Below are 54,243 nucleotides of genomic sequence, written 5' to 3'. Positions count from 1 at the left end.
GTCGGCGCGACGGCCCATCTTCGTGGTGATCGTCAGTGGCACGTCGGGGTTCGCGGCACGCCACGCGCCGATGAGCTGCTCGCTCCGGCCGTCGCCGTAGACGTCGGCGGTGTCGAACAGGGTGACACCCGACTCGACGGAGGCGTCCATGACGGCGTTCGCGTCGGCTTCGGAGACGGGACCCCAGTCACCGCCGAACTGCCAGGTGCCGAGACCGATGGGGGAGACGGAGCGGCCGGTGCGGCCGAGGGTGCGACTCTGCATGCGTCCGAGCGTAGTCAGACGCGCACGGGCGGTGTCCAGTCGGGCGGGGTTCGGCCGAGCATGGTTCGGCCGAGCGGGGTTCAGCCGATCGTGGAGACGCCACGGCGCAGGAGCGCTCGCGCCGCCCGGGCGCGGGGGATGACCCAGACGGCTGCCCACAGGGCCATCGCGCTCCACAGCAGGATGAGCATCGTCGTGATGAGCGTGCCGTGCTGGTCGCGCACCGACCACGTCATCGCGATCCACAGCACGCCGAGGACGACCTTGCCCCAGCCGGCGCCCTCACGGTCCGCCTGGGCCTGGACGAGCGGGATCCACTGGTCCGCCGGCACACCCGCGGGTACCTGACCGTCGGCGATCCACTCGCGCACGACGATCGACCGTTCGTAGCCACCCTCGGCGCGCCAGGCGCGGCGCTGCAGGACGACGGCGATCGCGGCTCCGGCCGCCGCGGTCGGGACGCCGACCGAGACCAGGACGGTGGTGGTCGCCTCGGTCCACGAGGACAGGACCAGCATGACCAGGACGACGGCGAAGGCCGCGCCCGTCACGCCCGCACCGAGCAGGCGGAGCCGCCCGGCTTCGTCGAGGACACCGACTCCGACACCGTTCACGGGGGAGAGCGTACCTGCGGTGATCGGGGGCCGGGCTGTTCGTCAGCCCAGTGCCAGCAACCAGCACATGCCGGCGGCGGTGAAGGCCATCGCCCAGCTCACCAGGCTGCCGATCAAGAAGTACTCGGCCTGGTAGCCGGTCGTCTCGCGGCGGATCTCGGGGAAGCGGACGATCCCCTTCGCGGCGATCAGCGCCGCGACGACGGGGAAGGCGCCGGCCAACGAGAACCCGGCCAGCAACAGGCGCTCGATCGGGCCGATCATGCGTCCGCCCTTGAGGGTGACCGTGCCGTCTGCGTCTGCGTCTGCGTCTGCGTCTGCGTTCCCGTCGGCCCCGGGTGCCCGGGCGGTTCGGCGCCAGTCGAAGCGCTTCCGGCGGGTCGGTTCGGCCGCCACTGCACCGGCCCTTGCGTCGGGGGACAGCCCCGGTGGCAGCGCCTGGGCGACGACCACGTTGGCCGAGTCGACCAGGAACAGTGCGGACCCGATGCCTGCGACGAGCGCCGGGAGCGGCACCGCTCCGACGAACGCCGGGCCGGCGTCACGGTGCCAGTCGACCACGAAGCCGGAGGCGTCGGCGGGCGGCGACCAGAGCAGCAGCACGGCGACGGCGACGGCGAGCAGGACGGCCGGCCACGACCCCGAGCGGCGGAGCCAGGGCACCGGCCGGCCTCGGCCGGGTGCGCCCCCGGACCGCACCGGGATCGTCGTCGCGACCCACAGGGCTGCGAGGACGACCGTGACCAGCACCGACCAGACCGCGATGCCGAGGCCGAGCACCGCCACGGCCGTCACGGCGGCCCAGAGCAGGACGATCACCGAACTGGTCCCTACGCGTCGTGGGGCGGCGTCGGTCCCGGTCCGTGCACGCACGACGTCGGCGAGCCCGACCAGGGTCAGGAGGACGCCGGCGAGCATCAGCGGCCCCCATCGCCGAGGACACGCAGGCCCTCGACCAGGGCGGCGACGCCCGACTTCTGCACGGACTGGGACACCGCCGACGGGGTGATCCCCTCGTCCGCGGCGATCTGCGCCTGCGTCCGGCCCTGCACCAGACCGAGTGCGATCCGGCGGGCGCGGGGTGCGAGCCGCGAGACGACGTGGTCACGGCTGAGGAAGTAGGCGTTCACGAGTCGCTCCGTCGTTCCGTGGCGGTCATCGGCGTCGTGGTACCAGGACCGCAGGAACGCGGTCCGGCCGTCCTCGCGCCGGTGGGTCTCGTTGATGGCGTCCCGCGCCGACCACCAGCCCGGGCCGTCCTGCAGCGGGCCGGCGCCGCCGGTGCCGATCGTCCGGACCTGCCCGCGGCCGATGCCGAGGCGGATCTGCACGGTCGGGGGGAGTGCGAGGGTCGCGGCCGTCGTCGCCACGAGGGCATCGGTGAGCGTGCCGTAGATGACCTGGAACTCGTCGCCGACCGTGGCGTGCAAGGGGTCGAGTGCGGCGACGTCCGCGGTACTGTCGAACGCGCGCTCCACGTCGTGCTGGGCTGCGGAGCGGTCGTCGAGCATGCGGGAGTCGACCAGGTCGACGATCACGGCTACGACTGGCTCGGACTGCATGGGTTAAGCGTAGAGCTTCATATCGTCGAAAGTAAGTCTGGGGCTAAACTTCATCGACTGCCGTGACGCTCTAGGATCGTCGTGAGGGCCTTTAGCTCAGCTGGTAGAGCGCCACGTTTACACCGTGGATGTCGTCGGTTCGATCCCGGCAGGGCCCACCGAGAAGACCCGGGTTCAGCGCGTGGCTGGTCCGCCGCCGGGACCGGCCGACGATCCGTCAGTCGCTGAGAGGCCACGGCCATCCGGCTTCGTGGTCGCCGCCGGCTCGTCGATCCTCGATGTGCTCGCCGTGCCCATGGACAGCAGCATCAGCGCGCGCGCCGTTGCAGAGCCGGCCTCGCAGCCGTAGACGACGAGCTGCAGGCCGGGTGACCCCTCGACGGCGAAGGTGTGTGCGTCGAACTCCAGCCACCCGACCTTCCCGTGCTCGAACCGCTTCGCGGTGGTCGTCTTGCGCCGTACCCGTTGCGTGCTCCACCGTTCGGCGAACTCGGGGCTGGCGTCGTTCACGGCTGCGATGAGACGAAGGAGGCGCGGGTCGCTCCCGAACTCCGCGGTCGCCGCCCGCAGGCTCGCGACGGTTGCGTCTGCGGCGCGGGCCCAGTCGGCGTGGAAGTGCCGAGCCGCCGGGTCGAGGAAGGTCATCCGCACGAGGTTGTCGAATCGTCCGAAGGGTGCGTACACCGCACGTGCCAGGGCGTTCGCGGCGAGGACCTCGTGCGCGGGGTCGATCACGAACGCGGGGTGTGTCGACCACGAGTCGAGCAGCTGCCCGAGAGCCGGCGTCACCGACGTCGCCACGCGGGGGAGTCGCGGGGAAGCAACCAGTCCTGCCAACGAGAACAGGTGTGCACGCTCGTCGCCCTCGAGCTCGAGCCCGTCGGCGATGCCCTCGAGCACGGCGGCGCCGGGACTCAACTCCCGCCCTTGCTCGAGGCGCGTGTAGTAGTCGACGCTGAGGCCGCCCAGCACCGCGAGCTCCTCGCGACGGAGCCCGGGCACGCGGCGGACACCTCCGCCTGGCAGTCCGAGCGACTCCGGGGCGAGGCGGCCGCGGACGGCGCGCAGGTACGCTGCGAGGGTGAGGTCGTCGGCGGGCATGGGCACAGGACCAGGGTAGGTGGCAGGAGCTCCGCGTCCCTGGTCCTGCCGCACCCCGGCGGGACCGGGCCATGGTCCGGGGCTGCACGGGGCCGACGCTGGGAGCATGGACACCACCAGCACACCCCAGCCGGTTCACCCCTACCTCGGCCTCTGGGTCACCACCGATGGCCGCATCCGCCACGAGCTGCGGCCCGACGGCCGCTACGTGGAGGCCCGAGGCGACCGCGAGGCGGCCTACGTGGGCGCCTACGAGGTCGACGGTGACCACATCGACTACCGCGACGACACCGGCTTCACCGCGGACGGCGACTTCAGGGACGACGTCCTGCACCACGCGGGCATGGTGCTGCACCGACGGAAGGTCGTCCTCGTGACGGGCGCCTCGAGCGGTATCGGGCGCGCGACGGCCATCCGCCTCGCCGCGGCCGGCCACCCCGTCGTGCTCGGGGCCCGTCGCACCGACCAGCTCGACGAGCTCGTCACCGAGATCGAGGGGGCGGGCGGCACGGCGATGGCAGTGCCGCTCGACGTCACCGCCCTCGCCTCGGTGCAGGAGTTCGCGGCTGTTGCCCGGGCACGTTTCGGGCGGATCGACGTGCTCGTCGCGAACGCCGGCGTGATGCCGCTGTCGCCCCTTGCCGCAGGCCTCGTCGACGAGTGGGACAGGATGATCGACGTCAACGTCCGCGGCCTCCTCCACAGCATCGCGGCGACACTGCCCACCATGCTCGCGCAGGGCACGGGCCACGTCGTGACGATCGCGTCCGTCGGCGCCTACGACGTCTCGCCCACGGCGGCCGTCTACTGCGGCACGAAGTTCGCAGCACGGGCGATCACCGAGGGGCTTCGTCAGGAGTCACCGCGCGGTATCCGTGTCACCACCGTGTCGCCCGGAGTCACCGAGTCCGAGCTCGCTGCAACGATCACCGACGCTTCCGCCGCCGCCGCGATGGTCGTCTACCGCGCCGAGTCGATCTCTGCCGACGCGATCGCCCGCGCCGTCTCCTACGCGGTGGCCGAGCGACCCGACGTCGACGTGAACGAGATCGTCGTGAGGCCTGCGGCCCAGCGTTGAGTTGCTCCGCAGTGTCGCGGCGAGCCGCCATGCGAGGCCCGACGGGTGGCTGTCACTCCGAGAGGGCCATGTCTCGAGCGGCGATCGTCATCGAACGCGAGAGGCTCTGCGTGCCCGGGAGGTCAGAGTGATCGCGGCGAGAGCGAGGACGATCGCTGCGGCTGCGGCAATCCGGCCCACCTGCCGAGCGGCCAGCGCCGATGTCGTACTGCCGTTTCGTCAGGACGACATCGGCGCCCTCGGGGTGGGCCAGAAGAACACCGGCGCAACCTGGCCGGCCCTCACAGTCGCTACGACACAGATCACGAGTGCTACAACCTCAGTGCGATGAGGGCGACCGCCCACCGGAGTGCGGCTGTTCGACGCGTCATGAGATCACGGTGGCGGTCCTCGGCGGTCACCCCGGCGTCAGGTAGCGTCAGCGCCATGACAGGGATGCAGCGAGGCAGTCTGCTCGAACGGCTGATCGGCAAGCCCTTGCCGTGGCTCGTCTGGGTGTGGGCGGTCGTCGCGCTGGTCTGGCTCGTCCTGGCCGTCGTCGAACCGTCTCGGTTCCACACGCAGATGGCGGTCCTCTGGATCATCCTCGCTGCCGTGCAGATCGGCTCGGTGTCCCTCGCCCGTGCGCAGGCACGGAAGCGTGCTCGGAACGCAGGCAACCACTCGTAGCCGGCGCAGCGCCCGCGCCCGGCACACGTCGCTCGCATCGCTGGGCTGCACTTCGTCGTGCTCCGGAGATCGCTCTGCCGGTCTGAACAGATCCTGGACGTGACCCGGGCGGCGCGCCGCAGCCGGGACCCGTAGGCTCCGAGTCGGACCCACCGGTGCACGGGGCGCACGGCGGGATCCGAGGGGGAACCACATGTCCATCACATCCAGGATCACCACCGCGGGGACGGCGACCGTGATCGTCGTGCTCGCACTCTCCGGCTGCGCCGGGACCGGCACCACGGCACCGGGGACGGAGCGGGCGGCACAGCGGTCATCGGCACCGAAACCGACACAGGCACCGACGGAGACGCCGACCGCGGCGGCCACCGCCGACTCCGCCACGAAGGACCTCACGTTCGAGGACGGCGACGCGCTCTCGGCGAGCACGCTGCCCGCGTTCGGGCTCGAGGTCTCGGCGCTCGACGGCTGGGAGCAGACCGGCGAGGACCCGACCACCGGGTCGCGGGAGTACACGAACGCCGACGGTTCCGTGGCGACGATCACGCAGCAGCGGCTCACCGACCTCGACCCGACGATCGGGGACCGTGCCGCCACCGAGCAGCTGTTCACGGCCGCGGGGCTGCCGGCCGACCGACTCGAGGAGCAGCTGCTGCCGACGATCACCGGCGGCACCGCGCAGTTCCTGTCGATCGCGGGCCACAACACGGACGGGTCGTGGTCGGCGACCGTGGCGCGGGCGTTCGCGAAGCCCGGCGCAGCGCTCATCGTGAAGGTGCGGACGACCTCGCAGGAAGCGCTCCGACCAGACCTGCACGACATCCTCGTCAACGCGCAGGTGGTCGTCGCCTGACGACCCAGGCGACGGAACGGGAGACGGACGGGAGGCCCGGTGCCAGCTGGCACCGGGCCTCCCGTCCGTCTCGTGGGGACCCTGGGACGTTCGCCGCCGCCTCCGCGCCGACCGCCCGTTCCAGCCGCGCGAGGAGGGCGGAGCTGGGAACAGACTCGCAACGTCGTCGAAACACGCGCGCGGTGGGGTGGATGCATGGACGTCACCACCACGGATCGTGCTCCCGCTCGCTGGTACCAGTCGCTGTTCGTGCAGATCGCGATCGGCGTGGCCCTCGGCATCGCCGTCGGGGTCTGCTTCCCCGCGGCCGCGCCGGTGCTGAACGTGGTCGGGCAGGGGTTCATCCGGCTGATCGAGATGGTGATCGCGCCGCTCGTGTTCATCGTCGTGGTGACCGGCATCGTGCACGTCGGCGACCTGCGGTCCGTGGGCCGGATCGCCGGCAAGGCGATGATCTACTTCCTGCTCGCCTCGTCGTGCGCACTCGTGTTCGGGTTGCTGGTCGGCAACCTCGTGCGCCCCGGGGCCGGCCTGCGGGTCGACCCGTCGTCGCTCGACTCCTCCGCCGTGGCGGCGAAGACCGCGGGCGGTGCGGCTCCGGACGCTGGCACCTTCATCCTCGACCTCATCCCGTCGAGCGTCGTCAACGCATTCGCGACGAACGACATCCTGCAGGTGCTCGTCTTCGCGGTGTTCGTCGGCGCGGCGATCGCCGCGATCGGGAGCGACCGTGCGCGACCGCTCGTGCGGGGCCTCGACCTGTGCCTCGAGGTCGTCTACCGGATCCTCGGGTGGGTCATGCGCCTGTCGCCGCTCGGTGCGTTCGGCGCGATGGCGTACGTGGTCGGCCAGTACGGCATCGACACCCTGGGGTCGTACGGACTGCTCATCGCCGCCTGCTACGGCGCGGCGGCGGTGTTCATCGTGGCGCTGCTCGTCGGCGGGCGGCTGCTGTCCGGGGTGCCGATCTGGCGGTTCGTCTGGCACACCCGGGCCGAGTTCGGGCTGGCCCTGGGCACGGCGTCGACCGAGGCCGTGCTGCCGCGGATGATCACCCGGCTCACCGAGGTCGGCGTCTCCCGCAGTGTCGCCGGGCTCGTCGTGCCGACGGGGTACTCGTTCAACCTCGACGGGGCCGCGATCTACCTGTCGATCTCGCTGCTGTTCCTGACCCAGGCATTCGGGGTGCCGTTGACCCTCGAGCAGCAGGTCGCCGCGCTCGGGGTGCTCCTGCTGACGTCGAAGGGCATGGCCGGGGTGCCGGGCTCGTCGTTCCTGGCGCTGTCCGCCACGGCGACGAGTCTCGGGCTGTTCCCGGTGGCGGGTGTCGCGCTGCTGCTCGGAGCCGACCGGATCATGGACGCGATGCGGGTGAGCGTCAACCTGCTCGGCAACTGCGTCGCGACACTCGTGGTGGCGCGGTGGCAGGGCGAGCTCGACCGTGAGCGGGTGGACGCGGTGCTCCGGCCCGGGCGCGGGGTGCGGCCGTCGTCGGAGCCGGAACCTGCTGCGGGTGCTGCGGGTGCCGCGGGTGCAGCCGCGGTGTCGGCGCCGGTTCGGTGAGGGCCCTCGGCGCGGTCAGCGTTCGAGGACGGCGCGCTGCTGGTCGTACTGCTGGCGGGTCCGGCGGCCGCCCATCTTGCGGACGACTGCGCCGGAGGGGTCACGCGTGATCCGCCACCACACGCCGACACAGATCGCGTCGATGGGAAGGATCACGCAGAGCGACACGATGACGTGACGTCCGACATCGGCTCTCCACGGGAGTCCGGACAGCTCGAGTGCGGTGGTGACGAGGGCGGTGGTGACCAGGAAGATCGGGGTCAGCCAGAGCTTGCGCACGGACCACTGTCGGGCGGCGTCGAGTTCGTCCAGCCGGGCGAGCGGCAGCGTCGATCCGATGTGCTCACGGGGGTCGCCGCCGACGACGACCGCAGCGGGAGTCGTCGCCGGTACCGAGTCGCTGTCCGCCGCGGGACGCCACACCACGTCGTCCAGGTGCTCGACCTCGTCGTCGATGCGGAACCAGCCGCCTTCGAAGCCGTCGGCAGCGGCGTCGGGATCGGGGCGGGGCGTGGTCGTGGTCACGTCGGTCATCTTGGCAGCAACCCGGGCCGCTGCGGCACCACCGCTTCGGGGGTGGGCGGTGGCGTTGCTCGGGCCCGGGGCACGTTCTGCTGGCAGGATGTCCCCGACACCACGGGGCGGGGGCCGGCATGGGCACGGAACAGCAGGACTGGCGAGACCAGGGGGCGGGCCCGACGACGGGGCGGGGCAACGCGATCGCCATCGCGCTCGTGCTGCCGGTGCTGCTCGTCGTGAGCTGGGCGGTGCAGATCGGGGCGTACCTGGCGCGCGACTTCGGGGCGATCGACGACCGGCTCGGCGCCGGGGGCGTGTTGGCGCGGCTGGTCATCGGCGCCGTGCTCGCCGTGGGGATCCCCGTGGTCGTGCTCGTCGTGCAGGTCCGGGCTCGTCGACGCGAACCGCCGCACTCGCTGGCCGCCGTGGTCGCGGCGATCGTCGTGCTGGTCATCGCCGTACCGTGGAACGGCCTGATCCTGACGTCGCAGGTGCGGAGCATGGCCGCCGACGCCCGGCAGTGGGCGCAGCCGGCGACCGTCGCCGAGCGGCACTTCGCCGACGGCGACGCCCGGGCCACACTCGAGCGGATCGGGGACCGCACCGTGCGGATCCTCGGCGGCGACCGGAAGGCCGCGTACCGCGATGGTGAGCGAGCCGGTGGTGCGTACAGCGAGGAGTGCCAGCTGTCGAACGCGCACCAGGGAGTCCGGTGGCGGTACTGGTACCACCCGGTCAACTACACCGACGAACACGGCAAGGAACTCCTGCCCGAGGACCACACGATGATCGAGGGCGCGAACCGTGACGTGGCCGGCGTCCGCACGTACTGGGCCTCCGAGGGGATCGGTTCCCGCTCCGAAGCGGACCTGGTCCCCAGCCAGATCGCACCCACAGCGGACTGGCTCGAGAGTGGTTCGTCGTACACGCGGCCCGGTCCGGACGTCGACTTCCGCACGATCTGCCTGGTGCGCTGACCTCACTCACGGGCGGCCTCGTTGTAGGACTCGATCTGCTTGCCGGCCTGCTGCTCCGCGTCCTGCATCGTCGACTCGACGTCGGCGCCCTCGACGATCCGGTTGAAGGCTCCGATGACGGTGGCGCGCACCGTCGGGAACGCGCCGGTGATGCAGCCGGCCGCGGCGACGCTCGTGGGGTCGTCGGCCAGCTGCTTGTACATCGTGGCGATGTTCGGGTCGGACAGGGAGCGCTTGCCCACCGTGGTGTCCTGAGCGTCGGTGTTCATCGCGACGTAGCCGGTCGCCTTCGCCCACTCGGCCTGCACGTCCGGTGTCTGGAGCCAGTGGGCGAACGTGTACGACGCCTGCTGTTCGGCGGACGAGTGGCCCTTGCCGGAGATCCAGAGCGCGTTGCCGCCGATGACCTGCCCGGCGTCGTCGGAGTCCGACGTGGTGGGGAACCGGGCGACGACGGACTTCGAGCCGTCCGGGTCGACCGTCGTGTAGGCGCCCGACGAGGTCAGCAGCATCCCGACCTTGTTGCTCGAGAACGCCGAGTTCTGCACGGTCGAGTCGGTGCCGGGGTTCAGGGCGGCGCCGTCCTGGTAGAGCTTCTGCAGCGTGGTCATGAACTGCACCTGGGTGTCCGAGGTGAGCGAGACACCGGTGACCGGCTTGCCCTTCCGCCCGTTGTCCGGCGTGCAGAAGGGCTGGCCGCCCGAGGCGCTGAGCTCCTCGAGCATCCACGAGTCGCCCATGTTCATGCTCATGCCGTAGCCACCAGTCTCGGCGTGGATCTTCTCGGCCCAGGTCGCGACCTGCGCCAGCGTCTTCGGCGGCTCGGCGGCGTCGAGGCCGGCCTTCGCGACCAGTGCCTTGTTCAGGTAGAGCACGGGCATCGAGACCGAGAACGGCATCGCCGCCAGTGACTTGCCGTCGCTGTAGTAGGTGGCGGCGGCCGGGGCGATCGTGTCGGTGCCCGATGTCGAGCCGCTGATCTCCGCGGGGGACACCGTCTGGCCGGAGTCGATCATGAACCCGGTCGACACGTCGTTCATCATGAGCAGGTCAGGCGTCGAGCCGGACTGCACCGCCGCGGTGTACTTCGTCTGGACGGCTGCGTAGTCGCCCTGGAACGACGACTTCACGGTGATGTGCTGGTCGTTCTCCTTGTTGAACCGGGCGACGAGCGCGTCGAGCTCGGTCGCGGGCGGCCCGGACATGGCGTGCCAGAAGTCGACGGTGACGGGGCCCGAGCTGTCCGACGCGGAGCTCGACGTGGAGCACCCGGTCAGGGCGAGGACCGTGACGGCGCCGGTGGCGAGTGCGGCGAGGGCGGTGGAGCGACGTGCGGGCATGGTGCGTCCTTCGGGTGTGGGGCGGGCGGGGGTCAGGGAGGGGCGGGAACGTGTCGTCACTTGAGCGCCCCGGCGGTGAGGCCGCCGGCGAGGAACCGCTGGGCGACGAGGACGAGGACCAGGACGGGGAGGGTCACCATGGCGGCGCCGGCGAGGACCACGCCGATGTCGGCGGCCTCGGCGTCGGACAGCTGGGCGATGCCCACCTGCACGGTGCGGTGCTCCGGCGAGTTGGTGACGAGGAGCGGCCAGAAGAACCCGTTCCAGGCGGCCGTCGCGCTCACCAGGGTGACCGAGACGAGCGTCGGTCGGGTGAGCGGCAGGAGCATGGACCGGATGAACCGGAAGTGTCCGGCGCCGTCGAGCACCGCGGCTTCGCGCAGCTCGTCCGGGAAGCTCAGGAACGCCTGGCGGAACAGGAAGATCGTCAGCGCCGAGGCCACGAACGGCAGGAAGACGACCAGGAGCGTGTCGATGAGGTGCCACGACGAGACGGTCAGGTAGTTCGCGATCAGTGTCGTCTCGCCGGGGATCATCATGCTGGCGAGCAGGACGAGGAACAGGGCACGGGTACCCCGGAGCCGACAGAACACCAGGGCGTAGGCGGTCATGATGCCGATGACGACCTGCAGCACCGTCTGGGCGAGGGTGACGACGACGCTGTTCAGGAACTGCTGCCCGAGCGGAACGACCTGCGTGGCCCGGACGATGTTGTCGAGCGTCAGGTGGATCGGGACGAGACCGGCGAGGCCCTGGTCCAGGTACCGGGTTGGGGTGAGCCCGCCCTCGAACACGTAGTAGAGGGGAAAGCAGACGACGACGACCGCGATGACGAGCCAGGCGTAGACGAAGACGCTCCGGAGCCGGCGTGCGGTGACGGGACGCATCAGTAGTGCACCCGCTTCTCGAGTACGCCGAACTGCACCAGCGACAGCCCGAGGACCAGCAGGAACAGCACGACCCCGAGCGCGGCGGCGAGGCCGAAGTTCGCGCTGCCGGACCCGAACGCCTGTTGGTAGATCGCGTAGACGAGGGTCTTCGAGGAGTCGGCCGGACCACCGCCGGTCAGGATCTGGATCTGCCCGAAGGTCGTGAGTGCCTCGACGGTTCCGGTCACGACGACGAAGAAGAGCGTCGGCGTGACGAGCGGCAGGGAGATCGACCAGAGCGTCCGCACGGGCCCGGCACCGTCGAGGTGCGCCGCCTCGATGACGTCCTGGTCGATGGCGCCGAACGCTCCGAGCAAGAGCAGCACGGTGAACCCGAGCGACCCCCAGATCGTCACGACGACGACGCTCGCCAGGGCCCACTGCGTGCTCGTCAGGAACGGGACGGGCGCACCGCCGAACTGGGTGATCACCGTGTTCAGCAGCCCGTTGCCGGGTGCGAGCATCGCCGCGAACGCGACGGAGCCAGCCGAGACGGACACGACCATGGGTGCCGTCAGGAGTGCGCGGAAGACCGGCAGGCCGCGGAGCTGCACGGTCAGGGGGATCACGACGAGCAGACCGAACACGATGCGGCCGACGACCACGCCGACGCAGAAGACCGCGGTGGTCAGCATCGTCCGTCCGAACGCGGGATCGGTGAACGTGCGGACGTAGTTCTGCAGCCCCACCGAGCCCGCCGGCTGGCCGAAGATGTCGGTGCCCTGGGTGCTGAGGACCAGGACGCGGCCGAGCGGGTAGAAGACGAAGACCGCGAACGCGAGCAGCGCCGGTGCGAGGAGCACCAGACCGAGCCGGCGGTCCGAGCGCAACGAGGACCGGGTCGTCCGGGTCGTCCGGGGTGGACGCCGCGACTGCGGCGGCCGGGGCGACCGCGCTGTGCGCGGGGGAACGGCGACCAGGTCGGACCTGACGGGGACCCTCATGGGGCGGACTCCTCCGGTTAGGGAACGTTCCCTAACCGGGAACGCCTCCACTGTGCGGCGGGGGTCGGAGACCGGTCAAGGAACGTCGACCACCCGCCGTCACCCGTTCACGCCGCGTTCAACCCGTCCGTCGATCGGGTGCCGTCGTTCACCGCTCCACGCCGCGCGTTCACCTCGGGTTCGGTCCGGCGACCGGCGTGGTTCGCCGTCCAGGGGCCTCGACGTCGTAGAACCGGGGACCATGCGAACCGTTCCTGCTCCCCAGACACTCCGGGCGATCGCCGAGGAGGCCGCGCGCACCGTCGCGCCCGACCTGCTCGCCGTGTTCCGCGCCCCGATGACGATCAGCACGAAGCGCGATGCGCACGACGTGGTGACCCTGCACGACCGCGCCGCGGAAGAGGCGATCACGGCGGTGCTCACCGCGGCCGTGCCGGGCTCCGTCGTGCTCGGAGAAGAAGGCGGCACCACCGGCGGCACCGGCACCACCGGCAGCACCGCGGACCCGGTGGTGCGGTGGATCGTGGACCCCATCGACGGCACCGCGAACTTCGCCCGCGGACTCGCGTACTGGTGCATCTCGATCGCGGCCGAGGTCGACGGCGCGGTCGTCGCGGGGGTGGTCTTCGATCCCGTCGCGGACCACGTGTTCGCGGCGGACGACCACGGCGCCTGGCTCGACGGCGCGCCGATGCACTCGTCCTCGGGGCCGGCCGGCGCCGCGACGGTCCTGACGAGCTTCCCGGTGCAGCAGGACCTCGACCTGCTCGGCGAGGCCGCGGCGTTCGACCTGCTCCGGGACCTGACGCTCCGGTACCGCCACCACCACAGCCTCGGCAGCGGTGCACTCAACCTGGTGCACGTCGCCGCCGGGTGGTCGGACGTGACGATGGGCTTCGCCACGCACCCGTGGGACGTCGCCGCCGGAGCCCTGGTGCTCGAGCGCGCCGACGGGTGGTTCCGGGGCTTCCGTCGGGGCGAAGTCGTCGACCGCGCACACCTGGCGGACGACTACGTCGCCGCCGGCGCCGGGGAATCGCACGCCGAGCTGGTGCGCCGGGTGCAGGAACTGTCGGCGACGACCGCCGCCGACTGAGCCGCCGACCGGGCCGCTGGGCTGCCCGCCGACCGATTCGACGCGGCCGTCGCGAGCGGTCAGCCGAGCGGGTGCCCGGCGACCGCCCGCGCGGTGGAGCCACGCGGCAGCAGGCGCGTCGGGAGCACCTCGTGCCGGTCGCCGCGACGACCCCGGAGCCGCTCGACCAGGAGCTCGACCGCTCGCGCGCCCATCCGGACGCGGGGCTGGTCGACGCTCGTCAGATCGAGTCGTTCGCCGAGACCGGTGCCGTCGAACCCGGTCACCGCCGCCATCCGGGGGAGCGCGAGCCCCGCGCCGTCGGCAATCGCCACGACCCGCGCCGCGGTCGCGTCGTTCGTCGCGACGAACGCCGTGACTCCGTCACCGAGGTGCCGTGCGATCCGCGCCGGGTCGGCTGCCAGGGCCTCGACGTCGTCGACGCGGTGCTCGCCCGGTGCGCCGAGCTGCGCGGTGACCGCGGCGTGCGCGACGGCACGACGGGTCGTCGACGGATGGTCGGATTCCGCCACGAAGCACGTTCGTCGGTGCCCGAGTGCGGCGAGGTGGAGCGCCAGTGCGCGCATGCCCGACTCCTCGTCGGCGCGCACGGTGTCGAGTCCGAGACCGGCGAGGGCCGACCCGCTCGACCCGAGGACCGCGACCGGCAGGTCGCGCGCGACCGCGGCGAGCCGTGCCGGGGCGAGCCGACTGCTCAGGACCGCGACCCCGAGCACACCGTCGGCCGATCCGTGGGAGGCATGCAGGGCCTCCAGGCCGTCGGCCAGCCGGGCAGGGTCACGGAACGCGTCCACGATGCGGAGCGCGAACCCGAGGGTCTGCGCGGTCGCGCGTGCGCTCCGGAGCGCTTCGTCGTGGAACGGGTTCGCGGCCTCGGTGACGACCAGGCCGAGTACGAGCGGCGCGCCCAGCGCGCGTCGCCTTGCGAGCGGTCCGACCGGGAGGCCCAGCTCGTCTGCCGTCCGCACCGCGAGTTCCCGACGTGGTCGCGACACACCGTCGTCGCCCCGCAGTGCGAGAGACACGAGCGACCGCGAGACGGCGCAGCGCTCGGCGACGTCGCGGAGCGTCGCGGCCATGGTCAGGCGAGCTTCCAGGTGCGGACGTGCTCCCAGGTCATCGTCTGCCACCAGCGACCGGACCAGTCCGGGCTCGCGGTGCGGTAGAGCACGACGGTGTCGCCGCGGAACCCGGTCGGCACGTCGACGTCGAGCTCGCGGATGAACGCGCCGACCTCGTCGTGCAGGTCCGGTCGGCCGTACAGGTCGTGCGAGGCGAGGGAGAGGTGCGCGCGGTACTGCTCCGGGTCGTAGTCGTTCGCCAGCGGGACCTGCATCGGCTGCCGGAACGGTGCGACCACGGCCTCGATGTCGGCGGCGAGCCGGACGAAGTCGTCGTTGTGCGAGCCGTCCGGTCGGGTCGCGACGTCGTAGACGAACCCGATGCCCTGTGCACGGACGCCGGCGTTGTGGACGTCGAACGCCGGTCGGCCGTCGAGCAGTGCCGTGACGGCCGCGACGACCTGGTCCTCGTGGCTGCCGAACGGCTGGCTGCCGACGAGCGTGGCGTGCGGCGGGAAGGCGCCGGCCGACAGCAGGCCGTACTGCGCGCGGAGCTGGTCGGTGACGACCGTGACGGCCCGGCAGGTGCGGGCGTCCGGGCGCAGGTAGATGCCGTGGCGGTACGGGTCGCTCGGGTCGCGCGGCAGCTTGGCGGTGTGGTTCTGGGGCATGGGTCCGTCCGGGATCGGGGATGGGGAACGTTCCCGATGGTCGGGAACGTTCCCCATGATCGACAGGACGGGCTCGGATCTCACCCGTCGGTCCGTGACGGAACGGTGAACGATCGGTGTCGGCGACGACGCGTCAGACGCGCGCGGCGGTCCTGCCCGGCACCAGCGTGCCGTCGACCGCGTTGTGGGCGACGCCCGTCGAACGGCCGTCGATCTGGTCGACCACGTCGTCGACGGACAGGCGGCCGATCAGGTCGAGCGGCTGTCGCCACGAGGTGATCCCGAGCAGCTCGGTGGCGAGCGGCGCGACCCCGTCGTAGCCCGTGACCGACAGGTCGTCCGGGGCACGGAGCCCGCGGCGGCGCATCGACTCGAGCACTCCGACGGCCCAGCGGTCGCTCGGCGCCATGATCGCCGTCACGCCGCCGGCCCGGAGCACCTGTCCGACGAACGAGTCGAGGTCCTCGGGGTCTGCTCCGTGGTCCTCGGAGCGGATCCGGAGCACCTCGGCGCCGCGCGCACGGAGTCGACGCACCATCGCGTCGGTTCGCGCCGACTGTGTCAGGGACCCGGATGGTGTGACCGTCAGCACGGCGACGCGTCGGTGTCCGAGGTCGGCGACGTGGTCGGCGAGGCCGCGTCCGCCGCCGCGCTCGTCGCAGTACGCGCTGCTCACTGCATCGTTCGTCTCGGGGCGTCCGGAGACCACCGTCGGGATGCGTCGGGCGAACGGCAGGACGTCGTCGATGGGTAAGGCACCGCTGCAGACGATCAGCCCCTCGACGCGCAGGGAGACCAGGGTCTCGAGCGCCCGGCGTTCCTCGCTGACCGGGAACGACCCCGCACCGGTGGCGGTGACGACGCGGTACCCGCGCGCCGCTGCCTGCAGCTGGAACGCGGTCAGCAGGTGCCCGTAGAAGGGGGTGGAGGCATCGCGGACGAAGACCCCGAGGGTGTGGGTCCGGTGTGCCGACATGCCGCGGGCGTTCGCGTTCGCGACGTAGCCGAGGTCGAGGGCGGCGCGCTTGACCCGCTCGGTCGTCGACGGAGCCACGCCGTACGCGCCAGCGAGCGCGCGGGAGACGACCGACTTCGACACACCCGCCAGGGCGGCGACGTCGTGGATGGTCGGGACGGCGGGGTGTCCGGTCACCGCGCGCGCCGTTGTCTGGAGGACTGCACGACTGTCACGGTAGCCGGAGGGACGCCCGGAGCGGGCGACGGTCGTGGTGAACAGTTGGTCACGCCGACCGCCCGGGGGAGTCCGAGCGGTCGGCGTGGCTGTCGGGCTAGCGCTTCGTCGCCGGGCGACGGACCGTCAGGCGGTATCCCTTGGTCGTCGTGCCGTCCTGGGCCGTCACGGTGATGCGTGCGGTCCGGCCGGAGACGTGCACGGTGGCCACCGCGTTCGGGTTCGTCGTGTGCACGTGGACGTCGGCGGCCCGGAGCGTCCGGACCGGGGCCGTCACCGTCGCACCCTGCGACGAGGTGGCGGCGGGCAGGTGGACGCGCACGCCCGCGACCGCGATCGAGGAGACGGTGGCGTCGTCCGACACGAGGAAGCGCTCGCGCAGGGCGGCTGCCTCGTGCCTGGTCACGCCGATCGTGTCGGTCAGGTACGAGCCCATGCCGCCGTACTCGGTGGCGATGTCCTGCTCGAAGGTGCCCTGCAGCAGCTGCGGGGTGGCCCAGGTCACCCCGAGCTGCGTGTTCGAGAGCAGGTAGTCGTGCAGGATGTCGGCGCTCTCGACGCCGAGGACCCGGTCGAGCAGGTCCACCACGGTGCCGGTGCGGTCCATGCCGTGAGAGCAGTGGATCAGGACCGTGCCGCTGGTGTGCGTGGCGAGGATCCGGAGCACGCGGCGGTAGGCGGTGATCATCGACCCAGGGGTCGCCGGGTCGACGTGGCCCTTGTCGACCAGGTCGTGGTACATCGCCGTGTCGTCGCTGTAGTCGCCGTCCGCGCCGAACATCGAGATGTCGACGTGTCGTGCGCCGGGAATCGCGACGTCCGGCTTCGCGGTGATCTGGGACGGCGTGCGCAGGTCGACGACGAGGTCGACGTGGTACTCGTCGGCCAGGGTCGTGGCCCCGGCCGCGGTGATCTTGTCGAGTGACTCGGAGCGGATCAGCCGCGGGGCGTTCACGGTCTGACCGGACCGGCCGTGCACCGCGGCGAGCTCACGGCCGTTGACCAGCCCAGGGACGTCGGTGATCGGGTGGTCGGCGGCGGTGAACGCCGGCTGCAGGGTGTCGTCGGCGTGGGCGGCCGTGACGGAGAACGCGGCGGAGGCGACGACGGCAAGGCCGGCGAGTGCGGTCGCGGTGACACGGGCGGTGCGCGGGGAGTGGGTGACGGCGGAACCGGTGAGGGGGGAGCGGCGGAGCGGGGGCACGGGGCGTCCTCGATCTGATCAGGACCCGGGGGTCGCGGGGATCCGGACGCGGTGCCGTCCGGATCCCCGCAGGATCGCGAGGTGGGTGGTCGGCCGAGTGGCGGCGAGGTGGCCGGGGCGTGTCCGGGTCATGAGGCAGCGCTCAGTCGCCCGCCCGACAGCCGCGCCTCAGGACGCCGGGGCCAGCCGGTAGCGGAACAGCTCGGTGCGGACCTGCTGGACGGGCGTGTAGAGCAGCACCGTCGAGCCAGTGCTGCCCGTCGCGCCCGCAGCCCCCGTCGTGCTCCCCGAGATGATCCCCAACAGCCGGTTCGTGGTGCTGATCACCGGTCCACCGGCGTCGCCCGGCTCGATGCCGGCACCGGCCTCGGCGCGCGCAGCGGCAAGGTGCTGCACGCCCGGACGGCTTGCTGTCGGCACACGTGTGGCCGTCCAGGAACACAGCAGCCCGCTCGCCGCCCCGCTGGTGCAGAAGGGATCGGCATCCGGCTCGCCGATGCCGGTGACGGCGGCGCGTGTCAGGCCCCCGTCGACCCGGTTGAACACGCGACCCGATGCCCGGGGCGTCCAGGCCGCGACGGACGGGTCGCACGACCCGGTCGCCGCCCGCGCCCGGGTGCACGCCAGGGGCGGGACGACGGCGAGTTCGAGGTCTGACTCCGCGGACTGCCAGACCACGCTGCCGACGGTCGCGCCGTCGAGCCGCACGGGTGCCTGCAGCGGTGCGCAGTGCTTCGCGAGCACGACCCACCGGGTCGCTCGCTGGTACTGCTCGAGCTGGCTCCGGAATCCCTTGGCAGCCAGCACGGCACCGACCGTGCAGGTGCCACCGGGTACCCCGACCTCGGTGCCGGCGATGATCGGCGCTGCGACCCGGTCGGGGTCGCTCGTGGTGGCCGAGGCCGACGGCGCCCAGGTGAGGGTGGCTCCGACGACGGCCGCCAGGGGCACCGCGACGGCCAGGGTGCGGACGAGCGCCGCTTGTGCGTGGCGGGTCACGGGTCAGCCGAGGGTGCGAGTGCCGTTGACGCGGCCGATCACCGACAGGGTCTCCGGGTCGGCGAGCCGGGCGTGCCAGTGCAGCGTCGTCGTGCCGCGCGGCAGGTCCGGGAACGCCGCGGTGAAGCGGTAGTGGCCGCTGGCGCTGACGACGTCGTCCCCCGAGGTGACCTCGGTGATGTGCTTGTCGAACAGGCCGCGCGGCTTGCCCGGGGCGTCGTAGTAGACGATCACCAGGGTGCCGGGCTTCCCGGTCCCGGCGAAGGTGATGCCGGTGAAGCTCTTCCGGTCTGGTCCGCCGTGGGTCTTCGCGGTGAACGCCACGGCTGCAGCCCGGGGCGTGGTGTGTGCGGCGTGCGTCGTGTGGGAGATCGTTGCGGCTCCGGCCTGTGCGGGGACCAGGACGCCGGCGGCGAGCGCACCGCCGAGGGTGACGCAGGTCGCGAGCACGGTCAGGCGGCGGATCGACGGGGTGCGGTGCGTGGCCGGGGTGGATCGCATGGGGGCTCCTCGGTTCGTGGCGGTGCGGGCCGGGGCGGCTCGGCGTGCGTGAACGCTAACAAGCCGTCAGACGATCGTCTAGTGAACCCAGCAAGCTGAGGAGATCAGAGGCATTGCACTCCGCGTGACCGCTGCCCGTGATCGGTCAGACGTTCGTATGATGAACGAAGACCCGACCGAGGAGTGCGATGAACCAGCGGCAGCAGGCGAAGACCCGGACCCGCGAGCAGATCATCGAGGCCGCGGCGGCGGAGTTCGCGAGCCACGGCTACGCGGGGACCTCGTTCGCACGGGTGGCCGCCGCCATGGACCGCCCGAAGTCGGCGATCGGGTACCACGTGTTCTCCTCCAAGCACGAACTCGCCTTCGCGGTCATCGAGCGGCAGCAGGCGCGTTGGGCGGTGATCGACTCACGGATCGGCCAGCCCGCCGGGCTCGAGCACCTGCTCGTCATGCTCACGTCCGCGTGTTCCGATGCCATGCGGTGTCCGGTCGCTGCCGGGGCCATCCGGCTGAGTCACGAGCTCCGTGGCGCGGGAGAGGTGATCCCGCGGGTCTTCACGTGGGACGACTACGTCCGTCGGCACCTGTCGGCTTCGGGCGGAGGTGTCGGCCCTGTCACCGATCCCGAGTGGGCGCGTGCGGCGGATCTCGTGCTGACGTCGACCTTCGGGGTGATGTGGGCCCGGACCAGTACGCGGTTGACGCGCGACACCGTGGGGCAGCTCCGAGACCTGTGGGCCGCGCTGTTCACCGGGCTCGGACTACCGGGCGTGCACGCGCTGCTCGAGCAGGTGGAACCCGTGCGCGTGGGCGGGCACCCGGCCGAGGCCGAGGGCTGACTCCGGCGCGCGTGGCATCCCTGCCGTCCCGCCGGGGTGCCGGGCCTACTTCTTCTGCTCGGTGCCGTCCGGGTTCACGACGTACCAGACACCCTTGTCGCCCTGGCCTGTCACGTCCCCGGCCTTCTTGTCCCCGACGAAGGTGTAGATCGGTCGGCCGTCGATCGTGATCTGCCGTCCACCGTCGACGCCCGTGATGGTGCCGACCTTGCCGGTGATGCCGGTGACCTTCGGTGTCGCCGTCGTCGCCTCGATCGCCGGCCAGGCGGTCGCGCACGTGCCGGTACAGGTGCTCTTGCCGGAGTCCTTGACGTCGGCGTCGAAGTAGTAGGCGGTCATGCCCTTGCCGTCGACGACGACCTTGCCGAGCGAGGTCCCTGCGACGGTCACGTCGACCGAGGGTGACGAGTCGGTCGTCGTGGGTGAGTCGCCCTGCGCGGCGGGGGACGGTGAGGGTGAGGGTGCTGCGGACCCGGCCGTGGAGCAGCCGGTGAGGCCGAGGGTCAGGAGCAGTGCAGCCCCGAGCGCGATGGACGCGGGTCGGGATGACGGGGTGCGGTGGGGTGTCGACACGGGTGCTCCTCGAGGTCAGGTCTCGCCGCTGACTGCTGGCCAGACGTTCGTCTAGCGAACGTAACCGCAGGAGGCGACGGTGGCCAGCACCCTGCGCGGCCTCTCATCCCGCGGGCCCACGGAGCTGGTGTCAGGGGGCCGTCTGCTCGACGAGGTGGACGCCGTCGACGCGGCCGATGACGTCGAGTGACTCCGGGTCGATCAGACGGGCGCTCCAGGACGCCCGTTCGGCGTCGCGGGGCAGTTCTGGCAGCGTGGCGGTGAAGGCGAACCGACCGGTCGAACCGACGGTGCTGCTGCCCGGCTCGACCTCGGCGACGCGCTCGCTCCCGGAGTCGTCCCCGGGGCTGCCGTAGTGGACGACCACGACGGCACCGGGTGTGCCCATCCCGGCGAACCGCACCCTGACCACTCCGCTGGTGCCGACCGTCCGTGGTGGTCGGATCGCGAACCGGTGCGCACCACTCGTCACGGGAGGTGCCCCGAGTGCGGCGCCGAGTGCGCCGGATGCGCCGAGGCCGACCGTCTCGGGACCTGGCGTGGTCGGTGACGGCGCGGGGAGGGCGAAGGCGACGGCGAGCGCCGCGATGCCGACGGCGAGGACGATCGGCGCCGTCCGGACCCGATCGGTGCTCCGCGGCATGGTCGACCCTTCGTGGATGGTGTGCGGCGCAAGCCGCCGCTGCCCACGCTACCGGTCGGCCAGACGATCGTCTGCGCAGACCGACGGTGCCGACGCGGACACCCGTTCCCAGGAGCGGTACTGTTCCCCTTCGTGAGTGTTCGTCGCCGTGCTTCCCGTGTCGTCTCGATCGGGGTGGTGGCAGCCCTGGCAGCGTCGTTGACCGGGTGCGGCGAGGGCGCCGGCGTCGACAGCGACTACGCGAAGATCTGCCGCGACAACGCGACCGAGAAGCGGTTGCCGGACGACGACTGCAACAACCACGGCGGACACGCCGGCTGGTACTTCCTGCCGCTCTTCGTCAACCGTGCCACGAGGGTCCCCGGCGTGGGGGACGCGGTCTCCGGTGGTACGAGCGCCCTGCCTGCCGGGAAGACCGCGAAGGCAGGCGTCCCGTCCCGTGGGAGCTCCGTCACCAAGGGCGGCTTCGGCGGAGCCGGCGGACACGGTGGGTTCGGCGGCTGATGGAGCGCATCGAGTTCCCAGAGCGTCCGGACTGGCGGCGCCGGATCCAGCAGACGGGGCTGATCTACTCCCGGTCGGTCCGCGACGACGGCACGCCCGTCGAGTACTGGAACGACACCGCCGCGTACGTCTTCACGCTGCCGGAGGTCGAGGCGCTCGAGCGGCAGACCGAGGAACTGCACCGGATGTGCCTTGAAGCCGCGCGGTACCTCGCCACCGGCGCCCTCGGCACGCTGGGCCTGACGCGAGCCGGGTTCGATCTCGCCGCCTGGTCGCTCGAGCACGATGAGCCGGACCTGTACGCGCGGTTCGACCTGGCCTACGCCGGAGACGGTTCACCCGCCAAGGTGCTCGAGTACAACGGGGACACCCCGACCGGGTTGATCGAGGCGTCGGTCACGCAGTGGCACTGGATGCAGGACCGGCTCGCCACCGGTGAACTGTCCGCCGAGACCGATCAGTGGAACGGCATCCACGAGGCGATGGTGGCGCGCTGGCGGACGCTGCTGCACGAGTCCCTGCGCGCCGAGGATGGCGGCCGCCTGTTCGTGGCGCACTCCGATCTCGACACGGCGGGCGAGGACTGGGACACGGTGGCCTACATGCGCGACCTGGCAGGGGAAGCCGGATGGGAGCACACCGGCATCGAGATGAAGGACATCGGCTGGCACGCGACGGCCCGTCAGTTCGTCGGTGTCCAGGAGCCGGTGGGCTCGTCGCGGAGCGTGTTCGCGCTGCCCGGGGACGAGTCGGGGGCCCAGTACCCGGTGATCCGCAACCTCTTCAAGCTGTACCCGTGGGAGGACCTCGTCTCCGGTGACGACCGGGCGCAGGGTGACGAGGAGTTCGGCGCCTTCCTGGTCAGCGACCGCGGTCGGCTCGGTCGCTGGTACGAGCCGGCGTGGAAGATGTTCCTGTCGAACAAGCTGCTGCTCGTCGCGCTCTGGCGCTTGTTCCCCGGCCACCCGAACCTGCTGCCGGCCTTCGCAGATGGTCCGAACGGCATGCGCGACTTCGTCGTGAAGCCCGTGTTCGGGCGTGAGGGCGACGGCATCGCGGTCCACCGGTCCGACGGTTCGGTCACGACGAACGGTCGCGAGTACCGGCGGGCCGGTACCGGAGCCGAACGGGTGTGGCAGCAGTACCACGAACTCCCGGACTTCCCTGGGTCGAACGGGCACAACCACCCGGTGCTCGGATCGTGGGTCGTCGGCGGCGAGTCCTTCGGGGTCGGCATCCGTGAGTCCGACGGGCCGATCACGGACTACTGGTGCCGGTTCGCCCCGAACATCATCGCGCCCTGACGCCCGTCAGTTGACGATCTCGCCGCGTTCCTCGGGCGGGAGCGCGACGAGCCGTTCCCGCCACTGGCGCAACGCTTCCGGGGTGAGCCGCGTCCACTCGGTCTCCTCGCCGACCACGCGGAGCGGGAAGGCACTGCGGTACGACCGGGTCGGGTTGCCGGGGAACTTCTTGTCGGTCACGTTCGGGTCGTCGTCGAAGGGTCCGGTCGGCTCGACGCGGTACACACGCGGCTCGCGGTCGCCGGGCACGAGCTCGGCCGCGAGTTCGGCCGCGAGCCCTGCTCCGTCGCGGGATGCCGTGAAGTACACGTGGTTCATCACGACGTCCGGGCGGTAGTTCGAGCGGAAACCGGGGGACAGGAACTCCCCGGGCCGCAGGGCCGCCACGGTGCCGTGCCAGAACGGACCGGTCTCGTCTGCTGCTGCCATGACGTCAGCCTACGAACGGCTCAGCGCCGGCGCCCGAGGAGCGCGCGCCACCGCGGCTGTTCCGAGACGACGACGGCGATGCACAGGACCGTGACAGCGATCGCGACCGCCGTCGGCCACAGGACCCACGCCGCCGTGACCGCTCCCACGAGGTGCGCGAGGACCGACGCGATCGTGACCGCTCCCGGAGCCGCGACCGGCGGGTCGCCGCCGGGGCGGTCACCCGGCGTCCCGGACACCGCCGGCGGCACGACGAGGACCAGGACGGCGGCGATCGCGAGCACCGGCGAACGGGGCCACAGTGCCCAGGGCACGGCCACCCATGCGACGAGCTCCGCCAGGAACCGCACGCCGCCACGGAGCGGGTCGTGACCGACGGGCCTCGACGGGCGCGCCGCCGTGGACACGGTCACCGTGTCATCGCGGCACGGAAGCCACGATCCAGGAAGTCGACCATCCACGCGGCACTCGCGTCGACGTCCGTGTCCATCTGGAACCCACCGGACGCCTCGATCGTCGCGAACCCGTGCAGGACGCTGCGGAGCACCCGGAGCGCGTGGACCTCGTCGGCCGGGTCGAGCGGGTAGTCGCGGAGCGCCGCGGCGAAGGACGCCAGGGTGCGGCCGAGAGCGACCGCCAGGGGGTCCTCGGCGCCGGTCGGCCGGATGCTGACGGCCGCCTGGTACCGCGCCGGGTGCTCCTGGACGCTCCGGCGCACGGTCTGCACCGCCGCCTCGAGCGCACTCCGACCGCTGCGCCCCTGCATGGCGTCGCGGAGCGCGTCACCGAGCTCGTTCGCGCCGAGGATCGCGATCCTGTGGGTGAGGTCGCCGAGTCCGTCGACGTGCTTGTACAGCGACGGTGCCTTCACCCCGAGGCGGTCGGCGACGACGCTCATGCTCAGCTGGGCCAGGCCGATCTCGTCGGCCAGCGTCGCCGCGGCCTCGGTGACGGTCGCCGGGTCGAGCCCTGCCCTAGGCAACGGGACCTGCGACGGGCAGCGTGCGGGCGAGGAACGGCAGCAGCAGGGCGAGGAGCGCAGCCGGGGTCTCGGTGTGGGGGTAGTGACCGGCGCCGTCGATCACGGCGAGTTCGCCGAGGCCGTCCGGCAGGTCGGCGAGGATCCGCTCGCCCTCGGCGCGGGGCACGGCCCAGTCCGGATCGGCACTGCCCTCGACGACCAGCACGGGGCACCGGACGGCGCCCAGCTGCTCGCCGGCGTCGGCGGGCGACGTGCGGGTCATGGCACGGAGGACCGCCATCCGCTCCGGTTGCCGCAGGGTCGTCTCGATGCGGCTGCGCTCCGTCGCCCAGTCGGCGGGCTTGGTGGGGACTGCGATGTCGAGGTACGCGAGCCAGCCGGGCAGGCTGCCGCTCGTCATGACCCGCGCGAGCTGGACGGTGCCGGCGCGGTGTCGGCGGTTGCGCAGGAGTCCGCCCAGGTCGACGGACTGCTTGCGTGTGAACGGCGCCAGCTCCACGATGCCCGCGATCAGGTCCGGGGCGGTCGCCGCGGCGATCGTCGCCGCGCCCCCGCTGATGGACTGCCCGACGACCACGGCCCGGCCGCCGAGGTGGCGGGCGACCGCGACGAGGTCGCGTGCGATGTCGGCGCGCTCGTAGCCGGCCCACCCGGTGCTCGATTCGCCGCAGCCGCGGAGGTCCACGTTCGCCACCCGGTAACCGGCCGCGACGAGCTCCGGCGCGACGAAGCGGTAGGCGTGCCGGCTGTCGCCCATGCCGTGGGCGAGGACCACGAGCGGCCCTGTTCCGGAGAGGTCGTAGGCGATCGTGCCGCCCTCGGTGTCCAGGTGTTCGAGCATGTCGTGGCTCCTTCGGCTACGGGTAGTAACTCGAAAGCTAATGCTCGTAGCCAGAGTTGGCAAGGGGCAGGTGTCACGCGTCCAGGTCGAGCGTCGTCGACAGCTCGGGGAACGCCTGCGCCTGCTCGACGAGCTGCTGTCCCTTCTGCACGATCCCCGCCACGCTGTCAGCGCCGGCGGCGAACCGCAGCGGCGGCTCGGGCATCGCGATCAGCGTCAGCCACGGCCCGGACCGACTCCGGGTCGGTCACGTCGAGCGCGATGGCGAGCAGGCGCTCGTGGTCGCCGAGGACGGCGCGGACCCGCTCGGGGTCGCGTCCGGTCGCCACGACCCGAGGCCGGCTCCGAGTGCAGCCCGAGCGAAGTCGGTGCCCAGACGAGACGGCGAAGAAGGGCTGGGTCCCCGTCAGCCGCGCACTCGGATGGTGGCGGCACCGGACGGCAGGTCGCGCACCGCTCCGACGTCGTCGACGGTGCCGATCGGCACGATCCCCGAGAAGCTGCCGACGTCCGTGTAGTAGAGGACGATCGACTGGTCCGGCGCGTAGTAGGCGATCGTGCCCGCCGGCGCATTGCTCGTGCTCGGGGCACCGGTGGTGTCGAGCGGCGCGGGGATCCGGGCGATCTGCTCCTGGCCGCCGTGGTCGGCGAACGTCAGCGTCGCCGGCAGCCGGGCGGCCAGCGCGCGCGCCGTCGCGTTGTCGGTCAAGCGGCCGGTGAGGGTCTCGCCGTCGAGTTCGATGGTGATGTGCACGGGGTCGGCCTGCGTCGGGGTGGTGATCGTGGGATCTGCTGAACGAGACGCAGGCGCGGACGCAGTCGACGTCGCAGCTGCCGGCGCAGGCGCAGGTGACGCCGCGCGCTCGACGCCGCTGCACCCGGCGAGCGCCCCCACCACCAGCGCGACGACCGGAGCCAGCGCGAGCGGACCCAGCGGGACGAGCGGTCCCACGGCGGTACGGGGTCTGGTGCGGACGTGCATCGGGGCTCCCTCGGTTCGTGGACACCACCATCGAAGCCCCACCACCACCCGCCCAGTGAGGCTCCGGCGAAACGGGGTCCTGCAGAACCTCCCTGTCCGCCGGACGACGCCCCTACCGTCGGTCCGTGACCACGACGACCTCCGACCTCCCCACGACCGACCGGGCGACCGACGACCGACTGCCCTGGTTCCCGCTCGCCCTGCTCGCCGCGATCGGGTTCCTCCTGGTCGCCATGGAGACGATGCCGGCCGGGCTGTTGCCCGCGATCGCCGACGGGATGGGCGCGAGCGAGGGCACGGCGGGCCTGCTCGTCAGCGCGTACGCGATGGGCACGGTCATCGCCACGGTCCCGGCGATCGCCCTGACCCGCGGGTTCCGTCGCAAGCCGCTCATCGTGGCCGCCATCGCCGTGCTGCTCGTCGCGAACACCCTGACCGCGTTCGCGCCGAACGTCGCGGTCGCGCTGGTCACCCGGTTCGTCGCCGGCGCGATGTCGGGGACGATCTGGGGCATGTTCGCCACCTACGCCCGGCGGATCAGCCCGGCCCGCTCCGCCGGGGTGTCGCTCGCGATCGTCTCGACGGGCGCGCCGGTGGGGTTCGCGCTGGGCACACCGCTCGGGTCCTTCATCGGCAACGCCCTGGGCTGGCGGTGGTCGTTCATCGGGCTGAGCCTGGTCGGCATGGTGGTCCTGGCGCTCATCGCGCTGCTCGTGCCGGATGCCCCGGGGCAGACGAGCGCTGCGAAGCTCTCCGTCGTGAAGGTGTTCCGGATCCGCGGCATCGCGGTCATCCTCGCCGTGATCGCGACGTGGATGGTGGCCCACAACACGATCTACACGTACATCTCGCCCTACCTGCGGGCGACCGGCACCGACCTGAGCGCCGGGCTGGTGCTGCTCGTCTACGGGATCGCCGCGATCCTCGGCGTCGTCGTGATCGGTGCCCTGCTCGACCGGCACCCCCGACCCCTGCTGCACGGCAGCGTCGGCCTGTTCGTCCTGGCCGGTGTGGTCCTGCTCGTCGGCCACACGTCGCCGGTCGCGGTCCTGGTGGCCGCGTGCCTCTGGGGCATCGGCTTCGGCGGGTCGTCGACGCAGCTGCAGGCCGCTCTGACGACCGCCGGCGGCGAGGACGCCGACGTCGCGAGCGCGTTCCTGCCGGTCGCGTTCAACATCGCGATCTTCGCGGCTGGCCTGTTCGGTGCGGCCTTGCTGACGGCCTTCGACGGGCTGGTGCTCGCCGTGGTGATGATCGTGTTCGGGGCGGTCGCGGCGATCCTCACCGTCATCGGTCGCGGATCGGCGTTCCCCGCGAAGCTCTGACGCCACCGACCGCCGGCTGCGATCATGGCCGGGTGCAGCGCCACGACGAGGACCACCCCCGCCCGGACGTCACGAGCGTCGAGATCATCGGCGGCCCCGAGCCGGTCACCGTGACCCTGCACCCCGCCGACAGCGGGTGGGCTGCGGTCTTCGCGGACCACCGGCGACGCATCCTGGAGGCCCTCCCCGGCTCCGGCACGGACGCTCCGGTCGTCGAGCACATCGGTTCCACGGCCGTCCCCGGCCTGGCCGCGAAACCGATCGTCGACATCGTGGTCGCCGTCGCGGACGTCACCGCCGAGGCCACCTACCTCGACCAGCTCCTGGCCGCCGGGTACGAGCTGCGCGTCCGGGAGCCGGGCCACCGCCTGGTCCGGACGCCGGCTCGTGACGTCCACGTGCACGTCTACGAGCGGGGCGCGACGGCGGTCGACGAGTACCTGCTCCTCCGTGACCACCTGCGCGCCGACGCCCGTGATCGGGCGCTGTACGAACGGACGAAGCGGGAGCTGCTCGACCGGAGCTGGGACGACATGAACGCCTACGCCGACGCGAAGACGGCCGTGATCACCGCGATCAAGGAGCGGGCGCGACGGAGCCGCGCGTCCTGAGACGCGCGGCTCCGTCGGCCGAGTCTCAGCTCGTCGGGACGACGTCCCAGTGCTCGCGGATCAGGTTGCCGTCGACCCGGAACAGGTCGGCCGCGCCGAACGGTGCGTCGGCCTTCGCGCCGACCGGCTTCGAGAACGTCCACACCAGGTCGCCGTCGGCCAGCGAGATGACGGACTCCTGCTTCGGCAGGCTCTGTGCGGCACCGCCGGCGAAGAACTGCTCGAGCGCGGCCGTGCCGTTCGCGGCGACCGAGTTGTGCTGCAGGTACGCCGGGTCGAACTCCTCGTCGAGGACGGACACGTCGTGGTCGCGGAACAGTCGGTCGTACGCGGTCACGGCGAGCACCCGGTTGTGCTCCTCCTGCCGATCGGTCAGGTGACGGTCACGCTTCGCGGCCGGGTACAGGTCGCTGAACATGCTGTTCGTGTTGCCGCTGGCCGGGGTCCCCGTCGGTACTGTCTGGCGGAGTGCCCACCACTCGCTGATGCGCCCGTTGCGCATGCGGAACAGGTCGACGGCGGCGTCACCGGTGCGTTCGTCCGTCGGCTTCGCGGTGATCTGCCAGTGCACGGCCACCAGGTCAGCGTCACCGGCGACGTGCTTGACCACGGCGTGGGCGCCGGGCACCCGCGAACGGTCGGCGGTGAACTCGGCGAGCAACGCGGACGGACCGGAGGCGCTCGTCGCACCGTGGGCGACGGCCCCGGTCGCGACGGCGGTCCGAGCAGCCGCACGAGCCTGCGCGGACCCGGGGGACCGGAACGCGCACCGGAACAGGTGCCGGACCGTGGCCTCGTTGCGCTGCTCGGCTCGACGGTCGCGCCGTGAGACCGCCACGCCGCCCGATGTCGTCCGCGCGGCACGGGTCACCGTGTGGTGCGCGGATGTCGCGGTGGTGTCGGAGGCGGAGTTGGAGGAGGAGGTGTGGAGGGGAGCCGCCACGGCCGGACCGGCCACGAGCGACACGGCGATGGCGACCGGAGCTGCCACCGCACACGCCTTGGCGATGAGATGTGATGTCGTCTGCACGCCAGAACGTTGGAACCGGCTCCTGGGAGCCCACGCGCGCCCTGGAGCCGCCGCGTGTCCGACCGTGACCGGCTTCTCAGCCGCGGCGCGCGCCTCCAGGGTGACCTGTGCACGCGCTGCCAGGGCGACCCGCTCCCGCTGGTGATCGACGAACCGGACCTGTGGGACGGCTCACGCGGGCTGTCAGCGGATCCCTACGCTCCGGGCTCGTCGATGGCCAGACGGAGCTCGGCGAGCACGGGCAGCGCGGCGCGCAGCGCGTCGACCCCGCCAGGGCCCAGGCGTTCGAGCGCGCCGACCAGGACGTGCTCGGCCGAGGCGTCGTAGACCCGGAGCCGCTCGGACGCGAGCTCGGTCAGGGCGATCTCGGTGCTGCGGCCGTCGCCGGTGGCGAGCCGCCTGTCCACCAGCCCGGCGCGTTCCATCGCGGTGACGAGGTTGCTGACCGTGGAGCGGGCGAGGCCGAGGGACCGGCCGAGCGCCGTCGGCGTGAGCCAGCCCGACTCGTCGAGTCGTCGCAGGACCTCGATCTGGGCGTCGGGCAGTTCCGGCAGCGCACCGTCACGACGTGATGCGTTCAGCAGGGTGCGGCGGAACGGGCCCACCTGGTCGCTGAGCCGCCGGGCGATGTCCCGGAGTCCTGCGGTGTCGTGCTCGCTGCCCATGCGCTCAGCCTAGGTCCTCGAAGAAGGTTTGCAACAAAACTGTGTTTGGCGCAGGATGGGTGCATGACGATCACCACCTCAGTCGCACATCCCGTCCCGCCGCAGGACCTCTCCGGCATCGTCGGACACCGGTTCATCTACACGTACGCCAACGGGTGGCAGTACGAGATGTACGTCAAGAACGCCACGACCATCGACTACCGCATCCACTCCGGCATGGTCGGTGGACGGTGGGTCAAGGACCAGCAGGTCGACCTCGTGGTGCTCACCGACGGCGTCTACAAGGTGTCGTGGAACGAGCCGACCGGCACGAGCGTCGTCGTGACGGTGGTGCCGGGGGAGCGGGTGCTGCACGGCACGATCTTCTTCCCGCACTGGGTCGAGGAGGACGGCAGCAAGACCGTGCTGTTCCAGAACGACCACCTGGACCGGATGCGCGAGTACCGGGACGCAGGCCCCACCTACCCGATCTACGTCGTCCCCGAGTTCGCCCACATCACCCTGTTCGAGTTCGTCGGCGAGGACGACGAGACGGTCGTCGACACCGCACCCGCCGACCTGCCCGCCGGGTTCGCCGACCGGAGCAACTGAGCGTGACCGCGGAACGCCCGCTGGAGCGTGCCCTGACGAGCATCCGGCTCGAGCACCGGGGTGGTGCGGTCAGAGGGTGGGAGGACCGCCCGGCCTCGACGCCCCCGGCGGTGGCGGTCGACGGATCCGTGCTGTTCGTGCACGGGTTCGGTGACTCGTCGATCGGTCCACGGCGGCTCTTCGTGCAGGCCGCGACCGCCCTGACCGACACGGGCGTCGTGGTCCGCTCCTACGACCGCCTCGGACACGGCACGAGTGACGGACGCTTCGCGGACATCTCGATCCGCGACGAGGTCGAGCAGGTCGTCTCGATGATCCGGGCGTTCGCGGCGGACCGGGCGGCACCGATCGACGTCGTCGCCCACAGCCTGGGTGCCGTCGAGTCCGCGATGGCGGCCGCACGGGTCCCCGACCTCGTCCGGAGTCTGACCCTGTGGTCGCCGGCCGGCGTCGTCGTCGACGACATCGCCGTGCACGACAGCATCCAGGGCCAGCCGCTCGCACCCGTCCGTGACCGCGGCTGGTTCGACTTCGGCGGCATGTCGCTCGGGCGCGGGTTCATCGACGAGGTCCGGGACGGGCTCGACGTCTACACCGAGGCGCGCGAGTACGCCGGGCCGGTGGACGTGCTGCACGGCACGGCCGACGAGATCGTCCCGCTCGAGTACGGCCGCCGCTACGGCGAACTGCTCAGCGGCGCGACGTTCACCGCGGTCGACGGTGCCGACCACGCCTGGTCGTCGGTCCCGTGGCGCGAGCAGCTCGTCGGCCGCCTGCTCGAACGCGTCAGGGCGTGATCCGGCCGACGAGGTCCTGCACCCGCGCGCGCACGTCGTCGCGGATCGACCGGACGGCGTCGAGGTCGAGCCCCGCGGGGTCGGCGAGCTCCCAGTCCTCGTAGCGCTTGCCCGGGAACACCGGACAGGCGTCCCCGCACCCCATGGTGATGACGACGTCGGCAGCACGGACGGCGCCGGTGCTGAGCAGGGCCGGCTGCTCGCTCCGGATGTCGATGCCCTCCTCGAGCATCGCCGCGACGGCCACGGGGTTGAGCTGGTCGGCCGGTTCGGAGCCGGCGCTCCGGACGTCGACGCTGCCACCGGCCAGGTGCTGCAGGAAGCCGGCGGCCATCTGGGAACGACCGGCGTTGTGGACGCAGACGAACAGGACGGTGGGCATGCGGGGCTCCGATCAGAGGACGACGGCGCCGAGCAGGCCGGCCCCGATGACGACGGCCCACGGGGGAGCGGACCAGCGGGTGAGGGCGATGAAGGCGGCCACGGCGAGCGCCAGTGCGGATGCCGAGCGGATCCCCTCGGTGATCACCGGGTCCCAGAGGGCCGCGGCGAGGAGCCCGACGACCCCCGCGTTCACGCCGGCCAGCACGCGCCGGGCCCACGGCAGGGCGCGGAGCGCGTGCCAGAACGGCAGCGCGCCGATGACCAGGAGCGCCGCCGGCAGGAAGATCGCGACGAGAGCCACCGCCGCGCCGACGAGCCCGCTCGGACTGCCGTCGGCGACGGCGCCGAGGTAGGCGGCGAAGGTGAACAGCGGCCCGGGCACGGCCTGTGCGGCGCCGTAGCCCGCCAGGAAGTCCGCGTGGTCCACCAGGTGCGTGGCCACGGTCTGTGACTCGAGCAGCGGCAGCACGACGTGGCCGCCGCCGAAGACGAGCGAGCCCGCCTGCGCGAAGACCCCGAACAGGCGCACCGCCCCGGTGCCGCTCGCGGCGACGGGTGCCGCGACGAGCAGGGCGGCGAACGCGATCAGCGCCGACACGGCGACCCAGCGGGGGAGGCGCACGGCGACCCCGGCGTCGGCGACGTCCTGGGGTGGGGCGACGACGCCACGGAGCCACAGCGCCCCGACCACGCCGCACGCCGCCATGACCGCGACCTGCGGCCCCGGGCCGGGGACGAGCAGCACCACGATCGCGGCAGCGGCCGCGATGGTCGCCCGACGGCGGTCCGGCGTGAGCGAGCGCGCCATGCCGAGCACCGCCTGCGCCACCACCGCGGCGGCGGCGGCCTGCAGCCCGAGCAGCCACCCGGCTCCGGCCAGGTCGGGCGTTCCGGACACGAGCAGGGCGAACGCGACGAGCAGCACCGCGGACGGCAGGGTGAAGCCGCACCACGCGGCGAGGAGTCCGAGCAGTCCGGCGCGCTGGAGCCCGAGTGCCATCCCGACCTGGCTCGACGCCGGTCCGGGCAGGAACTGGCACAGTGCGACGAGATCGGCGTAGGCGTCGTCCCCCAGCCAGCGGCGACGCACCACGAAGGCCTCGCGGAAGTACCCGAGGTGCGCGACCGGCCCGCCGAACGAGGTCAGCCCGAGCCGCAGGAACACCAGGAACACCGATGCCGCGGACGACCGCGGTGGCTCGGGGCTCGTCGTCACCCGCTCATCTTGACGACGGCAGATGGTTCAGTCAACATTGAACCGATGAACACCAGGCAGCAGGACCTCGAGCGGCGCGCGGCGCAGCACGCGGCCCTCGGCGACGTCGCCCGACTGGCGATCGTCGACCTGCTCGCCGCGTCTGACGCCAGCCCGACCGAGGTGCGGGCCGCCCTCGGGATCTCCGGGCCGCTCCTGGCGCACCACCTGCGCGTGCTCGAGCAGGCCGGTCTGGTCACGCGACGCCGCTCCGACGGCGATGGGCGCCGGAGCTACCTGCACCTCGAGCCGAGCGGTGTCCCGCACGGTTCAGCAGCGGTGCCGGGCCCGGTGTCCCGTGTGCTGTTCGTCTGCACCGGCAACTCCGCGCGCTCCCCACTGGCCGCGGGCGTCTGGGCGCAGGTCAGCGAGATCGGTTCGCTGTCCGGCGGGACGCGTCCCGCGGTCGCCATCGCTCCCGGGGCGGTCGCGGTCGGGGAACGCCACGGCCTGGACCTCGGCGACCACGTGCCGCGGGCCTACCGCGACCTCGTCGCCGAGGGCGACCTGGTCGTCACGGTCTGCGACCGCGCGCACGAGTCGATCGACAACGGTGACAGCCTGCACTGGTCGCTGCCGAACCCCTCGCGCGTCGGCACACCGGACGCGTACGAGGCCACCTATGCGGACCTCCGGTCCCGCGCCACCGCGCTCGCTGCGCGCCTCGCCGCCTGACACGGCCCCACGAACGGAACGTCCCGATGAGATCCCCCCTCCTCATCGGGACGTTCTCCTTGCTCGACCGTCTGCGAACTGGAGGCGCGGCGCGGGCCCGCACCGTGCCTCCCGTCCGTCCCCTGGTGCGCCCAGAGCGGCGCGCGCGATCCTGGGAACGCCGGATGTGAGGGGCGTTTAGCTTCTCAGCCAACGGGGCAGGCAGGGGCTCCGAGGGCGAAGGCGGCCGCATGACCTGGGTCAGGGACACCATCATCGAGCACCCCGAGATCGCTGTGTTCCTGGCGCTCGGGGTCGGGTTCTTCGTGGGGCGCTTCAGCTACCGCGGCATCGGTCTCGGGGCCGTGACGGGCACCCTGCTCGCCGGTGTCGTCATCGGCGCGGTGCTCGGGGACGACCTGCAGGTCGACCCGATCGTCAAGCAGATCTTCTTCCTGATCTTCCTGTTCTCGCTCGGCTACAAGCTCGGCCCGCAGTTCGTCGCGGGGCTGAAGGGCTCCGGGCTGCCGCAGGCGGTCTTCGCCGTCGTGCTGGCCGTGGTGGGGTTCGGCACGACGATCGTCATCAGCAGCATCCTCGGCTACAACCCGGGTCTGGCCGCCGGTCTGGCGGGCGGCGGGCTGACGCAGTCGTCGATCATCGGCGTCGCGCAGGACTCCATCGCCGGACTCCCGGTGAGCGACGCGACGGCGAAGGCGTGGAGCGACCTGGTGCCGGTGGCGTACGCGGTGACCTACATCTTCGGCACCGTCGGTGCGGCGCTCTACATCTCGCTGGTCGCCCCGCGGATCCTCGGCATCCGTGACCTGCCCGCCGCCGCGCACGACCTGGAGCAGCGCCTCGGCGTGCACGACGACAACCCAGACGTGACGTCGGCGTACCAACAAGTCGTCCGTCGGGCGTACCGGCTGACGTCGGCCTTCAGCCCGCAGACCGTCGGCGAGTTCGAGCAGGCCTCCGACGCCCGCATCGGTTCCCGGGTCTTCATCGCCCGGGTGCGACACGAGGACGCCATCGTGGAGCCGCACCTGGACCAGACGCTCACCCCCGGCGACGTCGTGGTCGTCGCCGGTTACCACGCGGCGATCATCGAGGACGACCTGGCCGCGTTCGCGGTCGAGATCGACGACCCGGCGCTGCTCGACGTGCCGATCGAGGAACTGTCCGTCGTCGTGACCAACAAGGCGGTCGTCGGCCGGACCGTCGAGGAGCTCCGGCAGACCCAGCGAGCACGGCAGATCTTCCTGAAGGGCATCAGCCGGGGTGGGCACGCGATCCCGTTCGGCCCCGACACGGCGCTGCACGCCGGTGACGAGCTCCGGGTCCAGGGGCCGTTGCCGTTGCTGGAGCAGGGGATCCGGTACGTCGGCTTCCCGGAACGGACCGACCCGAAGACCGACATGGTCACGGTCGCCCTGGGCATCACGGTCGGTGCCGTCATCGGGGTGCCGTCGATCACGGTGGGGGCCGTGCCGCTCTCGCTCACCACCAGCGTCGGTGCGCTCATCGTCGGGCTGATCCTGGGCTGGCGACGCTCGAAGAGCCCCACGTTCGGACACGTCCCGCCCGGCGCGCAGTGGTTCTTCGAGACCGTCGGACTCACGCTCTTCGTGGCCGTCGTCGGCATCAACGCCGGGCCGGGGTTCATCGACGGGCTCGCGCAGTACGGCGTCCAGCTACTCGTCGCCGGGGTGGTCGTCACCCTGGTGCCCCTGGTCGTCATGACCTTCGTCGGCCGGTTCTTCTTCCGGAAGACCGACCCCGTCCTGATCCTCGGCATGCTCACGGGTGCCCAGACCACCACCGCGGCGGTCGGGTCCCTGCAGGAGACGGCGAAGAGCAGCGTGCCACTGCTCGGCTTCACCGTCCCCTACGCCATCGGCAACATCGTCCTCAGCATCGGCGGCGCCGTCGTCGTCGCGATCACCGCACACTGACCCCGCACAAGGAGCACCACATGCCCGTCGCCAGCGTCTCCCGCGAGCAGATCGCGCGCCTGCAGCACCTGTCCCCGTTCGAACTCAAGGCCGAGCTCCAGCGCATCGCCGGCGAGCACGAGTCGCGCACCGCGTTCCAGATGCTCAACGCCGGCCGCGGCAACCCGAACTTCATCGCACCCACCCCACGCGAGGCGTTCTTCGCACTCGGGCAGTTCGCACTCACGGTCTCGCGTGAGAACCGGGAGTGGGACCCCGAGCTCGTCGGCGTGCCGCAGAAGGACGGCATCGCCGATCGCTTCGGTTCGTGGCTGACCGAGCACGACGGCGAACCCGGGGTCGACCTGCTGCGCCGGGTGCTCCGGCACGGGGTGGACGACCTCGGCTTCGCACCCGACTCCTTCGTCTGGGAACTCGCGGACTCCGTGATCGGCGACCACTACCCGGAGCCGGACCGGATGCTGCACCACGCCGAGCAGATCGTGCACGAGTACCTCGTCCAGGAGATGTGCGCCGGGGAACCGCCGGCGCAGCCGTACGACCTGTTCGCCGTCGAGGGCGGCACCGCGGCGATGTGCTACGTGTTCGACTCGCTGCTCGAGAACCGGCTGATGCACCGCGGCGACCGGATCGCCCTGATGACGCCCATCTTCACCCCGTACCTCGAGATCCCCGCGCTGGCCGACTACGACCTCGAGCAGGTGCACCTGCACGCCAGCACCGTGGACCAGGACGGCGTGCACACCTGGCAGTACCCGCCGGAGGAGATCGACCGGCTGCGCGACCCCTCCATCAAGGCCCTGTTCGTCGTCAACCCGACGAACCCGCCCTCGGTCCGCATCGCCCAGGAGACGCTCGACGCGATCGCCGACGTCGTGGCCACCGACAACCCCGAGCTGACGATCATCACCGACGACGTCTACGGCACCTTCATCGACGGCTTCCGCTCCCTGATGGCCGAGGTCCCGCGGAACACGATCGGCGTCTACTCGTTCTCGAAGTACTTCGGCGCGACCGGCTGGCGGCTCGGTGTCGTGGCCGTCAACCGGGACAACGTGTTCGACGAGCGGCTCGCCGCACTGCCCGAAGCGGACCAGTCCGCCCTCGACGCCCGGTACGGCACCCTCTCCCTGCACCCGCGCGACATCCGATTCGTCGACCGGCTCGTCGCAGACAGCCGCTCGGTGGCACTGAACCACACCGCCGGACTGTCGCTCCCGCAGCAGTGCCAGATGCTGCTCTTCGCGGCGTACGCCGTGCTCGACGACACCGACCACTACAAGCACCAGGCGCAGGGGCTCATCCGGCACCGACTGGAGCTGCTGCTCGAGGGGATGCAGGTCTCCCTGCCCGAGGACGTCAACCGGGTCGGCTACTACGTCGAGCTCGACGTGCTGGCCTACGCCGAACGACTGCGGGGGCCGGGCATCGGTGCCTTCCTCCGCGAGCACTACGAACCGACCGACATCCTGTTCCGGCTCGCCGACCAGACCGGCATCATCCTGCTGAACGGGGGCGGGTTCGACGGCCCCGAGTGGTCCGTCCGGGTGTCGCTGGCGAACCTGCGGGACGAGGACTACACGCAGATCGGCCGGAGCCTGCGGGCGATCGGCAAGCAGTACTTCGACGAGTGGCGCGACGAGCAGGGCGCGGACGCCGACGCCGAGCAGGCGGCCCGGCCGTGACGGCGCGGTTCCGCAGCCGGGCGGCACTGCTCGGCGTCGCCGCACTGCTCGTGCCGGCAGTCCTGGTCACGCCGGCGGCCCTGATCACGACGGAGTCCGCAGCGGCGGCCGACGTCCCGCCCGTCAACCCCGTCACCGTGCCGGTGGACGGGCACCCGGCGAACCAGGGGTTCCTGGTCTTCGTCGAGGGCGACGTCGAGCTCGCAGCCGACGAGGCCGAGGGCACGCTCGCCGCCGGCGGCGACCTGGCCTTCGAGACCAGCTACAACATCGGTGCGGGCAACCCACCCGCGAACGCCCTGACGCTGCCGGGGGAGAGCCGTCCCACGTTCCTGTACGTCGACGGCGGCATCCGGTTCCCGTCGGCGCAGTCGGCCGTGCTCCGCGTGCTGAACGGCGGGTACGCCCACGTCGGCGACACGGCGACCTACGACGCCTTCGACACGGACCAGAACGGCGCGGCGATCGACTACCGGCTCGCTCCGGAGGGCACCACCGCCGAGACGTTCCCGCGTATCGAGGGGACGACCAGGCAGTCGGCGAGCTCCGTCCCGACGATGGCCGACCCGTCGGTGCTGGACTTCGCGCGTCCTTCGCCCGCTACCGGTCCCTGTCCGCCGACCTCGGGACGTGCCCGGTGACGACCGTGCTCCACGACGCCGCAGGTGCACCCCTGGCGACGCCGATCGCGCCCGTGACGGCCGCGTACGCCGACGTCCAGCCAGGCGTCACGAACGTGCTGACGGTGGCCGCCGAGGACCTCGACGCCCTCGACCTGCTGACCTTCGACGGTCTCCCCGGCCCCGGATCGCCGCTCGTCGTGAACGTCACGGGGACGACGTTCGACGGTTCCGTCCCGAACCTCGCAAACCTGACGAACGCCCACGCGCCGTTCGTGCTCTGGAACTTCCCGGACGCGACCACCGTGCACGTCACCGGCGCCGACGTCCTCGAGGGCACCATCTACGCGCCCCGGGCCGACCTGCGGTGGGACGTGACACAGAACGTCGAGGGCAACGTCGTCGCGGCGTCGTTCACACACGGGGTCGCGACCGCCGCCGGTCCGGTGCCACGTGAGATCCACGGGTTCCCCTTCTCGACGACGGTGTCGTGCCTGTCGACCGACGCCGTCGAGGGAGACCTCACCCTGGTCAAGCAGGTCGTCGGTGGCGACGCGGATCCGGGCGATTGGACCCTGACCGCGACCGGACCGACCACGGTCTCCGGAACGTCGGGCAGCGACGCGGTGACGGGGCGGCCGGTGCCGCCGGGGGACTACACGCTGACCGAGTCGGGCGGCCCCGACGGCTACGAGGCGGGGGACTGGACCTGCACCGGGGCGCCGGTGACGGACGGGGTGGTCACGGTCGCGGACGGAGACGACGTGGTCTGCACCATCGTGAACACGGTGGTGCCGGACGACGGCGGCGGCAACGGCGGTGGCGACGGCGGTGGCGCGGGCACGGGCGACCCCGGTGACGGCGGACCCGGTGGTGGTGGCGGGTCCGGCGGCACGACCCCTGACCCGGGCGGGACCGGCACGGGCAACCAGGGCGGGGACGGCGCGCCCGGTACCGGCGATGGTGTCGACACGACATCGCACGCCGGCGTGGAGCCCGGAGGCGGCACGGGGAGCCTGGCCGCCACCGGAGCCGATCCGCTGCCCCTCGCGCTGCTCGCGCTCGGGCTGCTCGGTGCCGGGGGCGCGACCGCACTCGGGCGTCACCGCGTCCGGGCCGGCGCTCAGCAGGAACGCGATCCCGCGACGAGCCGGAGGACCTGATCCGTGTGCCGTTCCGCCGTCGCGCGCCGCGCGTGTTCGATGGCGGCGTCGGTGTGCGGTCGCAGCAGGGTCCGGTCCGACGCCAGCTCGATGATCGTGGTGGCGAGCCCGAACGCGGTCTCGTCGTCGGTCAGGACGGCGGCGGAGCCGAACTCGCTCGCCAGGCGGATGTCGGAGACGATGACCGGGCGGTGGTCCCGGATCGCCTCGAGTGCGGTCATCGGCTGGCCGTCGTGCTCGAGCGAGCAGACCACCGCCGCGTGCCCGCACAGCAGCAGGTCGTGGACACCCTCCGGCGACAGGCGGCCGTGGACGCGGACCGACACCGGCGTGCGGGTCGGAGGGACGGTCCCGCCGGCGACGTCGACGCGCACGGCGTGGGCCCCGAGTCGGATCTCCACCAGCCGGATCGCGTTGAGGAGGACGTCGAGGCGCTTGTCCGGGGTGAACCGCGACGCCCAGACGAGCCGGAGCGGTCCGAGTTCCGGCGCCGGCGGCGGTTCGACCCGCCGGCGGCCGACGGCGTTGGACACGACGTGGACCGGGCCGACGCCGGCCGCACGCAGGACACGGGCCTGCCGCGTCGTCGGGGTGACGACGACGTCGGCCACCCCGCAGACGGCCACGGCCATGTTCCGGCGCGCATCGTCCATGGGGTGCCCCGTGAAGCGGTGCCGTGCGGGTCGGGTCCCGGTCACCACACGGTGCGCGTGCCGTGCGAGGGGCGCCATCGCCGCCGCGGTCCGCCCCCTGACCGGCGCCGAACCGTGCACGGTGTGGATCGTCGGCAGCTCGAGGGAGCGTGCCGTCATGAGCGCCGCCACGGCGAGACCGAAGTCCGAGTGGGTGACGACCAGGTCGATCCGTTCCTCGAGCATCAGCGTGCCGAGGCTCCGGCGGACACGGACCGAGTTGCGGACCACTGGCAGATCGCTCTCCGGCGCGCTGATCGACGGTTCGACCTCGAACAGGCGGATGCCGTGCTTCCGCAGGTCCGCCGTCCCGCTCGACCGCGGAGTCGCCACCCAGACGACGTGACCGCACTCCGCGAAGGCCTTCGCCTGCTCGACCAGCGCAGCACGTTCACCCCGCATCGCCGTCAGGGGGAAGTCGCTCACGAGCAGGACGCTCGCCTTCGCCGCCGCCACGTCAGCAGCCGGTCTCGAGCAGGGTGGTCCGGCGGGGGCTGTGCATGCGTCGGCGGTCTCTCACGGTTCGGGAGCGGCAGGGGGCACTGGGAACCGTAGGCGCTCAGCAGACGATCGTCTAGCGATCCACGACGCGGATGAGTGGGTCTTCACGAATCCCCGGGCGGACACCCGGTCCTCGATGCGGGGGCGGACAGACAGTCCCTGTCCGGTTCCTGCAGATCCTGTACACGTCTGAGCCGTGGTCGTCGTACAGTCTCCGGAAGCTACCCCGCCGGACCCCACCGGCGGGTGCCCGACCCCCTGTTCCCGGGCTGGCCTCGTCAAGACCACCGCGTCGACCCGACGGCGTCGTAGCGCGAGGACGTCTGCTCCTGACCCGAACTCGTGGCAGACGTCCTCGCACCTTCCCGCTATCGTCGAAGAACGGCCGGTCCCGATCTCGGGGCGAGCAGCGGCCAGGGGACCACGGGGGGGGAAACCATGCAGTACCAGCGCGCCATCACCGCACTCACGACGCTCACCGCGACGATCGCCCTGGCGGTGACGCTCAGCGGGTGCACCGTGTCGGCATCGTCGTCGGTGTCACGGACGGTCACACCGGACGCCTTCGAACGCGTCGTCGTCGACGCGTTGGCGGACGTGTCGGACGCGACGCCCGAGGTCGACTGCGGTCCGGACGACATCGCGATCGAGGACGGCGCCGAAGTGCACTGCGACGTGAACACCGCGGGCTACGACGTGGTCTACGACTCGGTGTCGACGATCAGCACCGACGGCGGCGAGGACTACCACGTCGACGTGCGGGTGGCCGACCAGCCCAAGGGCTGATCGGCCACGGCGCGGTGTCCGATGACTAGCGGTCCGACGCCTCGACGACGCAGCTCTCGACCTGCTCGGCGGCCTTCGAGTCGTCGGCGAACGGCGTCGGCGCGTCCGAGGTGGTGGTCGTCTCATCGGCGACGGCCTGCTTGGCGACGTCGTTCACGGCGTACAGCGGGCCGTCGAAGTCATCGGCCGTGGGGTCGGCGGTCGTCGCCCAGATGGTGACCTCGTCGTCGTTCGAGTCGTTGCTGTCCGCGGGGACGATCGCGGCACCGAGGTACCATCCGCCGTCACCCTTCTGGATGTTCGCGAACTCGGTGGTGTCGTGCGACCCGACCGCCTCGTCGATCATGTCGACGGCCGCGCTGGCGGCCACGTCGCACTGGGCCGACTGGGACTTCTCCTCGGACCCGGGAACCTTGCCGACGGGGTTGATGTTCTGCGCTCCGCCAGGGTCGCAGGCGGTGAGCAGGAGGGCTACGGTGGCGGCGCCGAACAGCGCCGTGACGGTCTTCGCTCGCGTGGACATGGCCTTGAACGTAGGCGGGGCGCGGTGGACGGCGATTCAGCCAGGAGCGCCGCGACGACGGACGGGAGGCCCGGCGCACGTCGTGCCCCGGGCCTCCCGTCCGTCACCTGGTCACGTCGTCGGATCGCCGTCCCGTTGCCGGCCGCCGTCCCGTCACAGGATCGGGGTGCCGCCGGTGACGGCGACCCGCGCGCCGGAGACGTAGCTGCCGTCGTCACTGGCGAGCAGCACGTAGACGGGTGCGAGCTCGGCCGGCTGACCGGGACGGCCGAGCGGCGACTGCTTGCCGAACTGCTCGACCTGCTCCGGCGGCATCGTCGACGGGATCAGCGGCGTCCAGATCGGACCGGGGGCGACGCTGTTCACGCGGATCCCGCGTTCGCCGAGCAGCTGCGCGAGCGCGGCCGACAGGTTCGCGACACCGGCCTTGGTGACGTCGTAGGGCGCCAGGTTCGGTTTCGGGTCGTCGGAGTTCACCGAGCTGGAGCCGATGATCGACGAGCCCGGGCCGAGGTGCGGCAGGGCGGCCTTGACGAGGTGGAAGTAGGCGCTGAGATTCGTCGCGAGGGTGTGGTCCCACTCCTCGTCGCTGATCTCCTCGATCGTCTCGTGGGTCATCTGGTACGCGGCGTTGTTGACGAGGACGTCGAGCCCGCCGAGCTCCGAGACCGCCTGGTCGATGACGGATCGGCAGTACGCGGGGTCGCTCACGTCGCCCGGGAACAGCACGGCCTTCCGACCGGCCTGTTCGATCCAGCGCTTCGTGTCCTGCGCGTCGTCCTCTTCTTCCGGCAGGTAGCTGATCAGGACGTCAGCACCCTCGCGCGCGAACGCGATCGCCACGGCCTTGCCGATGCCACTGTCCCCGCCGGTGATGACGGCGCGCTTGCCGGTGAGCTTGCCGGAGCCGCGGTACGACTCCTCGCCGTGGTCTGCCTTCGGGGTGAGCTCTTGTTCGCTCCCCGGGGGCTGCTGCTGCTCGGTCATGTCTCTCCCTGCGGTCGGTTTCCCTGGACGTCCTCGATGGTCTGCGACCCCCACTGAGCACCGGTCCAGGCTCCGGGCGTACCCCGTCCGGGAAGCGAAGATGTGTGCGGCGCGCGACGGCGGCCTACCGTTGCACCGGATCAGGACCCGCCACCGCGACGGATGCTCCTCTTCACCAGGGAGCAAGTGTGAAGTACGTGAACTACGCGGGCACGGTCCGTGTCCTGACGAGCGACTCGATCGCCGACGCTGTGATCCGGTACGCGGCCGCGCTGCACCAGAGCCGGTTGAGCGACGTCGTGTCGATCCCGACGGCCGACACGTTCGGGGTGGCGAGCACCGTCGAGGTCCTGCTCGCACCGGCGCTCCCGGTCGCACTCGAACCGGCGCCGGACGACGACCTCGAACCCGAAGGCGGAGCGTTCCTGCTGGAGCTTGCACGGCGCACCGAGGCGGTCCTCGCAGTGGACACGAGTGCGGAACCGCCGCATCTGGGGTGCTGACGGCGCCACCGCAGCGCTTCAGGCTCCCGGAGGGTCGAGGTCCGGCCGTCGGTCGGCATGGATGACGTCGTCGTGCTCGAACGTCAGGGCGGCGGCGCGCAGCCGTGCCACGAACACCGCGTCCTCGCGCTCGAGCTCGTCCTCGTCGGCGTCCTCGACCACGAGTTGGCTCGACGGGCCGATGAGCACCTTGGTGGTCGTCATCGTGCCGTCGGAGGCGACGGCGGGGATCGCCACGGTGTCCGCGCGGCTCCCGCCGGCCAGCGCTGCGGCGTACTCGATCACGGCGTCGGCCACGTCGTCGCTCGTCAGGATCGTCGAGCGGTCGTACTGGATGTACTTCATGTCCGGGCCTCCATCAGCACAGCCAACAGGTCGTCGGCTGGCCGTCGCACAGGAACACGGCGCGCCGCTCGTTGCGCCGACGACGACTTGTCGTCAGGATCGTCACGTGCCCGAGACGATGCACCGCATGCTGCGGGAGATCCAGACCGCCGAGCCGTCGGTCGCGGCCGAGGCGATGGCTCGGACGCACATCACCCACGGGCTGTCGGTCGAGCCGACGGACGCCGAGTTCGTGTTCGAGGAGCGGGTGCGCGGTACCGACCTGCTGTCGCTCGAGTCGACCCGCTGCACCGGGGTCCTGAGCGGCGCGATCGAGCCGGGCGACGCGATGACCATCTTCTGGATGAAGTCCGGGGTCGCCCAGCTCGACGAGAACACCGTGAAGATCGGTCGCCCGACGCTCTTCCGTCAGGGGCCCCAGCGCTTCCGCTGGATCGCGTGCAACAAGGACGTCCTGCGGATCGACCGCTCGATCGTCGAAGAGGTCGCAGCCGAGCGCGGCGACTGGGCACCTGGTCCCATCGAGTTCCGTCCGCGGCACGTCCCCGAGGGCGCCCCGCTCGCTGCCTGGTGGCTCATGGTGCGGTCCGTCGCGCAAGAGGTGCTGGCCGGACCGGACGCCGTCCCGGTCGAACGCGAGCGGGAGCTCGCCCGCTTCGCCGCCGGCGGTCTGCTCACCGCGATCCCGCACTGGCCCGTCGGGCAGCACGAGCCGGCGATGGCCTCCACCGCCCGCTTCGCCCGTGCCGAGACCTTCCTGCTCGAGCACGCCACCGAGCCGATCACCGTCGACGACGTCGCCGAGGCCGCCGGCCTGAGCGTGCGCGGCGTGCAGGCGGCGTTCCAGCGGCACCACGGCATCACCCCGACCATGTACCTGCGCCGCATCCGGCTGCTGCTCGCCCGCGAACAGCTCGAGTCGGACGATGGCCGGAGCGTCGCCGAGATCGCCCGGGCGAGCGGGTTCGCCCACCTCGGGCGGTTCGCGGGGAGCTACCGCGAGGAGTTCGGCGAGCTGCCCAGGCAGACGTTGTCCGCCGCACGCGACGGCGGGCGGGCGTAGGCACGTCGCGCGCCCCCGCAAGAATCCCGCAACCGCCCTCCCGTCCGGCCGATCGCCGACGTTCGTCGCCCTACGGTTGCGCTGCACGGACACGCAGCCACGACGATCGGAGACCCCATGGCCGGCTCAGCAGCACCACCCGTCCCGACCGCGGCCGTCCCGCCGACGACCGATCCGTCGACGTTCGGCCGTCGGCTCGTCGAGGACGCCTCCCACGCCCGTGAGCACTTCGTCTTCACCGCACTGCTCGGATCTCCGCTGCTGCCCCGGATCGTCCGGCGGCTGCTGCTCCGTGCCGCCGGTGCACGCGCCGAGTCCGGTGTGGGCACCGGGTTCTCGCTGACGGGCGACCCGAAGCACCTCACCATCGGCCGGGGTGTCTTCTGCAACCGGAACGTCACCGTCGAGGCCGTCGCCCCCGTGACCATCGGAGCGAACACCGCGATCGGGATGCAGGTGCTCATCATGACGAGCCACCACGAGATCGACGCCGAGGGCCGGTGGAGCGACGTCGCGACCGGCCGCCCGGTGGTCGTCGAGCAGCACGTCTGGATCGGCGGCCGCGCCACGATCCTGCCCGGCGCCCACATCGAGCACGACGTCGTGGTCGCCGCCGGCGCCGTGGTCGTCGGCCGCTTGGCGGCGCACGGCGTGTACGCCGGCGTCCCCGCCAAGCGCATCCGCGAGCTCGCCCCGTCCGCGCGACCGCCGGTGGTGGACCCCGCCGCGTGACGGCCTGGAGGCGCGTGGCGGCGCCGCCACGCGCCTCCCGTCCGGCGCGGCCCAGCACCCGTGCGCCTGCCCCGTCCGCGGGGACGCGCACCCTGCCAGCATGATCACGACGCGGGCGACGGCGCCCGCGCAGGACGAGGCAGACCGTCATGTCCGTTCGGCATGCTGACCGATCGCCACGGGGTGTCGTGGGTCGTGAGATCAGCGGCGCGACGAGCTGAGCGGCACCGGACCCACGTGCGCCGGCACCGGCCACCGCGGCACCCAGCACCGGACCTGCTCGGCGTAGCGACGGAAGTCGTCGCCGAACCGTTCTTCCAGGTCGGACTCCTCGAGCGGGCGGACGATGCAGTTCCAGACCACCGAACCGGCGACCGCGTAGACGACGACCAGCCACGACGACAGCAGCAGGCCGACGGCGACGCCCTGGGTGATGCCGGCCAGTGCCATCGGGTTCCGCACCGACCGGTACGGCCCGGCGACCACCAGACGGTTCGCGGTGGCCGAGGGCAGCGGCGTGCCCTCGCCCTTCGTCGACATCGCCGCCGCCGACGCGATGCCGAGCGCGCTCGCCAGCAGGAGCACGACCACACCGACGACGGTGAGGGTGGTGACGAAGGGTGTCGGCAGCTGCGGGTGCAGGCCCCAGCGGTGCTCGGCGAACGCGATGACCAGGGGGAACACCCCGAGGAACAGGCCCCAGAAGACGACGATCTGCAGCACGGTCGCGATGACGTGCCGGGAACGCGGGGCACTGGCGTCAGCCGTTCGGATCCGCAGCGGACCGGTCGTCACCCACTCCGACGGGATCCGTCCGAGCAGCACCAGGGCGAGGGCGAGGGCCGAGCCGATCGTGGCGGCCAGCATGACGAGCACGCCCCAGCCGGCCTCGCCGGTCACGGTGGCCCAGACGCTCAGGGCGACGAGCACCAGGGCGGTCCACACCGTCGTGACCACCGCGGCGGCCCGGACACCCGAGGCGGCGAGCGCCGACGCGACGACGAACAGCGGGACGTCGAACGCGGCGACGAGCACCGGGTCGAGCGAGCCGAGCGTCGTGGTGCGGATCCACGGCAGCGTCGCGACGGCGGTCCACCAGGTCGCTCCGCCGACGGCTTGCAGCGCGAAGTACCGCCGGCCCCAGGACATGGGTGCACGGTAGCAGTGCGCGGCGCCGGGGCCGTGCGTGCCGTCGCTCCGGGTGGGTCAGCCGGTGTGGTTGATCTGGCCGAGCCAGCGACCGAAGGACGGGGTGCGCTCGTCGTGCAGGCTGGGCAGGACGGGCTTCGGCAGGCAGGCGCGCTCGTCGGCGCCGGTGCTCTCGTGGAGGTCGAGGCTCATGATGGGTTCCTTCGTGGTCGGTGGTGAGTTCGACACCGGGTGGGGCCGTTCCATTCCCACCCGGTCCCGCGACGGGGTCTCCGCGGTGTGGTGCGGGACGTCCCGCACGCGGTGGCACGATCAGGGGGTGACCATGCCGCCGTTCACGTTGAGGGTCTCGCCCGCGACGTAGCTGGACTCCTGCGAGGCGAGGAACACGTAGGCCGGCGCGAGCTCGGCCGGCTGCGCCGCGCGGCCCATCGGCGACTCGCTGCTGCCGAACTCCGGCAGGGTCGACGGATCGACACCGCCGCTCGGCTGCAGGACGGTCCAGGTGGGCCCCGGTGCGACGACGTTCACGCGGACACCACGCTCGACGAGCAGCTGCGCCAGTCCCTTGGACAGGTTGTTGACCGCGCCCTTCGAAGCCGCGTAGTCGAGCCGGTCCGGTGCCGGCTGGTACGCCTCCATCGATGCGGTCGTGGTGATGGTCGAACCCGGTGCCAGGTGCGGCAGCGCGGCCTTCACGAGCCGGAACAACCCGAAGACGTTGACGTCGAAGGTCGCTTCGAACTGTTCGTCGGTGATGTCGAGCACGTCGGGCTGCCAGCGCTGCTTGCCGGCCACACTGACGAGCGCGTCGATGCCGCCGAGGCCGGCGACCGCCTGGTCGACGAGTTCGCGGGCGTACGCGCGGTCCCGCAGGTCCCCGGGGATCGCGACGGCCGTGCGGCCCGCCGCCCGGATCTGCTCGATCACGTGGTCCGCGTCGGACTGCTCCTCGGGCAGGTAGGCGAGCGCGACGTCCGCGCCCTCGCGAGCGAACGCGATGGCGACGGCGCCGCCGATGCCGGAGTCGGCCCCGGTGATCAGGGCCTTCCGACCGGCGAGCCGCCCCGTCCCGCGGTAGCTCGACTCACCCAGGTCGGGTACCGGGTCCATCCGTGACTGGAGGCCCGGCTCGTCCTGGGTCTGCGGCTGCGGCTCGACGTCGGGGTACCGGGTGCGGGGGTCGCCGTGTTCGTACTGGTCGGTGGGCATGGGGTCCTCCTGTGCGGATGCGGATGCGGATGCGGGTGCGGTCGTGGTCGGGGTGGTCGCGCAGCGTGCTGCGGGACCCGCGGACCGCCCCGCGGACCGCCCGCGGACGGGCCGCTGGACCGCCTGATCAGGAAACGCTCCCGGGCTGGACGACCGGGGGACGACATCCGTCCAGCGCATTGCGCTCCTGTCCAGGGCCGCCGCGTTTGCTCGTCCACATGAGCGAGCACGACGACGAGCAGACCCGGGCCGACTTCGACCACGCGGTGAACATGACCGCCACCGAACTGCGGAAGTGGCTCGACACCGACGAGTCGAAGTCCGTCGGGCAGAAGCCCTCGGGCGGCGGCGAGTCCACCGGGCACGAGAGCGGGCGGCACATCATCCGCATCCTCGAGAAGCACAAGGCAGACCGCACCCACGACGACCTGGCACACATGCGGAAGGTCGTCGGCTACGTCGCCCGGCACTCGGAACAGCGGCCCGCCGGCGACGTGCACGACACCCCGTGGCGGTACTCGCTCATGAACTGGGGGCACGACCCGGAGAAGCACTGACGGCATCGGGCAGAATGGACGGCGTGAACGAGACGGGCATGCCGCGCTTCCGACGGATCTGGTCGACCGTGCAGGTCGGTGTCCTCGCGATCGCCGTTGTGTTCTGCGTCGTGATGCTCGTGATCGGGCAGGGCAAGCTCGACCGGGTCTACGCGGTCGCCGCGGTGTTCTTCGGACTCGCCCTGGTCGGGCACAGCACCTACCTGTGGCTCGTCGCCCGGGCGAACCGCCGCCCCTGACCCGGCGGCAACGGTCCGGGAGCGCCCGGCTACGCGTTCTGGTGGACCCGGAGCCAGTCGACGGTCATCTGCTGCGGGAACCCTGTCGAGGCATCCGGCGACCCCGGCCAGTTCCCGCCGACCGCGACGTTGAGGATCACGAAGAACGGCTTGTCGAACACCCACGGGGCCGTGCCGACGTCGGCCCGGGTGACCGTCCGGTACGCGACGCCGTCGACCGTCCAGGTGATCGAGCCGGGGCGCCAGTCGACCCCGTACACGTGGAAGTCGTCGGCGAACGCCGCTCCGGTCGGGTGCTGGTACGCCGCCGAGATGCCCTGGGCACCGGAGTACCCCGGCCCGTGGACCGTGCCGTGCACGATCCCCGGCTCGTAGCCGACGTTCTCCATGACGTCGATCTCCCCGCAAGCGGGCCACCCGACCTGCCCGATGTCCGCGCCGAGCATCCAGAACGCCGGCCAGATGCCCTGGCCGCGGGGGATCCTGATCCGTGCCTCGATCCGGCCGTACTGTGCCGTGTAGGTGCTCTCGGACTTCAGCCGGGCCGACGAGTACGAGCCGTCGGCCTCACGGCGTGCGGTGATCACGAGGTTGCCAGCACCGTCGAGCGCCGCGTTCCGCCGCGAGTCCGTGTACGTCTGCAGCTCGGCGTTGCCCCAGCCGCCCGCACCCAGGTCGTACCGCCAGATCCCCGGGTTCGGCGCGCTGCCGGCCGGGCCGTCGAACTCGTCGGCGGCGAGCAGCACCGGCCCCATCGCGGCAGTCGCAGCCTCGGCGGCCGTGGCGTCGCCGATCGTCGTCGTGCCGAGGGCGGTGGCGGCGGCCCCCGCGAGACCGAGCGCCATGAAGCGCCGTCGATCGATGTGCTGGTCCAAGTCGTGCTCCCTGCAGCGCGATGGTGGTGTGGTCGTCGGATCATGCCGCATCCGTGCGTGTCCCACCAGGGTCCGACCGCCGTTCGTCCGCCTGGCGCACGGGCAGTGCGGGAGTTGCCGCGCTCGTCAGCCGAAGCGCATCGCCAGCGGCACGAGGAGTCCCGCGACCCAGACGAGCACCATCACGAGTGCCCCGACCGCGATGAACCGACGGCGCCGTCGCAGCTTCGGGCTCCGCTCCTCGCCCCACATCTGCGCACGCACCAGCACCCGGTTCGCCTGCTCGACGACCTTCCGGACCTCGGGATCGTCGAGCTCGAGGGCGCCGGAGCGGGCGTGCTCGGCGATGACCGCGGCTTCGTCGACGGTCAGGTCGTCCTTGCGCATGCTCCATCTTCGCACCGCGGGCAGGGGTACGGCGCGGCTGTGCGGGATCGGACCGACGGCGCGTACCAAGGACACATGGGACATCGGTACCGCGGGAAGATCGTCGTCATCACCGGAGCATCGAGCGGCATCGGGAGGGCCGCCGCACACGAGTTCGCCCGGCAGGGCGCGACGCTCGTGCTCGCCGCACGCGGGCACGACTCGCTCGAGGCCGCAGCCGCCGAGTGCCGGAAGCTCGGCGCCGAGGCGATCGCGATCCCGACGGACGTCGCCGACGAGCACCAGGTCAAGGACCTCATCGGCACCGTGACGACCCGTTTCGGCCGCATCGACGTCTTCGTCGGCAACGCGGCGCTGTTCGTCTACGGCCTGTTCGAGCAGACCCCGACCGAGGCGTTCAAGCGCGTCGTCGACACGAACCTGTACGGGCACCTCAACGCCATCACGCACCTGCTGCCGCACTGGAAGCAGCGCGGCAAGGGCACCTACGTGCTCGTCGGCTCGATCCAGTCACTGCTGTCGGCGCCGTACCAGTCGGCGTACGTGACGAGCAAGCACGCTGCGCTCGGCCTGGTCGACGTGCTCGGTGACGAGTTCGCGGGCACCGGCATCCGGTTCACCGCACTGCTGCCGTCCACCATCGACACCCCGATCTACCAGAACGGTGCCAACTACACCGGCAAGACCTCGCACCCGCTGCCGCCCACCGTCTCGGTCGAGCGAGCCGGCCGCGCCGTCGTACACGCCGCCTCGCACCCCAAGCGCTACCGGTTCGTCGGCCGCATCCAGGCCTCGCTCGTGCCGCTGCAGTACGTGTTCCCGGGCCTGTTCCACAAGATCACGAAGCCGATGGTGGAGACGTTCGCGCTCCGTGGCAAGGGCACCCCGACCGACGGCAACCTCTACGCCCCCGCCGACGCCGCGAACGCGACGAACGGCGGCTGGGTCGCGAAGCGACGGCGCGTCACGCGCCCCCTCGTCTGGCTCGGCGTCGCGGCTGCGGGCGCGGCGGTCGTGCTCGGTCGCTCGCGTCGGTAGACGGGATCCGGGCGTACCTTCCCGAACCGGGCGTACCTTCTCGAACCGGGCGTACCTTCTCGAACCGGGCGTACCTGCCGTGTTGTTCATGGCAGGTACGCCCGATCCCGCCAGGTATCGCAGCCGTTCTGGGAAGGAACGGGCGGCTAGAAGAGCTTCGCGCTCGCGCGCCGGGCACCCTCACCGAGGGATTCGAGCTTCGCCGCGGCGATCAGCGGGTGCACACGGCCGCCGAGGCCGCAGTCGGTGCCGGCGATGACGCGCTCACGCCCGACCACCGAGGCGAACCGCTCGATGCGCTGCGCGACGAGGTCGGGGTGCTCGACGACGTTCGTGGCGTGGCCGACGACGCCGGGGACGATGACCTTGCCCTCGGGCAGGGTGACGTCCTGCCAGACGGTCCACTCGTGCTCGTGGCGGGCGTTGGCGGCTTCGAACGAGTACGCGCCTGCGTCGATCTCGAGCATCAGGTCGACGATGTGGCGGAGCTCGATGTCGGTGGTGTGCGGGCCGTGCCAGGAACCCCAGCACAGGTGGAAGCGCACGCGGCTGGTGTCCAGGCCCCGCAGCGCGTGGTTGAGCGCCTCGACACGGATGCGGGTGAAGGCGCGGTAGTCCTCGATGCTCGGCTCGGGGTTGATCTGGTCCCAGTTCTCGGCGATCGAGGGGTCGTCGATCTGCAGCACGAGGCCTGCGTCGAGGATCGTCGTGTACTCCTCGCGCAGGGCATCCGCCCACGCCCAGATGTGCTCTTCCTCGGTCGCGTAGTACTCGTTCGCGATGCGGGCGGCGGAACCGGGGGAGAGCGCCGTGATGAAGCCGTTGTCGGCGCCGGCGGCGTCGACCGCGTGCTTGAGGTTCGCGGCGTCGGTGGCCGCGGCCTCGTGGCCGGTGTAGGTGATCGGGCCGGTCGTGGTCGGGAACGCGGTGGCGTTCTTGCCGGTGCCGATGCCCGACTCGGGGTCGGTGTAGGCGTCGTGGAAGATCGTCCAGTCGCGGCGGTCCGGGAAGCTCGTGAGCCGGATGTTCCCCGGGGTGGAGCGGACCGGCTGCTGCGAGAAGATGTTCTCGTCGGTCAGGCTCAGGCCGCTGACGCGCTGGAACGAGTAGCCCCACCAGGCGCCGTAGTCGACGCTGTTCGACATCGCCTTGCCGAACTCGCCGTCGCCGGGCTGCGTGATGCCGAGCGCGGTCTGCCGTGCGACGACGTCGTCGACGGCTGCGCTCGTCAGGGCGCGGACCTCGTCGGTGGTCTCGAGCGTGAAGCCGTCGGCGGCGACGGGCCGAGCGGCGTTCGCAGCGATGAGCTCGGGGGTGCGCGGGAGCGATCCGGCCGTGGTGGCCTGGATGCGGTCGGTGTTCTCGAAGGGCATGCGCTGCCTTCCTCTCGATGGGTGCGGACTGTCGGGAGTCGGGGGCCGCGCGCGAGGCTTCGCGGTGCGCTGCAGTGCCACTCTGCCACGAGGGAACGGGCCCGTTACGTTCCGCGTCGCGGCACCCGGCGACCCGTCGTACGGTCGACCCATGAGCACGACGACCACGACGAGCGCCACCACCCCGGCAGCACCGACCTTCGCCGAAGCGTGGACCAGGTGGCACGACGACCACGAGCAGGCCCGCGCCAGCGAGCACGGCTTCCTCGCGATCACGAGCATCCGCTGGCTCACCGCCACGCCGGAACGGTTCGACGACGCCCCGGGCAGCTGGTCGACGGACGAGGACGGCCCGGAGGTCGCACTGGCCGACGGCGAGACGATCGAGGTCGACGGACAGGCGGTCACCGGGAGGTACCGGTTCGGCCCGCTGCCGGAGCGCTCGAGCACCGACGTGGTGTGGCACGACGGCGACGAGACCGTGGTGATCGAGGTCGCCCGGCGCGGCGGCAGTGACCTGCTGCGCCCGCGGCACCCGTCGAACCCGACCCGCGTCGGCTACCACGGCACCCCGGCGTACACCCCCGCTGGACGCTTCGTCGTGGACGCGCACTTCGAGCCGTTCGACACCCCGCGCGAGGTCACGGTCGGCAGCGTCGTCGACGGCCTGCTGCACGTGTACGAGGCCCCCGGCGTCCTGACGTTCGACCTCGACGGGCCGCGGTCGCTCCTGGCGTTCAACGGGCACGCCGGCGGCCTGCACGTGCTGTTCACCGATCGCACGAGCGGGGTCACGACGTCCGCGGCGAACCGGAGCCTCGACATCGCCGCACCGGATGCCGAGGGTGCCACCCGCATCGACTTCAACCGGGCGACGAACCTGCCGTGCGCGTACACCCCGCACGCGACCTGCCCGCTGCCGCCCGCCGAGAACCGGCTCGACGTGGCGATCGAGGCGGGCGAGCAACTCCCCGCGGCCTGACCGCCGGCGCGCACCGCCGCCGCCGACCCGTCCACGACAATGGGGGAGCCATGCAACGCACCACCTCCCGCATCCCGCTCAACACCCTCGCCGTCCCGTTCGGCCTCGCCGGCTTCGCCGAGACGTGGTCGTACGCCGCCCCCGTGCTGCACCTGCCCACCGTCGTGCCGCAGGTGTTCTGGGCCATCGCCGCCATCGCGTGGGTGTGGCTGCTCGGTGCGCACGCCGTCCGTGGCGCACGTGTCCGGGAGCGGCTGGTCGACCAGCTCCGGCACCCGTCGCAGGGGCCGATCGCCGCCCTCGTGCCCGCGACCGCGATGCTGCTCGGGGTCGACCTGGCGCGGTTCGTCCCCGTCGCGGGTCAGGTCGTCGTGCTCGCCGCCGTGGCCACCGCGGCCGGGTTCGCCGCCTGGCTGCTGAGCACCTGGTTCGAGGGCCGGCTCGCCCTGGAGTCCGTGCACGGCGGCTACCTGCTGCCGACGGTCGCCGCGGCCCTGGTCGCCTCGGTCGCCACGCACGAGGTCGGCGTCGGCTGGCTGTCCTGGCCGGCCCTCGGCGTCGGCGTGTTCTTCTGGGGCGTCATGACCGGCCTGCTGCTCATCCGGTTGGCGTTCCGACCGGCGCTGCCGGGGCCGCTCGTGCCGACGATGGCGATCCTGGTCGCGCCGCCGGCGGTCGCCACCCTGTCGGTGTTCGCGCTCACCGACGGTGCTGTGACCCTGCCGGTGCAGGCCATCGCGGGCCTCGGCGTCCTGATGGTCCTCGTGCAGCTGGCCCTGCTCCCGCGGTACGTCCGCCTCGCGTTCTCGCTCGGGTTCTGGTCGTTCGTGTTCCCGGCAGCCGCGGTCGCCACCGCCGCAGTGGAGTGGTTCCGGGCACTCGCGCTGCCGTCCGCCTGGATCCCCACCGCCGCGTTGCTCGCGCTGCTGAGCGTGCTCGTCGCGGTCGTCGGTGCCCGCTCGATCGGCCTCGCCGTGCACCACCTGCTCGGGCAGGCCGAGCGGACCCTGCACGACGCCGACGACGAGGACGCCGCCCCCGGCCCCGTGACGGGCGCGACGCGCGTGGTCTGACGAGCGGGGTGGTCGGGCCGCGCAGTCGGCGGACGGGAGGCCCGTGGCGGCTCCGCCCCGCGCCTCCCGTCAGGTCGCGGGGACGCGTCGCCAGCCGCTGGTCGCCCGCCAGGCGGGCGCATCGAAGCGGAAGACGCTGCCCATGCCGGGCTGGTCGAGGGCGCGCGTGATCGGGACGCCGCGCAGGTGGGCCAGGAGCAGCGCGCCGACCGCACCGTGCGACACGATCGTGACGTCGCCGGTGGCGCAGT

The 54,243-nt window shown here is 71.9% G+C and carries 65 protein-coding genes and 1 tRNA gene (1 of these 66 only partly in view); 28 read left to right on the top strand and 38 right to left on the bottom strand.

Going from position 1 to position 54,243, the window contains the following annotated elements; all coding sequences use genetic code 11:
* From H7A73_RS11435 to H7A73_RS11420, 4 genes are all read right to left on the bottom strand, one after another.
* Window positions 1-264: the 5' portion of an aldo/keto reductase gene (locus H7A73_RS11435; RefSeq protein ID WP_182066061.1), read on the bottom strand. 717 nt of this gene lie to the left of the window's left edge; the window shows 264 of its 981 coding nt (coding positions 1-264); it begins with the start codon at window positions 262-264; the stop codon falls past the left edge of the window.
* 80 nt (window positions 265-344) lie between these two features.
* On the bottom strand, window positions 345-878 hold the full coding sequence (locus H7A73_RS11430; protein WP_182066060.1) for a hypothetical protein: 534 nt from the start codon (window positions 876-878) through the stop codon (window positions 345-347).
* 42 nt (window positions 879-920) lie between these two features.
* Entirely contained in the window at window positions 921-1,796 is an 876-nt protein-coding gene (locus H7A73_RS11425; RefSeq protein ID WP_182066059.1) for a hypothetical protein, read from the bottom strand.
* Window positions 1,796-2,440, bottom strand: coding sequence for a SatD family protein (locus tag H7A73_RS11420; RefSeq protein WP_182066058.1), 645 nt, complete (start codon window positions 2,438-2,440; stop codon window positions 1,796-1,798). Before H7A73_RS11420 ends, H7A73_RS11425 begins: the two co-directional genes overlap by 1 nt.
* A gap of 85 nt (window positions 2,441-2,525) precedes the next feature.
* On the opposite strand from H7A73_RS11420, the gene H7A73_RS11415 reads away from it, so the two are divergent.
* Window positions 2,526-2,598 (top strand) — tRNA-Val (locus H7A73_RS11415).
* Between the two features lie 16 nt (window positions 2,599-2,614).
* On the opposite strand, the gene H7A73_RS11410 is transcribed toward H7A73_RS11415, so the two are convergent.
* Complete coding sequence (locus tag H7A73_RS11410; protein WP_182066072.1) at window positions 2,615-3,541, bottom strand: helix-turn-helix transcriptional regulator; 927 nt, start codon at window positions 3,539-3,541, stop codon at window positions 2,615-2,617.
* Between the two features lie 106 nt (window positions 3,542-3,647).
* Between H7A73_RS11410 and H7A73_RS11405 the strand changes: the two genes are divergently transcribed.
* From H7A73_RS11405 to H7A73_RS11390, 4 genes are all read left to right on the top strand, one after another.
* The gene (locus H7A73_RS11405) at window positions 3,648-4,619 is read left to right on the top strand and encodes an SDR family NAD(P)-dependent oxidoreductase (protein ID WP_182066057.1); all 972 of its coding nucleotides are present in this window, start codon (window positions 3,648-3,650) and stop codon (window positions 4,617-4,619) included.
* A gap of 426 nt (window positions 4,620-5,045) precedes the next feature.
* Window positions 5,046-5,288, top strand: coding sequence for a hypothetical protein (locus H7A73_RS11400; protein WP_182066056.1), 243 nt, complete (start codon window positions 5,046-5,048; stop codon window positions 5,286-5,288).
* A 193-nt stretch (window positions 5,289-5,481) separates the two neighbouring features.
* Window positions 5,482-6,141 (top strand): hypothetical protein, encoded by a 660-nt coding sequence (locus tag H7A73_RS11395; RefSeq protein WP_182066055.1) that lies wholly within the window; start codon window positions 5,482-5,484, stop codon window positions 6,139-6,141.
* A 195-nt stretch (window positions 6,142-6,336) separates the two neighbouring features.
* Window positions 6,337-7,704 carry a cation:dicarboxylate symporter family transporter gene (locus H7A73_RS11390; protein ID WP_182066054.1) on the top strand — a complete coding sequence of 456 codons (1,368 nt, stop codon included), beginning with the start codon at window positions 6,337-6,339 and terminating at the stop codon, window positions 7,702-7,704.
* Window positions 7,705-7,719: 15 nt separating this feature from the next.
* Here H7A73_RS11390 and H7A73_RS11385 read toward each other — a convergent pair whose 3' ends face one another.
* The gene (locus H7A73_RS11385; protein ID WP_182066053.1) at window positions 7,720-8,229 is read right to left on the bottom strand and encodes a hypothetical protein; all 510 of its coding nucleotides are present in this window, start codon (window positions 8,227-8,229) and stop codon (window positions 7,720-7,722) included.
* 128 nt (window positions 8,230-8,357) lie between these two features.
* Here H7A73_RS11385 and H7A73_RS11380 point away from each other — a divergent pair, with 128 nt between their 5' ends.
* A complete protein-coding gene (locus tag H7A73_RS11380) occupies window positions 8,358-9,200 on the top strand; it encodes a hypothetical protein (protein WP_182066052.1) in 843 nt (280 codons plus the stop codon).
* A 2-nt stretch (window positions 9,201-9,202) separates the two neighbouring features.
* On the opposite strand, the gene H7A73_RS11375 is transcribed toward H7A73_RS11380, so the two are convergent.
* The 3 genes from H7A73_RS11375 to H7A73_RS11365 are packed head-to-tail and all read right to left on the bottom strand — an operon-like array spanning window position 9,203 to window position 12,272.
* Window positions 9,203-10,540: an ABC transporter substrate-binding protein gene (locus H7A73_RS11375; protein ID WP_182066051.1), complete on the bottom strand. Its 1,338-nt coding sequence runs from the start codon at window positions 10,538-10,540 to the stop codon at window positions 9,203-9,205.
* A 56-nt stretch (window positions 10,541-10,596) separates the two neighbouring features.
* A complete protein-coding gene (locus H7A73_RS11370; RefSeq protein WP_182066050.1) occupies window positions 10,597-11,427 on the bottom strand; it encodes a carbohydrate ABC transporter permease in 831 nt (276 codons plus the stop codon).
* Window positions 11,427-12,272: a carbohydrate ABC transporter permease gene (locus H7A73_RS11365; protein ID WP_259362855.1), complete on the bottom strand. Its 846-nt coding sequence runs from the start codon at window positions 12,270-12,272 to the stop codon at window positions 11,427-11,429. The genes H7A73_RS11370 and H7A73_RS11365 overlap by 1 nt, the downstream gene beginning before the upstream one ends.
* 382 nt (window positions 12,273-12,654) lie before the next feature.
* On the opposite strand from H7A73_RS11365, the gene H7A73_RS11360 reads away from it, so the two are divergent.
* Window positions 12,655-13,509, top strand: coding sequence for an inositol monophosphatase family protein (locus H7A73_RS11360; RefSeq protein ID WP_182066048.1), 855 nt, complete (start codon window positions 12,655-12,657; stop codon window positions 13,507-13,509).
* A 59-nt stretch (window positions 13,510-13,568) separates the two neighbouring features.
* On the opposite strand, the gene H7A73_RS11355 is transcribed toward H7A73_RS11360, so the two are convergent.
* From H7A73_RS11355 to H7A73_RS11330, 6 genes are all read right to left on the bottom strand, one after another.
* Entirely contained in the window at window positions 13,569-14,588 is a 1,020-nt protein-coding gene (locus H7A73_RS11355; RefSeq protein ID WP_182066047.1) for a LacI family DNA-binding transcriptional regulator, read from the bottom strand.
* A 2-nt stretch (window positions 14,589-14,590) separates the two neighbouring features.
* Complete coding sequence (locus H7A73_RS11350) at window positions 14,591-15,241, bottom strand: 2'-5' RNA ligase family protein (RefSeq protein ID WP_182066046.1); 651 nt, start codon at window positions 15,239-15,241, stop codon at window positions 14,591-14,593.
* A 133-nt stretch (window positions 15,242-15,374) separates the two neighbouring features.
* A complete protein-coding gene (locus tag H7A73_RS11345) occupies window positions 15,375-16,394 on the bottom strand; it encodes a LacI family DNA-binding transcriptional regulator (RefSeq protein ID WP_182066045.1) in 1,020 nt (339 codons plus the stop codon).
* Window positions 16,395-16,530: 136 nt separating this feature from the next.
* The gene (locus H7A73_RS11340) at window positions 16,531-17,637 is read right to left on the bottom strand and encodes a tyrosine-protein phosphatase (protein ID WP_182066044.1); all 1,107 of its coding nucleotides are present in this window, start codon (window positions 17,635-17,637) and stop codon (window positions 16,531-16,533) included.
* Window positions 17,638-17,805: 168 nt separating this feature from the next.
* Window positions 17,806-18,636, bottom strand: a complete 831-nt coding sequence (locus H7A73_RS11335) for a trypsin-like serine protease (protein WP_182066043.1) — start codon at window positions 18,634-18,636, stop codon at window positions 17,806-17,808.
* Between the two features lie 3 nt (window positions 18,637-18,639).
* Window positions 18,640-19,137 (bottom strand): hypothetical protein, encoded by a 498-nt coding sequence (locus H7A73_RS11330; protein ID WP_182066042.1) that lies wholly within the window; start codon window positions 19,135-19,137, stop codon window positions 18,640-18,642.
* Between the two features lie 188 nt (window positions 19,138-19,325).
* Between H7A73_RS11330 and H7A73_RS11325 the strand changes: the two genes are divergently transcribed.
* Window positions 19,326-19,979, top strand: a complete 654-nt coding sequence (locus tag H7A73_RS11325; protein WP_182066041.1) for a TetR family transcriptional regulator — start codon at window positions 19,326-19,328, stop codon at window positions 19,977-19,979.
* 45 nt (window positions 19,980-20,024) lie between these two features.
* Here H7A73_RS11325 and H7A73_RS11320 read toward each other — a convergent pair whose 3' ends face one another.
* Both H7A73_RS11320 and H7A73_RS11315 read right to left on the bottom strand, forming a co-directional pair.
* Entirely contained in the window at window positions 20,025-20,552 is a 528-nt protein-coding gene (locus H7A73_RS11320) for a hypothetical protein (protein WP_182066040.1), read from the bottom strand.
* A gap of 130 nt (window positions 20,553-20,682) precedes the next feature.
* Window positions 20,683-21,195 carry a hypothetical protein gene (locus H7A73_RS11315; RefSeq protein WP_182066039.1) on the bottom strand — a complete coding sequence of 171 codons (513 nt, stop codon included), beginning with the start codon at window positions 21,193-21,195 and terminating at the stop codon, window positions 20,683-20,685.
* A gap of 132 nt (window positions 21,196-21,327) precedes the next feature.
* Here H7A73_RS11315 and H7A73_RS11310 point away from each other — a divergent pair, with 132 nt between their 5' ends.
* Window positions 21,328-21,699 carry a tRNA-dihydrouridine synthase gene (locus H7A73_RS11310; RefSeq protein WP_259362852.1) on the top strand — a complete coding sequence of 124 codons (372 nt, stop codon included), beginning with the start codon at window positions 21,328-21,330 and terminating at the stop codon, window positions 21,697-21,699.
* Window positions 21,699-23,003 (top strand): glutathionylspermidine synthase family protein, encoded by a 1,305-nt coding sequence (locus H7A73_RS11305; protein WP_182066038.1) that lies wholly within the window; start codon window positions 21,699-21,701, stop codon window positions 23,001-23,003. Before H7A73_RS11310 ends, H7A73_RS11305 begins: the two co-directional genes overlap by 1 nt.
* A gap of 6 nt (window positions 23,004-23,009) precedes the next feature.
* Here H7A73_RS11305 and arr read toward each other — a convergent pair whose 3' ends face one another.
* The 6 genes from arr to H7A73_RS11280 all read right to left on the bottom strand — a co-directional run bounded on the left by arr (window position 23,010) and on the right by H7A73_RS11280 (window position 26,009).
* The gene (arr, locus tag H7A73_RS11300; protein ID WP_182066037.1) at window positions 23,010-23,432 is read right to left on the bottom strand and encodes an NAD(+)--rifampin ADP-ribosyltransferase; all 423 of its coding nucleotides are present in this window, start codon (window positions 23,430-23,432) and stop codon (window positions 23,010-23,012) included.
* A 20-nt stretch (window positions 23,433-23,452) separates the two neighbouring features.
* On the bottom strand, window positions 23,453-23,845 hold the full coding sequence (locus H7A73_RS11295; protein WP_182066036.1) for a hypothetical protein: 393 nt from the start codon (window positions 23,843-23,845) through the stop codon (window positions 23,453-23,455).
* Window positions 23,842-24,414, bottom strand: coding sequence for a TetR/AcrR family transcriptional regulator (locus H7A73_RS11290; protein ID WP_182066035.1), 573 nt, complete (start codon window positions 24,412-24,414; stop codon window positions 23,842-23,844). Before H7A73_RS11290 ends, H7A73_RS11295 begins: the two co-directional genes overlap by 4 nt.
* Window positions 24,407-25,318, bottom strand: coding sequence for an alpha/beta fold hydrolase (locus H7A73_RS11285; RefSeq protein ID WP_259362851.1), 912 nt, complete (start codon window positions 25,316-25,318; stop codon window positions 24,407-24,409). The genes H7A73_RS11290 and H7A73_RS11285 overlap by 8 nt, the downstream gene beginning before the upstream one ends.
* 10 nt (window positions 25,319-25,328) lie before the next feature.
* On the bottom strand, window positions 25,329-25,460 hold the full coding sequence (locus tag H7A73_RS18110; protein WP_259362849.1) for a hypothetical protein: 132 nt from the start codon (window positions 25,458-25,460) through the stop codon (window positions 25,329-25,331).
* A gap of 201 nt (window positions 25,461-25,661) precedes the next feature.
* On the bottom strand, window positions 25,662-26,009 hold the full coding sequence (locus H7A73_RS11280; protein ID WP_182066034.1) for a cyclophilin-like fold protein: 348 nt from the start codon (window positions 26,007-26,009) through the stop codon (window positions 25,662-25,664).
* Between the two features lie 353 nt (window positions 26,010-26,362).
* Here H7A73_RS11280 and H7A73_RS11275 point away from each other — a divergent pair, with 353 nt between their 5' ends.
* Complete coding sequence (locus H7A73_RS11275; RefSeq protein WP_259362848.1) at window positions 26,363-27,562, top strand: MFS transporter; 1,200 nt, start codon at window positions 26,363-26,365, stop codon at window positions 27,560-27,562.
* 32 nt (window positions 27,563-27,594) lie between these two features.
* Window positions 27,595-28,173 (top strand): GrpB family protein, encoded by a 579-nt coding sequence (locus H7A73_RS11270; RefSeq protein WP_182066033.1) that lies wholly within the window; start codon window positions 27,595-27,597, stop codon window positions 28,171-28,173.
* Between the two features lie 25 nt (window positions 28,174-28,198).
* On the opposite strand, the gene H7A73_RS11265 is transcribed toward H7A73_RS11270, so the two are convergent.
* Window positions 28,199-29,164: an ester cyclase gene (locus H7A73_RS11265; RefSeq protein ID WP_182066032.1), complete on the bottom strand. Its 966-nt coding sequence runs from the start codon at window positions 29,162-29,164 to the stop codon at window positions 28,199-28,201.
* A gap of 233 nt (window positions 29,165-29,397) precedes the next feature.
* On the bottom strand, window positions 29,398-29,868 hold the full coding sequence (locus H7A73_RS11260; protein WP_182066031.1) for a MarR family winged helix-turn-helix transcriptional regulator: 471 nt from the start codon (window positions 29,866-29,868) through the stop codon (window positions 29,398-29,400).
* 63 nt (window positions 29,869-29,931) lie between these two features.
* Between H7A73_RS11260 and H7A73_RS11255 the strand changes: the two genes are divergently transcribed.
* Together H7A73_RS11255 and H7A73_RS11250 are read left to right on the top strand one after the other, a co-directional pair.
* Window positions 29,932-30,459: a phenolic acid decarboxylase gene (locus H7A73_RS11255; protein WP_259362846.1), complete on the top strand. Its 528-nt coding sequence runs from the start codon at window positions 29,932-29,934 to the stop codon at window positions 30,457-30,459.
* 2 nt (window positions 30,460-30,461) lie between these two features.
* Window positions 30,462-31,256, top strand: coding sequence for an alpha/beta hydrolase (locus H7A73_RS11250; protein WP_182066030.1), 795 nt, complete (start codon window positions 30,462-30,464; stop codon window positions 31,254-31,256).
* Here H7A73_RS11250 and H7A73_RS11245 read toward each other — a convergent pair.
* Together H7A73_RS11245 and chrA are read right to left on the bottom strand one after the other, a co-directional pair.
* Entirely contained in the window at window positions 31,246-31,638 is a 393-nt protein-coding gene (locus H7A73_RS11245) for an arsenate reductase ArsC (RefSeq protein ID WP_182066029.1), read from the bottom strand. The two genes, H7A73_RS11250 and H7A73_RS11245, sit on opposite strands and share 11 nt — an antisense overlap.
* 12 nt (window positions 31,639-31,650) lie before the next feature.
* A complete protein-coding gene (gene chrA, locus H7A73_RS11240; RefSeq protein ID WP_182066028.1) occupies window positions 31,651-32,856 on the bottom strand; it encodes a chromate efflux transporter in 1,206 nt (401 codons plus the stop codon).
* Window positions 32,857-32,901: 45 nt separating this feature from the next.
* Between chrA and H7A73_RS11235 the strand changes: the two genes are divergently transcribed.
* The 5 genes from H7A73_RS11235 (at window position 32,902) to H7A73_RS17965 (ending at window position 38,975) form a co-directional block, all read left to right on the top strand.
* Window positions 32,902-33,570: a MarR family transcriptional regulator gene (locus tag H7A73_RS11235; RefSeq protein WP_182066027.1), complete on the top strand. Its 669-nt coding sequence runs from the start codon at window positions 32,902-32,904 to the stop codon at window positions 33,568-33,570.
* A 230-nt stretch (window positions 33,571-33,800) separates the two neighbouring features.
* Entirely contained in the window at window positions 33,801-35,507 is a 1,707-nt protein-coding gene (locus H7A73_RS11230; protein ID WP_182066026.1) for an aspartate:alanine exchanger family transporter, read from the top strand.
* Window positions 35,508-35,527: 20 nt separating this feature from the next.
* Complete coding sequence (gene aspD, locus H7A73_RS11225) at window positions 35,528-37,192, top strand: aspartate 4-decarboxylase (protein ID WP_182066025.1); 1,665 nt, start codon at window positions 35,528-35,530, stop codon at window positions 37,190-37,192.
* Entirely contained in the window at window positions 37,189-37,833 is a 645-nt protein-coding gene (locus H7A73_RS11220; protein ID WP_182066024.1) for a collagen-binding domain-containing protein, read from the top strand. Before aspD ends, H7A73_RS11220 begins: the two co-directional genes overlap by 4 nt.
* The gene (locus H7A73_RS17965) at window positions 37,803-38,975 is read left to right on the top strand and encodes a collagen-binding domain-containing protein (RefSeq protein WP_259362857.1); all 1,173 of its coding nucleotides are present in this window, start codon (window positions 37,803-37,805) and stop codon (window positions 38,973-38,975) included. Before H7A73_RS11220 ends, H7A73_RS17965 begins: the two co-directional genes overlap by 31 nt.
* Here H7A73_RS17965 and H7A73_RS11210 read toward each other — a convergent pair.
* Window positions 38,936-40,093 (bottom strand): glycosyltransferase family 4 protein, encoded by a 1,158-nt coding sequence (locus H7A73_RS11210; protein ID WP_182066023.1) that lies wholly within the window; start codon window positions 40,091-40,093, stop codon window positions 38,936-38,938. The genes H7A73_RS17965 and H7A73_RS11210 overlap by 40 nt on opposite strands.
* Window positions 40,094-40,606: 513 nt before the next feature.
* On the opposite strand from H7A73_RS11210, the gene H7A73_RS11205 reads away from it, so the two are divergent.
* Window positions 40,607-40,954: a DUF4333 domain-containing protein gene (locus H7A73_RS11205; protein ID WP_182066022.1), complete on the top strand. Its 348-nt coding sequence runs from the start codon at window positions 40,607-40,609 to the stop codon at window positions 40,952-40,954.
* Window positions 40,955-40,979: 25 nt separating this feature from the next.
* Here H7A73_RS11205 and H7A73_RS11200 read toward each other — a convergent pair whose 3' ends face one another.
* Complete coding sequence (locus H7A73_RS11200; RefSeq protein WP_182066021.1) at window positions 40,980-41,477, bottom strand: hypothetical protein; 498 nt, start codon at window positions 41,475-41,477, stop codon at window positions 40,980-40,982.
* A 153-nt stretch (window positions 41,478-41,630) separates the two neighbouring features.
* Window positions 41,631-42,464: an SDR family oxidoreductase gene (locus H7A73_RS11195; protein ID WP_182066020.1), complete on the bottom strand. Its 834-nt coding sequence runs from the start codon at window positions 42,462-42,464 to the stop codon at window positions 41,631-41,633.
* 188 nt (window positions 42,465-42,652) lie between these two features.
* On the opposite strand from H7A73_RS11195, the gene H7A73_RS11190 reads away from it, so the two are divergent.
* The gene (locus H7A73_RS11190) at window positions 42,653-42,967 is read left to right on the top strand and encodes a hypothetical protein (RefSeq protein WP_182066019.1); all 315 of its coding nucleotides are present in this window, start codon (window positions 42,653-42,655) and stop codon (window positions 42,965-42,967) included.
* Between the two features lie 18 nt (window positions 42,968-42,985).
* Here the strand turns inward: H7A73_RS11190 and H7A73_RS11185 are convergent, their stop codons facing one another.
* The gene (locus H7A73_RS11185; RefSeq protein ID WP_182066018.1) at window positions 42,986-43,312 is read right to left on the bottom strand and encodes a hypothetical protein; all 327 of its coding nucleotides are present in this window, start codon (window positions 43,310-43,312) and stop codon (window positions 42,986-42,988) included.
* A gap of 106 nt (window positions 43,313-43,418) precedes the next feature.
* On the opposite strand from H7A73_RS11185, the gene H7A73_RS11180 reads away from it, so the two are divergent.
* Both H7A73_RS11180 and H7A73_RS11175 read left to right on the top strand, forming a co-directional pair.
* On the top strand, window positions 43,419-44,375 hold the full coding sequence (locus H7A73_RS11180) for an AraC family transcriptional regulator (protein ID WP_182066017.1): 957 nt from the start codon (window positions 43,419-43,421) through the stop codon (window positions 44,373-44,375).
* A gap of 117 nt (window positions 44,376-44,492) precedes the next feature.
* On the top strand, window positions 44,493-45,107 hold the full coding sequence (locus H7A73_RS11175; protein WP_182066016.1) for a DapH/DapD/GlmU-related protein: 615 nt from the start codon (window positions 44,493-44,495) through the stop codon (window positions 45,105-45,107).
* 201 nt (window positions 45,108-45,308) lie between these two features.
* On the opposite strand, the gene H7A73_RS11170 is transcribed toward H7A73_RS11175, so the two are convergent.
* From H7A73_RS11170 to H7A73_RS11165, 3 genes are all read right to left on the bottom strand, one after another.
* Window positions 45,309-46,256 carry a methyltransferase family protein gene (locus H7A73_RS11170; protein WP_182066015.1) on the bottom strand — a complete coding sequence of 316 codons (948 nt, stop codon included), beginning with the start codon at window positions 46,254-46,256 and terminating at the stop codon, window positions 45,309-45,311.
* A gap of 57 nt (window positions 46,257-46,313) precedes the next feature.
* Entirely contained in the window at window positions 46,314-46,448 is a 135-nt protein-coding gene (locus H7A73_RS18105; RefSeq protein ID WP_259362844.1) for a hypothetical protein, read from the bottom strand.
* Between the two features lie 120 nt (window positions 46,449-46,568).
* The gene (locus H7A73_RS11165; RefSeq protein ID WP_182066014.1) at window positions 46,569-47,468 is read right to left on the bottom strand and encodes an SDR family oxidoreductase; all 900 of its coding nucleotides are present in this window, start codon (window positions 47,466-47,468) and stop codon (window positions 46,569-46,571) included.
* 218 nt (window positions 47,469-47,686) lie between these two features.
* Between H7A73_RS11165 and H7A73_RS11160 the strand changes: the two genes are divergently transcribed.
* Together H7A73_RS11160 and H7A73_RS11155 are read left to right on the top strand one after the other, a co-directional pair.
* The gene (locus H7A73_RS11160; RefSeq protein ID WP_182066013.1) at window positions 47,687-48,025 is read left to right on the top strand and encodes a DUF3140 domain-containing protein; all 339 of its coding nucleotides are present in this window, start codon (window positions 47,687-47,689) and stop codon (window positions 48,023-48,025) included.
* A 23-nt stretch (window positions 48,026-48,048) separates the two neighbouring features.
* Window positions 48,049-48,264, top strand: a complete 216-nt coding sequence (locus H7A73_RS11155) for a hypothetical protein (RefSeq protein ID WP_139179681.1) — start codon at window positions 48,049-48,051, stop codon at window positions 48,262-48,264.
* A gap of 29 nt (window positions 48,265-48,293) precedes the next feature.
* Here H7A73_RS11155 and H7A73_RS11150 read toward each other — a convergent pair whose 3' ends face one another.
* Window positions 48,294-49,139: a family 16 glycosylhydrolase gene (locus tag H7A73_RS11150; protein WP_220456607.1), complete on the bottom strand. Its 846-nt coding sequence runs from the start codon at window positions 49,137-49,139 to the stop codon at window positions 48,294-48,296.
* A gap of 126 nt (window positions 49,140-49,265) precedes the next feature.
* Complete coding sequence (locus tag H7A73_RS11145) at window positions 49,266-49,526, bottom strand: hypothetical protein (RefSeq protein ID WP_182066012.1); 261 nt, start codon at window positions 49,524-49,526, stop codon at window positions 49,266-49,268.
* A 75-nt stretch (window positions 49,527-49,601) separates the two neighbouring features.
* On the opposite strand from H7A73_RS11145, the gene H7A73_RS11140 reads away from it, so the two are divergent.
* Window positions 49,602-50,564, top strand: a complete 963-nt coding sequence (locus H7A73_RS11140; protein ID WP_182066011.1) for an SDR family NAD(P)-dependent oxidoreductase — start codon at window positions 49,602-49,604, stop codon at window positions 50,562-50,564.
* A gap of 146 nt (window positions 50,565-50,710) precedes the next feature.
* On the opposite strand, the gene H7A73_RS11135 is transcribed toward H7A73_RS11140, so the two are convergent.
* Window positions 50,711-51,937, bottom strand: coding sequence for a cobalamin-independent methionine synthase II family protein (locus H7A73_RS11135; RefSeq protein WP_182066010.1), 1,227 nt, complete (start codon window positions 51,935-51,937; stop codon window positions 50,711-50,713).
* A gap of 151 nt (window positions 51,938-52,088) precedes the next feature.
* Here H7A73_RS11135 and H7A73_RS11130 point away from each other — a divergent pair, with 151 nt between their 5' ends.
* Window positions 52,089-52,919, top strand: a complete 831-nt coding sequence (locus H7A73_RS11130) for a DUF1684 domain-containing protein (RefSeq protein WP_182066009.1) — start codon at window positions 52,089-52,091, stop codon at window positions 52,917-52,919.
* A 50-nt stretch (window positions 52,920-52,969) separates the two neighbouring features.
* Window positions 52,970-53,992, top strand: coding sequence for a transporter (locus H7A73_RS11125; RefSeq protein WP_182066008.1), 1,023 nt, complete (start codon window positions 52,970-52,972; stop codon window positions 53,990-53,992).
* 69 nt (window positions 53,993-54,061) lie between these two features.
* Here H7A73_RS11125 and H7A73_RS11120 read toward each other — a convergent pair.
* On the bottom strand, window positions 54,062-54,243 hold a 182-nt coding region (locus tag H7A73_RS11120), incomplete at its 5' end, for a hypothetical protein (RefSeq protein ID WP_220456606.1).

It is taken from the genome of Curtobacterium sp. ME12, from assembly GCF_903970855.1.
In the GTDB taxonomy this organism is placed as follows: domain Bacteria; phylum Actinomycetota; class Actinomycetes; order Actinomycetales; family Microbacteriaceae; genus Curtobacterium; species Curtobacterium poinsettiae_A.
The sequence above is the reverse complement of the archived record's forward strand: the minus strand, read 5'-3'. Positions and strand labels throughout refer to the sequence as shown.

Coding starts and splice junctions, on each gene's coding strand:
- H7A73_RS11425 (WP_182066059.1), bottom strand. CDS start 1,796: ATGCTCGCCGGCGTCCTCCTGACCCTGGTCGGGCTCGCCGACGTCGTG.
- H7A73_RS11420 (WP_182066058.1), bottom strand. CDS start 2,440: ATGCAGTCCGAGCCAGTCGTAGCCGTGATCGTCGACCTGGTCGACTCC.
- H7A73_RS11410 (WP_182066072.1), bottom strand. CDS start 3,541: ATGCCCGCCGACGACCTCACCCTCGCAGCGTACCTGCGCGCCGTCCGC.
- H7A73_RS11405 (WP_182066057.1), top strand. CDS start 3,648: ATGGACACCACCAGCACACCCCAGCCGGTTCACCCCTACCTCGGCCTC.
- H7A73_RS11400 (WP_182066056.1), top strand. CDS start 5,046: ATGACAGGGATGCAGCGAGGCAGTCTGCTCGAACGGCTGATCGGCAAG.
- H7A73_RS11395 (WP_182066055.1), top strand. CDS start 5,482: ATGTCCATCACATCCAGGATCACCACCGCGGGGACGGCGACCGTGATC.
- H7A73_RS11390 (WP_182066054.1), top strand. CDS start 6,337: ATGGACGTCACCACCACGGATCGTGCTCCCGCTCGCTGGTACCAGTCG.
- H7A73_RS11380 (WP_182066052.1), top strand. CDS start 8,358: ATGGGCACGGAACAGCAGGACTGGCGAGACCAGGGGGCGGGCCCGACG.
- H7A73_RS11375 (WP_182066051.1), bottom strand. CDS start 10,540: ATGCCCGCACGTCGCTCCACCGCCCTCGCCGCACTCGCCACCGGCGCC.
- H7A73_RS11370 (WP_182066050.1), bottom strand. CDS start 11,427: ATGCGTCCCGTCACCGCACGCCGGCTCCGGAGCGTCTTCGTCTACGCC.
- H7A73_RS11360 (WP_182066048.1), top strand. CDS start 12,655: ATGCGAACCGTTCCTGCTCCCCAGACACTCCGGGCGATCGCCGAGGAG.
- H7A73_RS11355 (WP_182066047.1), bottom strand. CDS start 14,588: ATGGCCGCGACGCTCCGCGACGTCGCCGAGCGCTGCGCCGTCTCGCGG.
- H7A73_RS11350 (WP_182066046.1), bottom strand. CDS start 15,241: ATGCCCCAGAACCACACCGCCAAGCTGCCGCGCGACCCGAGCGACCCG.
- H7A73_RS11330 (WP_182066042.1), bottom strand. CDS start 19,137: ATGCGATCCACCCCGGCCACGCACCGCACCCCGTCGATCCGCCGCCTG.
- H7A73_RS11325 (WP_182066041.1), top strand. CDS start 19,326: ATGAACCAGCGGCAGCAGGCGAAGACCCGGACCCGCGAGCAGATCATC.
- H7A73_RS11315 (WP_182066039.1), bottom strand. CDS start 21,195: ATGCCGCGGAGCACCGATCGGGTCCGGACGGCGCCGATCGTCCTCGCC.
- H7A73_RS11305 (WP_182066038.1), top strand. CDS start 21,699: ATGGAGCGCATCGAGTTCCCAGAGCGTCCGGACTGGCGGCGCCGGATC.
- arr (WP_182066037.1), bottom strand. CDS start 23,432: ATGGCAGCAGCAGACGAGACCGGTCCGTTCTGGCACGGCACCGTGGCG.
- H7A73_RS18110 (WP_259362849.1), bottom strand. CDS start 25,460: ATGCCCGAGCCGCCGCTGCGGTTCGCCGCCGGCGCTGACAGCGTGGCG.
- H7A73_RS11260 (WP_182066031.1), bottom strand. CDS start 29,868: ATGGGCAGCGAGCACGACACCGCAGGACTCCGGGACATCGCCCGGCGG.
- H7A73_RS11255 (WP_259362846.1), top strand. CDS start 29,932: ATGACGATCACCACCTCAGTCGCACATCCCGTCCCGCCGCAGGACCTC.
- H7A73_RS11245 (WP_182066029.1), bottom strand. CDS start 31,638: ATGCCCACCGTCCTGTTCGTCTGCGTCCACAACGCCGGTCGTTCCCAG.
- H7A73_RS11235 (WP_182066027.1), top strand. CDS start 32,902: ATGAACACCAGGCAGCAGGACCTCGAGCGGCGCGCGGCGCAGCACGCG.
- H7A73_RS11230 (WP_182066026.1), top strand. CDS start 33,801: ATGACCTGGGTCAGGGACACCATCATCGAGCACCCCGAGATCGCTGTG.
- aspD (WP_182066025.1), top strand. CDS start 35,528: ATGCCCGTCGCCAGCGTCTCCCGCGAGCAGATCGCGCGCCTGCAGCAC.
- H7A73_RS11205 (WP_182066022.1), top strand. CDS start 40,607: ATGCAGTACCAGCGCGCCATCACCGCACTCACGACGCTCACCGCGACG.
- H7A73_RS11200 (WP_182066021.1), bottom strand. CDS start 41,477: ATGTCCACGCGAGCGAAGACCGTCACGGCGCTGTTCGGCGCCGCCACC.
- H7A73_RS11195 (WP_182066020.1), bottom strand. CDS start 42,464: ATGACCGAGCAGCAGCAGCCCCCGGGGAGCGAACAAGAGCTCACCCCG.
- H7A73_RS11185 (WP_182066018.1), bottom strand. CDS start 43,312: ATGAAGTACATCCAGTACGACCGCTCGACGATCCTGACGAGCGACGAC.
- H7A73_RS11175 (WP_182066016.1), top strand. CDS start 44,493: ATGGCCGGCTCAGCAGCACCACCCGTCCCGACCGCGGCCGTCCCGCCG.
- H7A73_RS11170 (WP_182066015.1), bottom strand. CDS start 46,256: ATGTCCTGGGGCCGGCGGTACTTCGCGCTGCAAGCCGTCGGCGGAGCG.
- H7A73_RS18105 (WP_259362844.1), bottom strand. CDS start 46,448: ATGAGCCTCGACCTCCACGAGAGCACCGGCGCCGACGAGCGCGCCTGC.
- H7A73_RS11165 (WP_182066014.1), bottom strand. CDS start 47,468: ATGCCCACCGACCAGTACGAACACGGCGACCCCCGCACCCGGTACCCC.
- H7A73_RS11160 (WP_182066013.1), top strand. CDS start 47,687: ATGAGCGAGCACGACGACGAGCAGACCCGGGCCGACTTCGACCACGCG.
- H7A73_RS11145 (WP_182066012.1), bottom strand. CDS start 49,526: ATGCGCAAGGACGACCTGACCGTCGACGAAGCCGCGGTCATCGCCGAG.
- H7A73_RS11140 (WP_182066011.1), top strand. CDS start 49,602: ATGGGACATCGGTACCGCGGGAAGATCGTCGTCATCACCGGAGCATCG.
- H7A73_RS11135 (WP_182066010.1), bottom strand. CDS start 51,937: ATGCCCTTCGAGAACACCGACCGCATCCAGGCCACCACGGCCGGATCG.
- H7A73_RS11130 (WP_182066009.1), top strand. CDS start 52,089: ATGAGCACGACGACCACGACGAGCGCCACCACCCCGGCAGCACCGACC.
- H7A73_RS11125 (WP_182066008.1), top strand. CDS start 52,970: ATGCAACGCACCACCTCCCGCATCCCGCTCAACACCCTCGCCGTCCCG.